Here is a 55,180-nt window from a genome sequence, read left to right as displayed (position 1 = left end):
CAGCTTTGCGCCAGTCGCGAAAGCAGGCGCGCGGCCGTGGATGGTGTGGAAGCCGTAGGTCTCCATGTAATAGGGGAACCGGCTGGAGCAGCCGATGCCGCTGATGAACACCGTCTTGGCCGGATCACAGCCCAGCTGCGGCAGCGTGCGCTGGACCGCCTTCAGGATCGCATAGTCCCCGCAACCCGGGCACCAGCGCACCTCCTGGTCGGTTTCCCAGTCCTTGAGGGTGGTTTCGATTTTGGTCATCTCGTTCATTGCGCGTCTCCGGTCGCCTTCAGCGATCCATCGTCATGCCCACTTTCGGGAGTGGGCAACTGCTGCGTGTTGGCGTGGACCTCGCCGCCTTCGTTATCCGGGATTCCGTCGAAATAGCGGGCGATGGCCTCGTCCAGTTCGGCGATCTGGAACGGCTGGCCGCTGGTCTTGGTCAGGCTGTCGGCATCGACCAGCAACTGGTCGCGCAGCACGGTCTTGAACTGGCCGGTGTTCATTTCGGGCATCAGCACATGGCTGAACCCCGCGAGCAGCTCGCCCAGGTTGGCGGGCAGCGGCCAGATATTGCGCACGTGAATATGGCTTACGGCCAGACCCTTGCGGCGCGCATTGTCCACTGCGCGGCGGATCGGGCCATAGGTGCTGCCCCAGCCCACCACGGCGAGGTGGCCGGTCTTGTCGCCATGCGAAACCTGCTGGTCGGGCACGGCGATGCCATCGATCTTGGCCTTGCGGGCGTCGGTCATGATCTGGTGGTTTTCGGGGCTGTAATCGATGTTGCCGGTATCGACCTTCTTCTCGATCCCGCCGATGCGGTGCATCAGGTCAGGCGTACCCGGCTTGATCCACGGCCGCGCGCCCTTGGCATCGCGCTTGTAGGGCAGCAGCGTGTCGCCAGCGTTCTTCTCTTCGAGGAACTGGACCGGGAACGGCTCGTAGCTCGCCGGATCGGGCACCTTCCACGGTTCGGCGGCATTGGCGATATACCCATCGGTGAGGAGGATCACCGGCGTCATGTACTGCACGGCAATGCGGCAGGCCTCGATCGCGCAGTCGAACACGTCGCCCGGGCTGCTTGCCGAGATGACCGGGATCGGCGCATCGCCGTTGCGGCCATAGACCGCCTGGTACAGGTCGCTCTGCTCGGTCTTGGTCGGCAGGCCGGTGCTGGGGCCGCCGCGCTGGGAATTGACGATCACCAGCGGCAGCTCGGTCATCACGGCAAGGCCCATCGCTTCGCCCTTCAGCGCAATGCCGGGGCCGGACGAACTGGTCACGCCAAGCTGCCCTGCCCAGCTTGCGCCGATGGCGGCACAGATCGCGGCAATTTCGTCTTCCGCCTGGAAGGTGGTGACGCCGAATTCCTTCAGCCGAACGAGGTGGTGGAGGATCGAGCTGGCAGGCGTGATCGGATATCCGCCGAAGAACATCGGCAGGCCAGCCAGCTGCGCACCGGCGACCAGGCCAAGCGAAACGGCTTCCGCGCCGGTAATGGTCCGGTAAAGGCCCGGTTCGGCGGCCACGGGATCAATGTGGACCTTCTTGAGCGGCCCCGTCAGCTCGGCCGTTTCGCCATAGGCATGACCAGCGTTGAGCGCGGCAATGTTGGCGGCGGCGATAACGGGCTTGGTCTTGAACTTGGCGTTGAGCCAGTCGATCAGCGGCTGCCGGTCGCGGTCGAACATCCACAGCGCCAGGCCCAGCGTCCACATGTTCTTCGAGCGCAAGGCATCCTTGTTGCCGAGGCCAAACGGCTTCACCGCCTCGATCGTCAGCGCAGAAATGTCGAAGGCCAGCACATCCCACTTGGCCAGGCTGCCATCATCCAGCGGACTGACCTCGTACTTGGCCTTTTCGAGGTTGCGCTTGGTGAACTCGCCGGTGTCGATGATCACCAGCCCGCCAGGCTTCAGGGCCTGCAGGTTGGTCTTCAGCGCGGCGGGGTTCATCGCCACCAGCACGTCGGGCGCGTCGCCTGCGGTGTTGATCTCTCTGGAGCCGAAATTGATCTGGAAGGCCGAAACGCCGAACAGCGTGCCTTGCGGCGCGCGGATTTCGGCGGGGAAATCGGGGAAAGTGGCAAGATCGTTGCCCGCCAGTGCGGTGGACAGGGTGAACTGCCCGCCGGTAAGCTGCATGCCATCGCCGCTATCGCCCGCAAAGCGGACGACTACGCTGTCGGGCCCGGCCTGCGGGGTTGCGGAAGCCGCTCGATCGGCTGTCTGGGTCGCCATGGTATGTTCCTGCTTGCGCACATGCGCCTGTTATCGCGTGCCTCGGGGCACTTCTGACCTGTGCCCTATGGACCTGCCCTGCCCGGAGCAATCAAGTTTTTCTGTGCAGGCCGCAATCGGGTGATGGAATTGGTCCACCGCTTTGACTAGGCAATGCCCGATGAGCGCACCTGATCCCAAGCTGTACCGCCCCTGCGTGGGCACCATGATGGTCAATTCCGCCGGGCTCGCCTTTGTCGGCAAGCGCATCGACAACAAGGAGGGCGACTGGTGGCAGATGCCGCAGGGCGGCGTCGATCCGGGTGAAGACCTCGATGTGGCGATGGTGCGCGAGCTGGGCGAGGAGACCGGCGTGGCCAAACGGCACCTGGAAATCGTCACCAGGTTGGGGCGCGAACTGTTCTACGACCTGCCGCCCGAATTGCAGGGCAAGCTGTGGAAGGGCCGCTATGTCGGCCAGCGGCAGGTGTGGTACCTGGTTCGCTTTCTGGGCGAGGACAGCGACATCCGCCTCGACGCCCACAAGCATCCCGAATTCTGCGAATTCCGCTGGGTCGAGCCCGCGCTGCTGCCCGACCTGATCGTGCCGTTCAAACGGACGATCTACGAAGCCGTGGTGGAAGGCTTCGCGGGGAAAATCTGACCTAGTTCGCCGTTACACCCGCATCCGGAGTAATCTCGGCGGTCATCACGCGCGGCAGGGGGCCGCGGTCGATGGCGGCGGCGAGATCGAGCGTTTCCATGCAATCGGCCCCGCACAGGCTCTGCAACTGGGCGAGGTTCTGCCGCGCGGTGTCGAGCGCGCCCTTTTCTGCCAGGGCCTCGCCCTCGCCCGAAATGGCGGCGAGGTTTTCAGGATCGCGCTCCAGTGCCTCGCGGTAGAAGCGGATCGCCTTTCCCTGCAGGCCATCGGCGCGGGCGGCATTGCCGAGATCGACATAGACCGCCGAGAACGACGGATCGACCACCAGCGCGGCTTCGAACATGTCGATCGCCAATTGGGTATCCCCCGCATCCAGTGCCGCGCGGCCTTCTGCCGCCAGCGCCTCGGCACGCGGATCGGGCACCTTGCCCGCTGCCAGCCCGCTACTCGCAGTCACCGCGAAAACCAGTGACAAGGCAAGGGCAGCAGGGGTGTAGCGCATAAGGAGCTCCTTCAGTGCGGGCCGATCTGTCAGCATCTGGTCAGCCATAAGCGTGGGAAGCTATCACGCCGTAGATAAACTGGCGATGAAAAATCCGTCGGTTCCGGCATGATGCGGGGTGAGCCGTTTTCCCACCCCGCGCGGCGTGCCCAGGGGGAGTTCGACCGGCTGGGCAGTGAAGGCCGGATTTGCAGCAAGGAAGCGTCCCACCTGCCCTGCCCCTTCCTCGTCGAGCAGCGAACAGGTGATATAGACGATCCGCCCGCCGGGCCTGACCAGCGTAGCCGCCACATCGAGCAGGCGGGCCTGCAACTGGGCAAGGCGGGCCAGTTCCTGCGCAGTCAGCCGCCAGCGCGCCTCGGGATTGCGCCGCCATGTTCCTGTGCCAGAGCACGGCGCATCGACCAGCACCATGTCGGCCTTGCCCTGCCAGGGACCAAGCGCTTCCAGCTCGCGGCCGGGGTTGAGCAGGATAGTTTCGGAAATCCTCGCCCCTGCCCGCGCAGCCCGCGGAGCAAGCCGCGACAACCGCCCGCGGTCGGTATCGGCAGCGATGAGGGTGCCCTCATTCGCCATCGCAGCGGCCAGCGCCAGCGTCTTGCCGCCAGCGCCTGCGCACAGATCGATCACCAGTTCACCGGGTTTCGCAGCGGCGGCAAGGCACATGGCCTGGCTCCCCGCGTCCTGCACTTCGACCAGGCCATCGCAATAGGCGGGCCATTGCTCCACCTGGGTGCCGACAGGCAGGCGCAGGGCATTGGGCAGCGGCAGTTCCTCCGCCGGTTCGGGCAGGATGAGCGCGGCGCGGTCGGTCTTGAGGGTGTTCACCCGCAGGTCGAGCGGGGCACGGCCAAGCAAGGCTTCGGCTTCCTCACCGGTGATATCCGAGGCAGCAAGGCGCTCGACCAGCCACTGCGGGGCCACTCCGGCGCTGGCCGGTTCCTCGCCCGCGCCAATGGCGGGCGGCCCATACCCGGAGCCGTCGAACAGAGCCGCCAGCTCCGCATCGCGTGAAGCCAGCAGCAACATCGCCGCGCGGCCATTGGCCGGCACCGGCCCGCAGGCGCGGATCGCCGCATAGACGAGATCGCGGATCGCCCGCCGGTCCTTCGATCCGGCATAGCGGTTGGCCCGCGACCAGTCGGCCAAGATGCGGTCAGCGGGAGCGCCCTGCGACCGGGCAGCAGCGATCACGCTGTCGAGGATCGTGATAGCGGACTGGACACGCGCGGCGGGGGTCATTTGCGCTGTTCGAACAGGTCGTCGTATTCCTGACCGGTTGGCGCCTGGATGCAGAAATAGGTGTAGCGCGCAGGGAAAGCCTCTGAACTTGCAGAATTGCGCTGTTCTGTCAGCGTGCGGCCCCGCTCGATGCAAGCAGCCTCATCGAAATGCAGCGAGTGCTGCAAGGCCATGCTGTCTTCCGGGTGCGCGGGATTCCAGCCGATGAGGATCAGGATATATGGCAGGAACTCGACCATGTCCTAGCGCGTCGGATAATTCGGGGCCTCGCGGGTGATGCTCACATCGTGAACGTGGCTTTCGCTCAGCCCAGCGTTGGTGATGCGGATGAACCTCGCCCGCTCCTTGAGCGCCTCGATCGTGGCGCTGCCGGTATAGCCCATGGCCGCCTTGATGCCCCCGACAAGCTGGTGGACCACGTCGCGCGCCGGGCCCTTGAAGGCCACCTGGCCCTCGATGCCTTCGGGCACCAGCTTCATCTGGTCCTTGATGTCCTGCTGGAAATAACGGTCGGCAGACCCGCGCGCCATCGCCCCCACGCTGCCCATGCCGCGATAGCTCTTGTAGGCGCGGCCCTGATACAGGAATGTCTCGCCCGGTGCTTCCTCGGTCCCTGCCAGCAGGCTGCCGATCATCACGGTAGAGGCACCGGCGGCCAGCGCCTTGGCCGCATCGCCGCTGGTGCGCAGGCCGCCATCGGCGATCACCGGCACGTCACCCGCCGCGCTGGCAGCTTCCATGATCGCGGTGAGCTGCGGCACGCCGACACCGGCGACAATGCGCGTGGTGCAGATCGAGCCGGGGCCGATACCCACCTTCACCGCATCGGCGCCTGCGCCAACCAGCGCACGGGTCGCTTCGGCGGTGGCGATGTTGCCGGCGATGACCTGGACGGAATTCGACAGCTTCTTCACCCGCTCCACCGCGCGGGCCACGTCCTTGTTATGGCCGTGGGCGGTGTCGATCACGATCACGTCGCATTCGGCATCGACCAGCGCCTCGGTCCGGGCAAAGCCCTTGTCGCCGATGGTGGTCGCCGCCGCCACGCGCAGTCGGCCGGTCGAATCCTTGGTGGCATCGGGGTGCAGCACGGCCTTCTCGATATCCTTCACCGTGATCAGGCCGACGCAGTGATAGGCATTGTCCACCACCAGCAGCTTTTCGATCCGGCGGGCGTGGAGCAGGCGGCGTGCCTCTTCCATGCTGACGCCTTCGGATACCGTGGCGAGGTTGTCCTTGGTCATCAGCTCGCGCACCGGCTGCATGGGATTGTCTGCAAAGCGCACGTCGCGGTTGGTCAGGATGCCGGCCAGCTTGCCCGCCACATCGACCACCGGGATGCCGCTGATGCGGTGCATCGTCATCAGCGCCTGCGCCTCGCCCAGCGTGGCATCGGGCGTGATGGTGATGGGATTGACGACCATGCCGCTTTCGAACCGCTTCACCCGGCGCACCGCGATGCACTGTTCCTCCACCGTCAGGTTGCGGTGGAGCACGCCGATGCCGCCAAGCTGGGCCATGACGATAGCCATGTCGGCCTCGGTCACGGTGTCCATCGCGGCGGAGAGGACGGGGATATTGAGCGCGATCCCGCGCGTCAGCCGCGTGCGGGTGCTCGCCTGGCTCGGCACGATATCGCTCTCGCCCGGCCTCAGCAGGACGTCGTCGAATGTAAGGCCGGTTTCGATTTCCATGGGTGCCACCAGATGTTGTGCGCTTTTGCAGCGAATTTCGATTCGTGGCGGCCCATGTAACCGCATGGTGTGACAGAGGCTAGTGTGGTGGAAAAGTTCCTACTCCGCCGTCCACCCGCCGTCGACGCTCCAGTTCGCGCCGTTGATGTTCTGCGCTGCATCGCCGCACAGGAACAGCGCCATGGCCGCCACTTCGTCCACCGCAACGAACTTCTTGGTCGGCTGCTTGGCGAGCAGAATATCGTGCATCACCTGTTCGCGGGTCATGCCCCGCGCCGCCATCGTATCGGGGATCTGGTTTTCCACCAGCGGGGTCCAGACATAGCCGGGGCTGATGCAGTTGGCGGTAATGCCCGCTTCTGCCAGTTCCAGCGCCAGCACCTTCGTCAGGCCCACAATACCGTGCTTGGCGGCGACATAGGCCGCCTTGTAGGGGCTGGCGACGAGCGAGTGGGCGCTGGCCACGTTGATGATCCGGCCCCAGCCCGCGTCCTTCATGTGCGGCACGGCGAGGCGCGCGGTGTGGAAGGCTGCGGAGAGGTTCAATGCAATGATCGCGTCCCACTTTTCCGGCGGGAAGCTCTCTACCGGGGCGACGTGCTGCATCCCGGCATTGTTGACCAGCACGTCCACCGCGCCCGCCTCGGCCATCAGTCGCTCCACGCCCTCGGTCAAGGTCAGGTCCGCGCTGACGTGCATCGCGCCCAGTTCCTCGCACAGCGCCGCAATCGCCTCCGGCTCGCCGAAACCGGTCAGCAGAACCTCCGCCCCTTGCGCCTTCAAGGCCCGCGCGATGGCGAGGCCGATGCCCGAGGTGGAGCCCGTTACGAGCGCGCGCTTGCCACTAAGGAACATTATCGACTCCATCTGATTGTCTGGCATAGGTTTGCCTGACGGGCGGCAACAAGGTCCAGCCCCCAATTCGCAAGTGCAGCACACGAAGGGGTATTTCCATGCGGCTCAACCAGTTCGATCCGCGACGGGTCCGGGTCCGGCGTGGAGGGACCAGGGGCAGCGGCACCAGGATGGGCGGCGCAGGCGGCCTTGGCTGCGGCGGCATCGTGGTGGTGCTGATCGGTGCGCTGGTCTTCGGCGTGGACCCCGGCCAGATGGTCGGCATGGTCGAAGGCGTGCAGCAGACCACCGGCCAGCAGCAGCAAGGCCCCGCCGCGAGTGACGAAAGCGCCATGGAGATCTGCGACGACAATGCCTATGCGATGGAAGGCTGCAACGCGCTCGCCAACCTCAACGACACATGGGAGCCGATCTTCGCCGCCGCGCAGATCCCGTTCGAACAGCCGACCCTGTGGTATTACACCGGTGGCACCGAATCCGGCTGCGGCAGCGCGTCGAGTTCCATGGGGCCATTCTACTGCCCGGCCGACATGGGCATCTACATCGACACCAGCTTCTATGATGTGATGGCCCGCCAGATGGGCGCGGGCGGAGATTTTGCGCGCTATTACGTCATGGCCCACGAATATGGCCACCACATCCAGCACCTCACCGGCATGGCGCAGGAAGTGCGCAAACTGCAGCGTTCCGACGCCCGCAACGCCAACCAGTTGCAGGTGCGGCTGGAGCTGCAGGCCGATTGCTATGCCGGGGTATGGGCCGCGAAAAACAGGAACTTAATCGAGCCTGGGGATTTGGAAGAGGGCATGACAGCCGCCGCCGCCATCGGCGACGACACTCTGATGCGCAATGCCGGCCAGCGGGTGGATCACGAAAGCTTCACCCACGGCTCCAGCGCGCAACGAATGGAATGGCTGCGTAGGGGAATACAAACCGGTGATGAAGAACAATGCGATACTTTCGCCGACATGCGCCGCTAGGGCAGCGCTGATTTCACTGGCTGTGGGGGCAATGGCTTGTGCCATGCCCGCCATGGCCCAGAACGGCCTCGACGACAGGCCGCGCACCGTGCGCGATGTGGCTCTGACGCCGCTGACCGATCTCAACCTCAACCAGGACGATATCCCGCCGCTGCTGGTCGATGCGCGCAATGACCCCTATGACAACCAGGGCATCAATGGCTGCGCCGCGATCCTGAGCCGCGTGGCCGATCTCGATGCCATCCTGGGCGACGATTACGACACCCTTGCCCCCAGCGAGCGCCAGCTTTCCGCCACCTCTGTGGCCAGCCGTGTGGTCGGCAGCTTTATCCCGTTTCGCGGCATTATCCGGGAGCTTTCCGGAGCCAACGACCGCCAGCGCGATTTCCGCGAGGCGATCGCGGCGGGCATGATGCGTCGAGCCTATCTCAAGGGTCGCGGGGAATCGCTGGGTTGCGACTATCCCGCCAGCCCCGCCACGCCCGAACTGATCGCCCGGCTCCGGGCAGTTGACGCCGAGAACGAAGCACGCCGGGATCGCGGCGATGACAGCGACCGCCGCGCCGACAGTGGGCCGGTGGTGGACGAGAACGGCTTCTATTCCGAACCCGTGGTCCAGCAGGTAAATTAAGTTCGAAAACCTAAATCGTCGGTCCGCCGATCACCTTTACCGTCGGTAGCATCACCGTGGCCCGGATCAGCACGACTGGTGCAGGGTCGGCCAGCGGCGCCCTGACGCCCTGGACGGCAGGCGGCAGGGGAGGCGCTGGAGCTAACGGCAAGGTGAAGGGCACAAATTGCGCGGCCTCCATGGCTTCCATCAGTTCCATCGCGGCCAGGGTCCGAACCGCAGCTTCCCACATGGCCTGTTCGCGCCCGAGGCTGGAGATTTCGGCTTCGAGTTCTTTCAAAATCCGCGCACGCAACTCGGGCGGCATTCCTTCGGCTTCGAGGATGGCCCGCTGTGCCTCGCGCAGGCCGGTGCTGGCCTCCAGATGCGCGGCGCGCTGGCAGATGACCATGACCCAGCGGCCATCGGCAAGCTGGCGGTGGGTGACAATGTCGCTGCCGTCCTGACAGCCTGTCTCGACCTGCGGAATCTCCCGCATGGCGAAACGGGCGGCCTCCCGTCCTTCGGCGGCGGCTCGACTGGCTTCTTCGTCGACTCTCGCCATGTCAGCGTCGATCCTGGCCATCATGCGATCGATCTCGGCATCACTGAGCGCGGTCACGACCTCCCCATTCTCGGCGGAATCGGCCACGGTCGCTTCATGCGAGGTTTCGCGGTCGTTGCGCACGACATTGTGCGATGTCGCTAGCGCCTCGGCTTCGGGCGCTTCGGGCGCTTCAACCCGGGCATAGGAAATCGACGCGGTGAGCGGCAGGGCCAGCAGTGCGCCTGCACCGATGGCGGATAGGCCCAGTTTGCGGCGGGCCGATGAAACGTCGGTCATGGTGAGGCTGCGCAGGCGATGGATGATCGCCTTCTCGCCCAGTAGCGGGCAGGCCATGGAACTGGCCATCGGGGCCGCGAGTGCCAGTCGGCGACCGGCAGCAAAGCCGGCGATCACCTCGGCATAGGCCGCCCGCTCGTGCCACTCACGCCCTGCCACCACCCGCGCATCGCAGGCCGCTTCCTGGTCCCGGCGCATCGCGCGCCAGCCTGCCCATGCCAGCGGGTTGAACCAGTGCAGCGCCAGCAGCGGCTGGGCCGCCAAATTGGCGAGCAGATCGTGGCCGGAGTGGTGCGCCAGCTCGTGCGCAATGGCGAGGTCGCGCGCGGCGCGGTCGGGCTGGACCATGAAGCCCGGCGGCAGGGCCACCACCTTGTCACGCAAACCAAATGCCACGGGCGAATCCACCGCAGGCGTTTCCACCAGCCGCACACTGCCCGCCTCGCCCATTGGCCGGGCCTCTGCCAGCAGATCCCGGCGCATGGCGAAATAGTCGCGCGCGCGCCAGGCCAGCATGAGGGCCGCCCCACCCAGCCACAGCGCCAAGGCCAGCACCGGCAGCCAGCCGAGAGCCGGGGCGACGGCAGCAGCTTGCGGGGCATCGGCCAGCAGGATCACCAGCGGTTCGGCAGGCGCGGCTTCGACCGGCGCCATGCTTGCAGGCAAGACCAAGGGCGGGAGGACCAGCCGGGCCAGTGGCAGTGCCCACATCGCATAGGCCACCTGCGGCCCGAAATGCCGCGCTACGGGGCGGCGCAGCACCAGCACCAGCGCAATCAGCGCGCCGGTCCACACGAAGGTGTCGAACAGCCACTGGGTCATTTCCGCAGCTCCTGCAGCAGGCGCTCGATCTCGGCGATGTCGTCGTCGGTCAGTTGTTCGCTGGCAGCGAGATGGGCGAACAGCGGCGCGGCGCGGCCGCCGAACAGCCGGTCAACCAGCCGGCGGCTTTCGGTGCCGACATAGGCGCTGCGCTCGATCAGCGGGGTGTAGAGGAAGCGGCGGCCCTGCGGCGTGGTGCCCAGCGCACCCTTGGACACAAGGCGGGCCAGCAGCGTCTTCACCGTCGGCATGGACCAGCCGCGCGCCCCGCACACCATGTCGCAGACTTCGGCGGCGCTCTGCGGCGAGCGTTCCCACAAGGCTTCCATGACCGCGTGTTCGGCATCGCTGATCCGCTCTGCCCCGGATTCGTTGGCTGGCAAATCGCTGTCGGTATCCGCCACTGCGGCCTCCTTGATCGACCGTGGAACGGCGCTATGACTACATTTGTAATCTGAACTGCCGGTGAATGCCCTCCCTTCACTCGCGGCGGGGCTGTAACAGCGCCCGACCATGAGCAAGAAATTCCCCTATGCCGTGCGCCGCCTGGACGATTGCCAGAACGTGGCAGATTTCCGCGAATTGGCGCAGCGCCGCCTGCCATATCCGGTGTTCCACTACATCGACGGCGCGGCTGACGACGAGAGCACGAAGGACCGCAACACTGCCGCCTTCGAAGATGTGGACCTCGTACCCGATGTGCTGGTGGGGGCCGACAACATCGACCCGTCCGCCACCATCATGGGCCGCACCACGTCGCTGCCGCTGATGCTCAGCCCCACGGCGCTGCAACGGCTGTTCCACTGGCAGGGCGAACGGGCGACTGCCGCCGTGGCCGAGAAGTTCAACCTGTGGTTCGGCATATCCAGCCTGTCGAGCGTGAGCATCGAGGAAGTGGGCGCGAACTATGCCGGGCCCAAGATGCTGCAATACTACTACCACAAGGATCGCGGCCTCAACGCGGCGCTGGTCGAGCGGGCCAAGGCGGCGAAGTTCGATGCCATCACCCTGACAGTGGACACGGTGGTTTCAGGCAACCGCGAACGCTGCAAGCGCACCGGCTTCCAGACCCCGCCGAAGATCACACCCGCCAGCTTCCTGTCCTATGCCACGCATCCGGCATGGGCGCTGAATTTCCTGTTCCGCGAGAAATTCGACCTGCCCAACCTCTCCACCCATGTGGCGGCAGGCTCCAACGCCTCGATCTCGATCCAGGACTATTTCAACTCGATGCTCGATCCCGGCCTCAACTGGCAGGCGGCAGAACATCTGCGCGACCAGTGGGGCGGCAAGTTCTGCCTCAAGGGCGTGATGTCGGTGGGCGATGCGCGGCGCGCGGCGGACATGGGGGTCGATGCAATCATGGTGTCGAACCACGGCGGGCGGCAACTCGATGGCAGCCGGGCTCCGTTCGACCAGCTCGACGAGATCGTCCAGGCCGTGGGTGACCGGATGGAAGTGATCCTCGACGGCGGCGTGCGGCGCGGATCGCATGTCCTGAAAGCGCTGGCGACCGGGGCCAAGGGCGTGAGCGGCGGCAGGCTCTATCTCTATGCCCTGGCGGCGGCGGGCCAGCCCGGCGTGGACCGGGCCGTGGGGCTTCTGGACGCCGAAATCCGGCGCGGGATGCAGCTCATGGGGGTGAACCGGGTGGACCAGCTCACCCCCGACAAGCTTCGGCGGCGCTAGGCGGAAGGACCATCCCAACCTAGATTGCGGGCATGCTGATCCGATTCGCCGCCGCCGTGTTGGCGCTTGCCTCCCCCGCCCTCGCGCAGGAAGAACTCCTACCCGCGCCCGCACCGCGCACGACCCACGTCGAATTGCAAACCACCATGGGCACTATCCTGATCGCGCTGGAGACCGAACGCGCACCCATCACTGCGGGCAACTTCCTGCGCTATGTCGAGGAGGACCGGTTCGATGGGGCGGTGTTCTACCGGGCGATGATCCTTGACTGGGAACCGCAGCCCAACGGGTTGATCCAGGGCGGCACGCAGTACGATCCCGACCGCATCCTGCCGCCCATCGCGCATGAGCCGACCAGTGTGACCGGCCTTGCCCACGTGCGCGGCGCGCTGTCGATGGCGCGCAATGAACCCGGCAGCGCGACCGGCGATTTCTCGATCATGCTGCAGGCCCAGCCCGCAATGGACGCCAACCCCGGCAACGAAGACCCGCAGTGGCACGATGGCTATGCCGTGTTCGGCCGGGTGGTGGGCGGCATGGATGTGATCGAAGCGATCCACGCCGCCCCGCGCGATCCCGACAAGGGCGAAGGCTGGATGAAGGGCGAGATGCTGGCCCAGCCGGTGGTGATCGTGGATGCGGTGGTGGTGGAGCTACCCGATCAGTCCTGACCCTCAGCGCGCGTCAGGAAGGCAATCTCAAGCAGGAAATCGTCGTCGAATTCCACATGGTGCGGCACTTCGGGCAGGATCATGGCGGTGGCAGGTGCAGCAAGGTGCGTAACCGTGCCCGATCCATCATCCATAACCAGCCGCACTTCCCCTTCATGCAGCGAAATCCGGCCCCACCTGTCCGGCTTCAGCCGGTGTTCGGCCAGCAGCCCCTTGGGCAAGGTTTCGGCGCTGAAAGGCCCGATGGTCCGCACTACGGCAAAACCATCGGGAATGCCTCGGTCGCTCACAGTGTCACCGCACAGATCACGGCGATGCCCATGCCGAATGCGGCGACGGCCATCGGCACAACCAGCACCTGGCCATAGACCGCTTTTGCATCCATCGGCCCGCACCAGGTCTGCAACGGCTCACCGCGCAGCAGTGGCGAACGGCCATCCGGCCCCGCCTGCCGGGCGAGGATCCGCGCCACGCCGAAGAAGATCGCGGTGTAGAGGATCGAGATGACAATGGCGAAGCGGGCATGTCCGCTGCCGCCAGTGGCAAGTGCGATGGCGGCGAAGAACACCGCATAGCTGGCGATCATGCCAACCCAGATGTTGCCCGGCAGTTCGAACCGGCGGCTTTCCGGCTGGGCCGGAGCGGCTGTCACCTCCGGCAATATCCCGGTCGTCTGTGCCAGGTCGAAATCGACCGGATCGGCAAAGCGGGCGAAGTCTGTATCGTGCTGTTCAAACATGGGGCAGGCTCCTTTTGGGCGCATGCGGCGTCAGTCCGTCGCGGCGCATTTCGATTCCGATCAGCAGGCTTTCGGCGATCATCCGCGCGCGGGCGGCATATTCGGCCACCCCGGCAGACTGCGGGCATTCATCGCGCAGGGTCTGGTAGAACAGGTCGAGCCAGTGGGCGAAGTGCCGTTCCTCAAGGCCCGGAATGGCCTGGTGGCGGACCATCGGATTGCCCGAGAATTCTGCCGTACCCAGCAGGACCGAGCGCCAGAACTGCTTCATCCGGCCAAGGTGGACCGGCCAGTCGGTGATCCGTTCTGCAAAGATCGGGCCGAGCAGGTCGTCCCTTCGTACGCGGGTGTAGAAGCGCTCAACTACGCGGTCGATCAACTCCTCGTCGATACCGATGGCTTCGGCCTCTTCCCGCTTGCGCTGGCGGATCGCCTCTATGCGAGCGCGGTGGTCGGGGGTGCGGCTGATGGCAGTTTGCATGGCTCGACTCACTAAGAGGCATTTGATATGCCTGTTTAACAAGCTTGCCTGTAAAAGCAATATCCTGTATACCTGTTTTATGCAGTTGAGCTTGCACACGGACTATGCCCTCAGGGTGCTGATGATGCTGGGGGCCACCCGCAGCCAGGCGACGATTGACGAGATCGCCCTGCGCTACGGTATTTCACGCAACCACCTCGCCAAGGTCGTCCAGGCACTCCAGGCCGAGGGGCTGGTGGAGACCCTCCGCGGGCGTGGCGGCGGCCTGCGGCTGGCGCGACCGCCGAAGGAAATCAACGTCGGCTCGGTGGTCCGCCGCCTTGAGCGGTTCGACGGCTTTGTCACCTGCATGGGCGGAAGTCGGGCCGAAGCCGAGGGCGGTTGCGCCATTGACGGCGCCTGCCGCCTCAAGCCTGCGCTGGCTGGCGCGCTCGACGCCTTCCTGTCGCATCTCGACCAGTTCACCCTGGCCGATTTCGTGAAGGGCCAGCGCAGGTCTCTGCTGGAACGCCTGGCGATCGACGAGCCCGCCCCGGAATCAACAGCTCCTCCCGCCCTGCCAGCCTGACATCGACCCGACAAAGGCGGGCACTTGCGCGGGATCAATTGCCACCCGGCAGCAGTTGCCTACTATGCACCTTGCGGGACCGGGCCCCTCTGGCGACCATCTGGTCGTGATGTCGGACCGCGCCGGGGTTTGCCCGGTGTCGGCTCTCCACCCCTTCGCCGTCACCGAAGACTCCGGCTCCACAGCTTTCGAGGAGGATCTGCCATGACGACCATTCCGCTAACCAGGACCGCGCTGCTCTATGCGCCTGTCGAGACCTTCAACCTTGAACGCGGTCCGGCAGCCTATGCGCTGGACCTGTGTGCAGGCCACGGCATGGCGCTGACAGCCATGCTGCTCAATACCGACAATGCCAATCCCTTCAGCGCCAGCAGCCGCACCCGCGAACAGATGGCGACGGCTTCCGACAAGCTCGACCAGCTCAAGTTCGACAACATTGCAGCGATGGAAAGTGCCTGCGCGGCCAGGTCGCTCGATCTGTCGGTGATCGCCAGGCTCGACCATTCGCGCGGATTCTTCCGCTTCGTGAACGATCGTGCGCGCCTGCATGACCTGGTGATCTGCAGCAGCAGCAAGGAGGGCATGCTGAGCGAACGGCTGGTCTGCGAAGGCCTGCTGTTCGATGCCGGGCGACCGCTGCTGCTGGTGCCCCACGGCCATGCGGGCGGCTATTCCGCCCGAAAAATCGCCGTGGCCTGGGACAACAGCCGCGGGGCCGCCCGCGCCCTGGGCGATGCCCTGGCCCTGCTGCCGGGGATCGAGGAAGTGGTGTTCCTGGTCATCGGGGACGAGAAGTCCATCGACACCGGCATCGCGCCGGAGGACCTGTGTGCCTCTGTCGCCCGTCACGGCATCAAGGCCACGGTCGAACATCGCAGCAAGGGCAGCCGCTGGATTGGCGATGCCTTGCAGGAAGAAGCGCGGGACGCCGGGGCTGATATGCTGGTGATGGGCGCGCATGGCCATTCGCGGCTGCGCGAATTCCTGCTCGGCGGCGCGACACTCGACGTGCTGAACGTCCTGCGCCTGCCGGTGCTGATGGCGAACTAAGCTAAAAGATTGTAGCGGCGCGGAGCAATCCGCGCCGCTGCCGATCAATAAACCCGCTTCTTCGGTTTGATGTACTCGATATCGTCGGTCAGCGTATATTCGTGGACCGGGCGATAATCGATCCGCACTTCGCCACCCGAACCACCCCAGCCTTCGAACCAGGCGGCGGTGTGCTTCATCCATTCGGCATCGTTGCGTTCGGGGAAATCCTCGTGCGCGTGGGCACCGCGGCTTTCCTTGCGATTGGCGGCGCTGTTCATCGTCACCACGGCCTGGGCCATCAGGTTGTCGAGTTCGAGCGTCTCGATCAGGTCCGAATTCCAGATCAGGCTGCGGTCGGACACGTGGATGTCCTGCATCCGCTTGTTGGTTTCGGCCAGCAGCGACACGCCTTCGGCCATCAGCGCGGTGTCACGGAACACGGCGGCGTGCTTCTGCATGGTCTTCTGCATGTCGGCCCGCACCGCCGCCGTGGGCGAGCCGCCCTTGGCGTTGCGGAAGTGGTCGAGCCGGGTCAGCGCGAGGTCGGCGCTGTCCTTGGGCAGTTCATCATGCGCCTGGCCCAGCGGAATAGTCTCCTTCAGGCGGAAACCGGTCGCGCGGCCGAACACCACCAGGTCGATCAGCGAGTTGGAGCCGAGGCGGTTGGCCCCGTGGACCGAAACGCAGGCCGCCTCGCCCACGGCGAACAGGCCGGGGACCACGTGGTCGGGATTGCCATCGGGGCCGATGGTCACGACCTCGCCGTGGTAGTTACAGGGGATGCCGCCCATGTTGTAATGGACGGTCGGCGTCACCGGCAGCGGCTGGCGGGTCAGGTCAACGCCGGCAAAGATCTTGCCGCTTTCGGTAATGCCGGGCAGCCGCTGGGCCAGCGTTTCGGCCGGGATATGGTCGAGGTGGAGGTAGATGTGGTCCTTTTCCGGACCCACGCCACGCCCTTCGCGCATTTCCAGCGCCATCGAACGGCTGACAACGTCACGCGATGCCAGGTCTTTCGCCGAAGGGGCATAGCGTTCCATGAACCGCTCGCCTTCGGAATTGGTCAGGTAACCGCCCTCGCCCCGCGCGCCTTCGGTGATGAGCACGCCTGCACCATAGATGCCGGTAGGGTGGAACTGGACGAATTCCATGTCCTGCAGTGGCAATCCGGCGCGCAGCACCATGCCGCCGCCGTCGCCGGTGCAGGTGTGGGCGCTGGTGGCCGTGTAGTAGCAGCGGCCATAGCCACCCGTCGCCAGCACCACGCCGTGCGCGCGGAAGCGATGGATGGTGCCATCGTCGAGGCACATGGCGATCACGCCGACGCAGCGCTTGTTGGCGCCCTCGCCCTGCATGATGAGGTCGATGGCGAAGTATTCGATGAAGAAGTCCGCCGCGTACTTCAGGCTCTGCTGGTAGAGCGCGTGGAGCATTGCGTGGCCGGTACGGTCGGCGGCAGCGGCGGTGCGCTGCACAGGCGGGCCTTCGCCCATGTTCTGCATGTGACCGCCGAACGGGCGCTGGTAGATCGTGCCATCGGCATTGCGGCTGAACGGCACGCCAGCGTGCTCCAGCTCGTAAACCGCTGCCGGAGCTTCACGCGCCAGATATTCGATCGCGTCCTGGTCGCCCAGCCAGTCCGAGCCCTTGACGGTGTCGAACATGTGCCAGGTCCAGTGGTCGGGCGAATTGTTGCCCAAGGACGCCGCGATGCCGCCCTGGGCCGCAACCGTGTGCGAACGCGTGGGGAAGACCTTGGAGATATTGGCGGTGCGCAATCCGGCTTCTGCAGCGCCCATCGTGGCGCGCAGGCCCGATCCGCCCGCACCCACCACTACCACGTCATAGACATGGTCGATGATCTTGTAGGCAGGCTGTGTCGATGCAGTGCTGGCCATCAGGCGGCACCTCCCAGAGTCGCGGTAAGCGCGAGGCGGACAATGGCGAACAGGCCGAAGCCCGCGCCGATGAAAGTGAACAGGTTGAGCACCACGATGGCGGCAAAGTGGTTGCCGGGCGTGTGGACATAGTCCTCGATCAGCACCTGCAAGCCCAGCCGCGCGTGCCAGAACACGCTGACGAGGAACAGCGCCACCAGGGTCGCCGCCACCGGGTGGGAGAAATAGCCGGTCACGGTGGCATAGCTGGCATCGGGCAGGAGCAGGAAGCTCGCCACCAGAAACAACCCGCCAAGGAAATTGCCAACCGCGGTAAAGCGCTGCAGCAGCCAGTGGTGCGTGCCGTGTTTGGCCGAGCCGAGCCCGCGCACCTTGCCTATGGAGGTTCCGTTACCCATCGTCCCGTTCCCCCTTACAGCAAGATGATCGCGGCCCAGAAGGCCACGGTCAGCACGACGCCGCTGATGACCGAGACCACCGAGAAGCGCTTGTTGGTTTCCAGTTCGTAGCCCGCGCCCATGTCGAGCACAAAGTGGCGCAGGCCAGAACTCATGTGGTTGAAGAATGCCCAGGACAGTCCGATCAGCACCACGATACCATACCAGCTCATCGCATGATCCATGAACCGGGCATAGGAACTCGCGCCGCCTGCCATGGCGGCCAGCCACCAGACCAGCACCGGCAGGCCGACAAGGGCCATGCCATCACCTGCCGCGCGGTGGAGGATAGAGACCAGCATGTGCGGTCCCCATTTCCAGATGGAAAGATGCGGCGATAGGGGTCTGGCGGCCATCGGTTCGGTCCCTCTAGTCCTGCGACTGTCGTTCGATGCGCCCTCACTTAGCGTTTGTGCCGCAACACGCAAGCGGACCATGGTCTGTAATGGGGATGCGTACGCGCGTTCCTCCCCATTTTCACGCAGCGCAAATGGGGAGGTGGCAGGGCGCAGCCCTGACGGAGGGGAGAAGTCCCGCATTGCGCCATAGCCTTCTTCCACCCTGCGGGCGGTCCCCCTCCCCATTTGCGATGCGCGAAAACGGGGAGGAACCTGTCTCGCGGTGGCGGGAGGATTGCGCTAGGTGATCGTGATGATTCCGCTTCACATCCTTGTCACAGGCTCCAGCCGGGGCATCGGCGCGGCGATTGCGGCGCAGTTGCGCGGGCGCGGGGCCGTGGTGGTGGGCCAGGCGACCAGCGCGACAGACGGCGATACGATTGCCGCCGACTTCGCCGAGCCGGTCGCGCCGCAGATGCTGTGGGGCGAGGCGCTGGAGCGGCTGGACGGGCGGATCGACGTGCTGGTGAACAATGCCGGGCTGTTCTCGCCCAATCCGCTCGACGCTTCGGACATCGAATGGCTTGACCAGTGGGAGGATACGATCCGCATCAACCTCACCGCCGCCGCGCAATTGAGCCGCTTTGCCGTGCAGCACTGGCTGGAGCGCGGGAGCGAGGGCCGGCTTGTCCACGTGGCCAGCCGCGCCGGACATCGCGGCGATTCTCCCGCGCACTGGCACTATGCCGCGGCAAAGGCGGGGATGCTGGCGATGCACAAGACCATCGCTCGCGGTTATGCGGCACAAGGCGTATTGAGCTTTGCCGTGGCTCCGGGCTTTACCGACACGGCGATGGCGGGCGACTATCTGGCGAGCCGGGGCGGTGCGGGCCTGCTGGCCGACATTCCGCTGGGCCGGGTGGCCACGCCGGAGGAAGTGGCGACGGTGGCGACATTCTGCGCGCTCGACGCGCCAGCCAGCATGACGGGAGCAACAATCGATGCCAATGGGGCGAGCTATGTCCGTTAGAACCTTGTTTGCCCTGCCCCTGCTGCTGGCATCCTGTGCCCCAGCCACCTTCGCAAGCGAAGCCCCGCCCGCCTCTTCCTGGACCGCGCAGTGCGAAGACTGGGATGACTGGGACAAGTCCGGCCCGCCGTTCCGCATTCACGGCGATACCTATTACGTCGGCACCTGCGGGATCGGCGCGATCCTTATCACCTCCGAAAGCGGCCACGTGCTGATCGACAGCGGGACGGAGCCGGGTGCAGCGGTCGTGTTGCAGAACATCCGCTCGCTCGGGCTGGACCCGGCGGATATTGCCGTGGTGCTGTCCAGCCATGAGCACTTCGACCATGTGGGCGGCCATGCGCTGGTCCAGCGGGCCGCTCCCGATGCGCAGTTCCTCGCCCTTCCCGTTGCGGCTCAGGTGCTGCGCAGTGGCATGGATGATCCATCCGATCCACAGGCCGGGATGCATCCGGGGCTGGAACCGGTGACAGTCGCGCGCGAACTGGCTGATGGCGAAGTGGTCACCAGCAGCCGCCATTCGATCACGGTGATCGCCACCCCAGGGCACACTGCAGGGGCCACCAGTTTTTCGTGGCAAAGCTGCGACATTGCAGGCAACTGCCGCTCCATCGTCTATGCCGACTCCATGTCGCCGGTCAGCGCCGATGACTATCGTTTCTCAGATCATCCCGCCTATCTCGCCGCCTATCGCGCCGGAGTTGCCCGCTTCTCCAGTGCAACCGAGGATGACTGCGACATCCTCCTCACCCCGCACCCGTCTGCCAGCGGGCTGCGCGACAAGCTGTTGGCGGAAGACCTCACCAGCGGCATGAATTGCCGCCAATATGCCGCCTCGATCACCGAGCGGCTTGATCAACGCCTTGCCGAGGAAGCCGCCACCCAATGAGCTGGAAACTAGCCGTCACCGCCCCGCGCCTCGCCATCGAGCAGGCGCTCGCCCGGCAGGAGGCGGACCCGGACTGGGATCCGGCACTGGTCGTGACCGGGTTCGAAGTCGATCCTGACGAGCCCGAGGTGTGGCAGCTCGATGCCTATTGCGAAGGCAAGCCGAGCCAGGCGGAACGCAACGCCGTGAAGCGCCTGTTCGACGCCCCCCTGCCCCGCATCCGGCCCTTCGAACTGCCCGATGCAGATTGGGTTAGCGAGAGCCAGAAAGGCATGGACCCGATCCGCGCCGGGCGCTTCCATGTCCGCACGCCCGACCATCCGCGCAGCAATGAACCCGGCGTGCGCGATTTCTGCATTCCTGCCGCGCAAGCCTTCGGCACCGGCCAGCATGCCACCACGGCGGGCTGTCTTGCCATGCTCGATGCCATGAAGCGGCAGGGCGTGATGGCGCGCAACATTGCCGATATCGGCACCGGCACGGGCCTGCTGGCCTTTGCCGCCCTGCACCTGTGGCCCCGCGCCCATGCCACGGCGAGCGATATCGACCCGGTGTGTCTGCCTGCCGTGGAGGAAAACGCCGAACTCAACGGCGTGCCGCTGGGCAACAGGCGCGGCCAGCTCGACATGGTGATCGCCGAGGGGATGGATGACGACACCCTGCAGGACAATGCGCCTTATGACCTCCTCATCGCCAATATCCTCGCCGCCCCGCTGATCGAGCTGGCACCGGCCTTTGCCGCCGCCATGGCCCCGCGCGGGCATATCGTATTGTCGGGCCTGCTGGTGACGCAGGAGGCCCACGTCCGCGCCGCCTATCGGCTGGCGGGATACCGCCTGCAGGCGCGCATCACCAATGGCGACTGGTCGATCCTGTGGCTGCGCCAGCGCTTCGGATTCTGAAGCGCGCCGCTTTGGCGACAGGCGCGGCGCTGGCGCTGCTGGTTGTGGGGTTTCCGCTGGCGGGCTGGATCGGGAGTGCGATCCCGCGCAACGATGCTCCCGCGCCGGTTACCGATGGCGTCGAGATCATGGTCGAGACCAACGGTGTCCACACCGGCATCGTCATGCCGATCGTCAGCCCGGAAATGGACTGGCGCGCGCTGTTGCCTTCTGCCGCCCTGCCGGTGAACGGCCGCCTGCCGACCCATGTGGCAGTCGGCTGGGGGGAGCGCGAGGTGTTCCTCAATGTCCCCACCTGGGGCGACTTGAGACCCGGCACGGCTCTGCGCATCGCCACACGGGGCGGCGCGCCGGTTATGCGGGTGAGCCACTATGTGCGCCCCGCCCCCGGCCCCGATCACCGTCCGGTCATGCTCAGCCGCGAGGACTATGGCCGCATGGTGGAAGCCATCGCCGCCAGCCTGGCCGATGAAGCCGCCCCGCGCCAGATCCTGCGCGGCACCAATCCGCGCGATGCCTATTACCGTGCGCGCGGGCACTATACCCTGGCCTACACTTGCAATAACTGGGTGGCGGACATGCTGGCGCAAGGCGGTGTGCAGATGGGGCGCTGGACGCCCTTTGCCGGGGGAGTGATGAAATGGATCGAGCCGCCTTCAGAGGGGTAATGGCCGCGCTGGCCTTGCTGGCCGCGCCTGCCTCTGCCCAGACCACGGCGGAGGATGTCCACGCGGCAGAGCGCGCCATGTTCGGCTTCGGCACGCTGCGGCAGGGGGCCGATGGCAACAACCCCGATGCTCCCAATGCCTCCAACACCGATGAGGCGCGGGTGGGCGAATATGCCATGCCTCCGCTGTTCGAAAGTGCCCGCCAGCAGACTCCCACTGGATGGCCCGCCCGCCGCGAGGAAATGGCGCGCATGGTGGAGGACAACTGGGCCGGGCGCATCCCCGCCGTCGTATCCACCTTCCGCGTGGTGTGGGACAAGGTTCCTGCCGATGCGGGCGACTATGCCGCCACGGTGGAAGAGTGGACCGGACGGGTCATCGCGCCCGATGGCCGCAGCGGCCCGGTGATCTCGGCCACGATCCATTTTCCGCAGAGCCGCCCGGATGCCGCCCCGTCGATCATCAACTACACCTATGTCTGGCCCGGCGGGCGCATGCCGAACTTTGGCGGCACTCCGCCGCCCGATGCCATTGCCCAGGCGCTGGATCGCGGGTGGGCCCATGTGGAATACCGCCCGCAACTGCTCCAGGCCGACAGCGCCGCGACCATGCAGGACGGCGTGATCGGCCTCGCCCGCTGGCCGCGCGCGCAGCATGACTGGGGCGCACTGCGCGCCTGGGGCTGGGGCGCGAGCCAGTTGCGCGAGGAGCTGGCGCGCGATCCGCGCATCGATGGCCAGATGGTCACCCTCACCGGCCATTCGCGCTTCGGCAAGGGCGTGCTGGTGACCGCCGCCTTCGACCACGCGTTCCACGATGCCCACGTATCGAGCAGCGGCGCAGGCGGGGCCAAGCTGATGCGCCGCGATTTCGGCGAGCGGTGGGAGAACATGAGCTCCAGCGGCGCATTCCACTGGTTCACCCCCAATATCATGAACTTCGCCCGCGATCCCCTCACCGTGCACGACCTGCCGGTGGACGCGCACATGCTGATTGCCTTGCGCGCACCCCGCCCGCTGTTCATCACCAGCGGCCTGGCCGAAAAGGGCGATAGCTGGGTCGATCCAGCCGGCATGTGGTCCGCCTTCAGCGAAGCGCAACCGGCGTGGGAGCTGTTCGGCGCCTCCGTGCCAAGCGGCATGGTCATGCCCGTTCCCGAAAGCCGCGAGCAGCTATCCTTCCCGCTCGCCTGGTACCAGCACGGCGAAGGGCACGTCGCCTGGCCGGCCTATGACGAGTTTTACGACCACGCGGAGATGTTTGGGGAGTGAGTTTCGGCGGCTTTTGGGGGATGGTTGGAAGATAGCGAATGTCAGATATGAGGGTGGTTAGCGGACGTTTGGGTAGCGCTACTGGGGGTTCATTACCTGCAACGGCAACGCCCGTCCCGCCAAGCTGTACAGCGAATATCCGGCAGTAGTGAGGAAGCCGCAGTCGTCCGTCACCGCTGGAGTTGGGTATTCCATCGTCGCGACTAGCGTAAACCTCTGACCGGCGTCGTCTCGCAACACCTCCGCTGAATCGTCAGACAGCTTTCCATTCTCGCCCAAGAAGTCGGCCATATACCAAACCGACGCCTTCTCGCCGTCGCACCGGCCAGTGCCAATCATCGGATAAACATCGTGCTCGGCCATGTAAGCTACGTCATCCCGGCTGACCGAGATCGCCAGCGACGGAACTAGCGCAGATCGATCCACTATGGCGCTCTCCGACTGGGCCACACGCTCGCATGCACCGAGGAAAACGAGCGGAATTACTAAGGCCGCCCGACACCTGAGCACAGATATCATTGTAAGTCCTCCTCGGCCTCACTAACGCCCGTGGCCGACGTCCGTAAAGGGGTCGTTAGCTGAAAGGCAACTTTTGGCGTCAGACGACCAGTTAGCCGACCAACCTCAAAACCAAGCGCGCACCCCCAGCAGCACCGCCACCTCCGACGCATCATCCCCCGCAGCGCGCGCCATGCGGCGGGTCTTGCCCAGGGCCTGTTCCCATTGCACGCCGACATAGGGCGCGAACTGGCGGGTAATTTCGTAGCGCAGGCGCAGGCCTGTTTCCACGCTCGACAGCCCGGCACCCAGCCCGCGTTCGGGCACGTCCTGCGCGGCCAGGTCGAATTCCACGCGCGGTTGCAGGATCAGGCTTTGGGTGATCCGCATGTCGTGGTCCGCCTCGATTGTCGCGGTAACATCGCCCCGGTCGGACAGGTAGGCCATGGCATCGACGTGGATCATGTATGGCGCCAGCCCCTGCACGCCCAGCGCCAGATGGCTGCGGGTTTCGGGTTCCAGATCGAGCCGCACCCCTGCGCGCAGGTCGAACCACGGGCCGATGGCATGGCTCCACAGCGCCTCGACTTCGGCATCGTGCACAGAACCGCCGAACTCGCCCTCGCCCTCGGTCGTCAGCACGAAGCGGTTGATGTCGCCGCCGTAGGTGGCCTCGGCTTCCCAGGCGTAGCCCTCGCTGTCGCCCAGCGCGGCTTCGAGGCGTTTGAGGCGCACCACGCCAAACTGCATCCGCCCGCCTTCCAGCGCCATGACCTCCCGCGCCGGAGCCATCGCCGCCTCGCCCCACACCGCGTCGGCAGCATGGCGCGGCCCCTCGTTTGCGCGTGGTGGCGGCGCGGTGGCGGGGACTGGCGCGGCGGGCATGGCGTGCTGCGAATGGTCCATTGCTCCATGATTCATGGTCGAATGGTCCATTTGCGAGTGGTCCATCGCTCCGTGGTCCATCGTCGAATGGTCCATCGCCCCGTGGTCCATTTCCGAATGGTCCGGCTCCGGCGCGGCAGGCTCTGCCGCCGGAGCGCCGTGGGCCGAGTGATCGACCTCCTGCGCCATCACCGGCGAAGCCAGCGCCAGCAGCGGCAGGGTGAACAGTGCGCCCCTCATGCCATGGGCCTTACGGTTACGACCTGCATCATGCCCGCGTGCATGTGGTAGAGCAGGTGGCAGTGGAAGGCCCAGTCGCCCGGTTCGTTGGCGGTGAGATCGAAAGTCGCCTTGCCGCCCGGTTGCACCACCAGCGTATGCTTGCGCGGCTGGCGCGTGGCATCGGCCCCGTTGACCAGTTCGAAGAAATGGCCGTGCAAGTGGATCGGGTGCGCCATCATGGTGTCGTTGACCAGTGTCACCCGCACCCGTTCATCGAACCCGAAGCGGATCGGGTGATCGGTGACGGCGGAAAATTCGCGTCCGTCGAACGACCACATGTAGCGTTCCATGTTGCCCGTCAGGTGGATCTGCAACTCGCGTTCCGGAGGGCGTAGGGGGTTGGGATCGGCAGCGGCAAGATCGGTATAGCGCAGCACGCGGTGGCTCACCGTGTCGAGGCCGAGGCCGGGACAGTCCATCCGGTCCACCGGCATCGGCGCGACCATGTCCACACCCGGTCCGGTGCCGACATGCGGCGGCAGAAGCGAGGTATCGCGCATGGAGTGGTCCATGTCTGCATGATCGCCGTGGCCCATGCCCATGTCCGCCATGGTCAGCGTCACCGGCTCGCGCAGCGGCGGAACCTCGCCCCGCGCACCCGGCGCGCTGGTCAGCGTGGCCACGGCCATGCCCGAACGGTCCATCGCCTCGGCCACAATCGTGTGAGCGCCAGCCCCAGGGGTTACGATCACGTCATAGGTTTCGGCCACGCCGATCTGGAATTCATCGAGCGGCACCGGCGTCACCGCCTGCCCGTCAGCCTCGATGACCACCATTTCAACGCCCGGGATGCGCACATTGAAGAAGGTCATCGCGCTGCCGTTGATCACCCGCAGCCGCACCCGCTCGCCCGGCTCGAACCGCAGTTCGAGATCGTCCGCCGGGCCGTGGCCGTTGACGAGGTAGGTATATTCGGGCGCGGAGACATCGGCGATATCGCGCGGGTTCATCCGCATCCGGCCCCACATCAGCCGGTCGGCAGCGGACATGTCTCCGCTGGTCAGGGTCTGCATCTGCCGGTTGTAATGGTGTTCCCCGACCTTCAGCTTGCGCATGATTTCGTGGCCGTGGGTGGGCGTGAATTCGCTCAGCAGCAGCACCACATCACGGTCATAGGCCGGGCCATGATAATGCAACGGATCGATGATGATCGGGCCATAATGCCCCGCCTGCTCCTGCAAGCCGGAATGCGAATGCCACCAGTATGTGCCCGCCTGCCGGATGGGGAATTCATAGGTGAACGTCTCGCCCGGGCGGATGCCGGGGAAGCTGACGCCGGGCACGCCATCGTACTGGAACGGCACCAGCAGCCCGTGCCAGTGGATCGAGCTGTCCTCGGCCAGGGTGTTGGTGACATGGAGCCGCACGTTCTGCCCTTCGCGCAGGCGCACCAGCGGGCCGGGAACGCTGCCGTTCACCGTCACCGCATGGCCGCTGCGATTGCCGGTGGCGAAATGGCTTTCTCCGATGGCGAGGCGGATGTCCTCGCCCGAAACCTCGTCGAACCCCTTGCGCGCCGCCGGCATTCCCACAGCCCTGCCCTGCGCCCAGGCCGGCATCGGCAGGGCCGCAAAGGCGGCGAGCGCGGCGGTGGAGCGGATGAACTGGCGGCGGTGGATCATGGCATTCCTGTCGAGACTTGAACTGGCCCGACACCCCAACTATATACCCCCCCAGGGTATTTCAAGGTGAAAGCGACGAAGCGATGGAAAACGACAAGGCAGCACTGAAAAACCGCCTGCGCCGCATCGAAGGCCAGGTGCGCGGCATTGCCCAGATGGTCGAGGATGATCGCTACTGCATCGACATCCTGACGCAGATGCAGGCGGTCAAATCCGCCCTCGCCCGCGCCGAGAGCGCCGTGCTGAAACAGCACGCCGCCTGCTGCGTGGCCGAAGCCATCGCCAGCGGGGATGCCGATGAACAGCGCACCAAGTTTACCGAATTGGTGGACCTGTTCGAACGCGCCAGAAACTAGGATCATCACGATGTCCGACAGCAAGACAGCCTCGATCCACCGCATGGTCATGGACAAGCATACCTGTCCATACGGCCTACAGGCCCTGCACCTGCTGAAATCGCGCGGTTACACGGTGGAGGACCACCACCTTTCGACCCGTGCCGAGACCGATGAGTTCAAGGAAGCCGAGGGCGTAAAGACCACGCCGCAGGTCTTCATCGGTGGCGAACGGATAGGCGGGCATGACGATTTGCGCCGCCACCTCGGCCTGAAAGTGCGCGATCCCGATGCCGTATCCTATCGCCCGGTCGTGGCAATCTTTGCCATGGCTGCGGCCATGGCGCTGGGCCTGTCGTGGCACATGACCGGCACACTGGTGACAGTGGCGGCGGCCGCATGGTTCATCAGCCTGTCGATGTGTATCCTGGCGCTACTCAAGCTGCAGGACGTGACAGGCTTTGCCACCATGTTCCTCAACTATGATCTGCTGGCCAAGCGCTGGGTGCCCTATGCCACGCTTTACCCCTTCGGCGAGGGGCTGGCGGGCGTACTGATGACCGCGCATGCGCTGCCCTGGCTGTCGATCCCGGTGGCGCTGTTTATCGGCACGATCGGCGCGGTGAGCGTGTTCAAGGCGGTCTATCTCGACAAGCGCGAACTCAAATGCGCCTGCGTGGGCGGATCGTCACGGGTACCGCTGGGCTTTGTCTCCCTGACCGAGAATCTGTTCATGATCGGCATGGCGCTTTGGATGCTGGCCAAGCTGGCTGGCTGGAACACCCTTTAGGCCAGCGCGGCGGGCACCTTCCTCCGCCGCATCCGCCACCGTAGCCACCCGGTAATCAACAGTGCCAGCGGGACCAGCCCGGCGAGCACGGCCAGCACCCGCCCGGCCAGGCCGCCAGCCGAGCCATCGTGCAACGGATGCAGCCAGTTGTTGACCGTGCTGCCGCCTGCCGCCTGCCGCACGTCCTGCACCGCCAGCACCCGCCCGCTTGCGCCATCCACCCACACATAGCTGTGTGGAAAGCGATAGCTGGGATCGCCCGGCACCTGCATTCGCAAGCGATAGCTGCCGCCTGCCACGGGCGGGGTCTCGATCCACGCCAGTCGCGCATCCGGCAGTGCACTTGCCGCAGCAATCACTGCCTGCGACGGGCGGACAGGTGCAGACCCGCTCTCGACCGCATGGACATGCGGCGCAGGGTCCACCGGCAAGCTTGCGGCACCGAGCACCGCAATGCTCTCGTCCGGCAGGGCCAGCATGACCCCCGTGCCGGTCAGCAGGACAAGGAACAGCGATCCCCACAGCCCCGCCAGCTTGTGCCAGTCGCGCAGGACCCGCTGGCGGTGGGCATCGCGCTTGAAGCGCAGGGCCTTGCCCCAGGAATCGCGGCTCCACGCACGAGGCCACCAGGCCCATAGCCCGCTCAGCAGCAACGCCAGCAGCGGCAGTCCCGCCCAGCCCACGATGGCTGCGCCAGTCGTGCCCAGCAGCAGGCGGTAATGGAGGTCATAGACGAAGGTCATGGCATATTCGCCCCAGTAGTCGCGGCGCAGCACCTGCGAACCATCGGGCGACAGCCAGACCATCATCGGGCGGAAGGCGTGGCCTTCGCGCTCCGGCGGGTTGTAGTAGCGCGCCGGAATTGCCCCCGGCCTGCCGGTCACCTCGAACCTCCACGGCCCCGGCTTGTCCGGATATTCGGCCCGCACCGTTTCCAGCGCGCGGTCCCAGTCGGGCGGCGCCGTGCCTTCCATCCGGATCTCGGGATGCAGCAGGGCGTCGAGTTCCGGATAGAACACCAGCACCGACCCGGTGAGGCCGAGGAGGACAAGCAGGCCGCCGAGCCCGAGCCCCAGCCACAGGTGGAGCTTGCGCACGGCGCGGCGCAGCCTGTCCCCCTGTTGCCGCATCAGAAGCGCAGCCGCGCGCTGGCGGTCACGTTGCGCGGATTTGCCGGGCTGTGCAGCGACTGCGCGCCATCCCACCAGACATATTCGTAGTAGTCATCGGTGATGTTCTTGACCGCCAGGCCTAGCTCCACCGTTTCGCTCACTTGCCACGATGCACTGGCGTCAAACACCGCAAGCGCGCCCCACTTGCCTTGCGTGTTGGCCGTGGTGAGGTGATAGGACGACTGGCCCCGCGTAGTGAGCGACAGGGTGAGGACGTCGCCCGGCGTCCAGTCAATCCCGCCCGACCACAAGGCCTCTGGCGTGTGGTTGATCGCATTGCCGGCCAGTTGCGGGGTGGCGGGATCGGGCACGGCGATGATCGCTTCCTGCCACGAGAATGCACCCCACAGGGTCAGGCCCTGCGCGGGCGTTACGCTCGCCTGCACGTCGATCCCGCGCCGGTTGGTGCTGCCGACATTCTCGAAATCGCCCAGCGGATCGTTGAGCTTGCGGGCAATTTCCCCGCTGGCGCTCTGCTCCCAATAGGCAACGCGCGCCTGGAACAGGCCAGCCACTTCATATCGGGCACCCAGCTCCCACCCTTCGTTGATCGACGGGGCGAGGTCCACCACGCGCGGTGCGATCAGGTAGGCGCCCGACCCCAGCCCGATCTGGAACGTGCGGCCCCAGTTGCCATAGAGCGTCCATCCGGCAGCCGGCAGCACGGCAACCGACAGCTTGGGCTGGTCGATCGAGCCATAGTCGTTGATCGGCGCGGTGGTGCTGTTCAGCCGATTGGTGAAATTGCCGCCCACCCAGTCGATCCGCCAGGCAGGCGTGATACGCAGCCAGTCTGCCGGCTCGAGCACCGCCTGGACATAGGCTCCGCTTACCGACAGGTCGAACTGCTGGTCGCGGGTCTGGCTGGTGGGAACGCGCTCCACCGCCAGCCAGCGCAACGATTGGTTGTCCTGCCGCTGCACATCGCCGCCCGCCTCCAGCATCAGCGGCATGGCGCCCAGTTCGCCATGCCAGTGCAGCGCGCTCATCACGCCATAGTGATCCTCGCGCGTCAGCCGCCGTTGTTGCGAAGCACCGGCCGAGAACTTGACGAAGCGATCATCGTCAAACCGGTTGAAATAGGCCCGCGATGTCCAGTCGAGGCTGTCCGAAAAGGCGACATCGGCGGTCAGCGCATATTGCTGGATGTCACGCTCGTCGCCATCGCTGGCATTATAGGCGTTGGTCTGCTGCGGATCGGCGCGGCTGGCGGCGAAGGTCAGGTAGCCCGGCTCTTCGGCATCGGCCTCGTAATAGCGCGCGATTGCGCCCAGGGCAACGTCATCCCCCACCGACAGGCCCCACCTGCCCGACAGGCTGAGCCGCTGGCTTGCGCCATGATCGCGGTAGCCCCGGCTGTCGCGATAGGCGACCTGGTAGTTCTGGCTCAGGCTGCCGCTATCGAACCCGGCGACAGCCTGCCCCTCGAACGTGGAATAGCTGCCCGCAGAGCCGCGCGCTTCAATGTAGTTGCCGCCGCTACGGGTGATGATGTTGGCACTGCCGGCAATGGCGTGGAGGCCAAAGCGCGGGTCGGACGTGCCGCGCACCACCTCGATCGTCTTGATGTTCAGCGGGAACACCATGTCGATATAGGGCATGTTGCCATCGTTGCTGTTCGACGGCACGCCATCGATCAGCAGCTTGACCGCGTTGATATTGCCCTCGCCGTTGAACCCGCGCAGGCTGAACTTGCCGCTGGTGGTGCCCTGGTTGAAATCGGTCACCTGCACGCCGGGCATCTGGCCGATCAGCTCATAGACGTTATCGACATCGGCAGCTTGCGCCACGTCGCCGCCCATGCGGTCCACCGATGTGAGGACATTGCCGGTGTTGCCCGCCATGCCGCGCGCGGTGACGATGATGTCGCCCACGGAAAAGCTGGTGTCGGCGGGGCGGGATTGGTCCTGCGCAAGAAGTGGCGCAGGCGCCGCAAGGGCGGCAATCATGGCGAAATTCGAAATTCTCATCGCGTTAAATCCTAGACTATACGCCCTTGCTCGCCGGGAAAGACCCGCAAGCCAGAGGGCTGAAATTGATCAGAATGAAGCCCGCGCCCGCAGCCACACGCCGCGACCCGCGCCGGGCAGGCGTTCGCCCAGGGCCACGTCCGATGCGCCCACCCGGTTCACACCGGAAAGGTGCGGCTGGTAGTAGCTGTCGAACAGGTTCTCGATTCCGCCATCCAGCACGATCCCGGGGGCCAGGGCAAAGCTGCCGAACAGGCCGAACACGGCATAGCCGCTGCTGGCCGTCTCGCCGTTGGTGGCAGAGACATGGCCCTGCCCGTCCGCCGCGCTCATCTCTGCACCGAGCGACCAGCGGTCCTCCTGCCAGATTGCCGCCAGCCGCAGGGCCGTGGGTGGAACGCGGTAGAGGTTGTCGGCAATGTCGCGCCGTTTGCCGCGCACCCAGCTGCTGGTGCCCTCCAGCAGCAGATGATGGCCAACTGCAGCAGTGAAATCGAAGTCCAGTCCGAAAAGTTCGGCATCGACATTGCGGAACATCAGCGGCGTGGCATCGCCGTTCATGTTTGCCACCATCTCAACCGGACTGTTTATCACCCCGGGGGTGTCATCGAACGGCGTACCCTGGATATAGTCGTCCACCCGGCGATAGAAGGCCGTCGGGCGGAAGGTGACGCCGCCGGTGGCGAGGTCGAACCCCGCTTCGGCGATCCATGCCACTTCCGGCTTCAGTGCCTGGTTGCCGACATAGATATTGCCATCGGCCAGGCCATAGCTCGCTTCGGTGGGCAGCCAGGCGAAGCGTTCCAGCGTGCCGGGCACACGGGTCTTGCGGGCCAGGGTCAGGCGCGGGGTCACTTCATCGCCCGGCAGCCACAGCCGCAGGGCCGCATCGAAAGTGGTGTCGGAAGCCTCCCTTGCGCTGCCGGCAAAGGCATTGGCCAGCATGACCGGGCCGCCCATCACCGCGCTGCCGAGCGTTGGCACGCCTGCTTCCTGCCGCGTCCGGTCAATGCGTGCTCCCAGCTCGAATTCGGCATTGCCCAGGCCGCTGCGCCACTGGACGAAGCCGCCCACGCGGTCCGCCTGATGATCGGGCTGGGAATCCAGGAAGAAGGCCGCATTCGCCGGATTGGTGATGCGCACGAACTTGTCCACCCATTCGGCATCGCCGCCCAGCATGACATGGCGCGTTGCCGTGCCCAGCCGCAGGGCCACATCGGCGGTGAACGTGTCGGAATCGGCAAAGGTTGCCCGCGGCGTAGGCGCTACCGGGCGGCGGACGGTCTGGTTGTCCATCAGGTGGCTTACCGAGACATGGCCAACCTTCAGCTCCAGCCCCACGGTTTCCGTCAGGTCGCCACGCCAGCCGCCCTGGAAGAAATCGGTGTTGAAATAGACCATGTCGAGCGCGAACGAAGGGTTGCCCGAAGGGTCGGTCTCGCTGCGGCGGTATTCGGCAAATATCTCGCCCCCGCCCAGCTTCGCCCCGGCATGGACGCCATAGAGATTGCGTTCGAAGGCGGTACCGCCAACTCTGCCGCCCGCAAAGCGATAGTCCTCGCCCTCCTCGCGGCTGGCAATCACGCCCAGGCGCACCGTATCGCTGGACAGGGCAAAAAGGCCGCCAGCGGCATAGCTTTCATCCACGCTGCGATACTGGGCAGCCAGGCTGCCATGCAGTTCCAGCGCCGGGCCGGAAGCATATTTCGCCTGCACCAGCTCGGCATTCACCGCGCCGGCCAGGCTGGGGCCCTGGGAAACCGGCGCGACGCCGCGGGCAATCTCGATCCGCTCGACCAGGATCGACGGGGCATAGTGCAGCGGCGGGTCCATCGCATTGGGGCCGCCGGTGGCAAAGCGCTGGCCGTTGATGCGGCCGGTCACCCGCTCACCGAACAGTCCGCGGTAGGACAACTGCCCCGAAAGCGCGCCGTTGCCCACGGCCGCCCCGCCCGGCGCGCGGGCGGCAATGGCCACGGCATCGGCCGGAAGGGCGATCTGGTGCGGCGGCTCGACACTGTCGGCATCCCCGGCGGGAGACGGTGCGGCGGTGACGCGGATGATATCGGTCAGGATATCCTGGGTGTCACCTGCGGGTGCGCTGTCCTGCGCGCTGGCAGGGATGGCGGCAAGCATAAGGGGCGCGGCGGCAACGGCGCAGCGCAAGGCATGGATTGGTTTCATCGAAGATCTCGTCAGGACAGGAATTGGGCCGGAAAGTCGGCGCGCAACCCGTCATCGGGCCCGGCGCACGGCTTTCATGCTGCTGGTGTCAGACGAGTGAGGGCGGCCCCGTGGCAGGCGGCAGGTGGTGCGGCGATGCGGGCGACAGGGCGCGGGTGCGGGTGGCATTCCACACCGCTTCGGCCACCTGCGGCAAGGCCGGGCGCGCCATGGGATCGGGCGGAGTCGAATTGTCGGCCAGGTGGGTATAGGCGCAGGGGCTCGGCTGGCTGTCGCCTTCGTCCGACGCGGGCGCATCGTCCTTCATCGGGATGACCAGCATGGTGTCCGAATTGCACATGGCGATCACCAGCTCGCCGCGGCTGTCCTGCGCAATCATCGTGCCGCCCGGCATCACTGCGCGCATCATCAGCGCTGCAGCGATCAGCAGCAGGCACGCGGCGTTGCGCCAGCTATGCGAATGGGCGGACATGGTGCCGGACCTTAAACCTCGCTTGACGGATTTTCCAGCCGGTTTCGCTCAGCCCGCCGCCCTGACGATTTCGGCCCAGGCCGCCTCGTCGATCACCTCGATGCCGAGAGCCGCCGCCTGCTTCAGCTTCGATCCCGCGCCGGGCCCAGCCACGACCAAATCCGTCTTCGCGCTCACCGTGCCTGCCGCCTTGGCGCCGAGCCTCTCGGCCTGGGCCTTGGCCTCGTCACGGCTCATGGTTTCAAGCTTGCCGGTGAAGACCACGGTCTTGCCCGAGACTGCGCTGGCAGTGGTTTCCACCACAAAGTCGGGCGGCGAGACTTCGGACAGCAGGTCTTCCCACACCGCCACGTTGTGCGGTTCATGGAAGAAGTCGTGGAGCGCTTCCACCACGGCGGGACCGACACCGTCGATGGCGGTGAGTTCGGCGAGGGCATCCTCCCCGGACCGGGGAGGGGGACCATCCGCAGGATGGTGGAGGGGCGAGAGACCGGGCGCCCCTCCACCACCTTGCAGGTGGTCCCCCTCCCCCAGGTGGGAGGACCCCGCAGCTTCCACTATTTCGCGCAGCGTTTCCAGCCGCACGAAGCGCTTCATCAGGTCGCGCGCTGTCACCGCGCCCACGTGCCGGATGCCGAGGCCGAACAGCAGGCGCGCGGCATCGGGGCTTCGCCGCGCCTCGATGCTTGCCAACAGGTTGTCCACAGACTTGTCCTGCCACCCCTCGCGCCCGACGATCTCGGCGCGGCGCTGTTTCAGGCGGAAGATGTCGGCCGGGCTTTCCAGCCAGCCTAGCGCGAAAAACTCGTCGATGGTCTTCTCGCCCAGCCCGTCGATATCGAGCGCCGCGCGGGAGACGAAGTGTTTCAGCCGCTCGGTCCGCTGCGCCGGGCAGACGAGGCCGCCGGTGCAGCGCACATCGACTTCGCCCTCTTCGGCCACAGCCTCGCTGTCACATTCGGGGCAATGGTCGGGGAATGCGTAGGCAGGCCGATCCTCCTCGCGGGTCAGGTTTTCGACCACCTGCGGGATCACGTCACCGGCACGCTGGACCACCACGCGGTCGCCCGGACGCACGCCGAGCCGCGCAATCTCGTCACGGTTGTGCAGCGTGACATTGGTCACGGTAACGCCGCCCACCAGCACCGGCGCGAGCCTGCCCACCGGCGTCAGCTTGCCGGTGCGCCCCACCTGGATGTCGATCCGCTCCAGCGTGGTCTCAGCGCGCTCTGCGGGAAACTTGTGCGCAATGGCCCAGCGCGGGGCCTTGGCGACGAAGCCCAGCCGCCCCTGCCAGTCGAGCCGATCCACCTTGTAGACCACCCCGTCGATCTCGTAGCCCAGCCCCGCGCGGGCGGCCTGGATGCTGCGGTATTGCTGCAGCATTTCCTCGACCGAACGGCACAGCACAAGGTCGGGCGAGACTGGCAGGCCCCAGCTTTCGATGGCCCGCATCACCTCCATCTGGGTGGCCCCCGGAACCGCGCTCGCCGCGCCCCAGCCGTGGGCGAGGAAGCGCAAGGGGCGGGCCTTGGTGACGCTGGCATCCTTCTGCCGCAAGGAGCCGGCAGCGGCATTGCGCGGGTTAGCGAAAAGCTTTCCACCGCTGGATTCCTGAGCCGCGTTGAGTGCGGTAAAGTCCTGTTTTGACATGTAAACTTCGCCGCGGATTTCGAACACGTCGGGCACAGGCCCACCCCCGGCCCCTCCCGCAAGCGGGAGGGGAGACAGGCGCTGCGGAATGTCGGAAATATGCGCCACATTGGCCGTCACATCCTCGCCCACCTGCCCGTCACCGCGGGTGGCGGCGCGGACCAGCACGCCCTTTTCATAGCGCAGCGAACACGACAGGCCGTCGATCTTGTCTTCCGCCGTGAACACCACTTGCGTCTCTTCCGGCAGCGCGAGGAACCGCCGAACGCGGGCGACGAATTCCGCCACCTCCTCATCGGCAAAGGCGTTGTCGAGGCTCATCATGCGAACCTCGTGAAGCACCCTAGCCAGCGATTTTGAGGAGGGAGCACCAACAATCTGGCGGACGCTGAAGAGATCTTCTTCATTGAGGACTAATGAATCCTCGATCTCTTGCGCTCGCCTTTTAAGTGCATCAAATTCTGCATCGGAAATAATCGGGTCATCCAAATCGTCGTATTGATACCGATGAAATCTAATCTTTTCCGTTAGCTCGGACAGTTCTTTAGCAAGAGGAACAAGCTCTCGCTGTCTCTTTTCGGTACGCTTGAATTTTTCGTGCTCTTTCCGAGTATCAATTGCCATGTGAACACACATCAAAAAAATTAAATGATATAGAAATAACAAATATGTGAGCAAGAATTTCCCGATTTATGGCATCTCGCGGGAGAAGCCAACTTCGCTCACTCCGCCCCCAACAGCCGTTCATCGCGCTCGAAGGTCCAGGCGCTACCATCCCACTCCATCGTATAGCGGTTCGACGGGGTGCTTTGCGCGCCCGACATATAGCTGGCGAAGCCGCTGCACCGTTCCGCATCGGCGCAGGTGAAGCTGTGGACCGAGAATACCAGCGCAGGTTCGCCGCTGACGGCATCCTGCCAGCCGCCATCAATCAGCGCGCAGCCCGACAGCGGAGAGAGCGCTTCATAGCGCATCATCAGTTCGCGTTCGTCCCCGGGGTCTTTCGCCACCTCCTCGCGCCCGTCGCTCACCGCGATGCACACCGTGGGCCGCGTGGCGACATCGCTGGCGAAGTAGTTGGCCAGCAGGTGATCGGCGAGCGCCAGCAGCGGCTCCGACTTGTCGGCGGCGAGCGCAGGCAGGTTGGAGCCACTATCGGACTCGCGTCCCTTTTCCTCCTGATGGGTGCAGCCGGCAAATAGGAGTATGCAACCTAGAACCGACGCACTTGTGATCTTAGGCACCATTTATCTCCAGACACTTAAAAAATAACGATTTGCTCCAAACTCAATCAATCTCAACACTGAAGGTGTCCGCACTGAGTTTGGCTTGACGAACTTTCACCCAAGGAGCTGCGCTTTCCACACTTTCTCTAATACGCTGAGAATCTTCCTTCTCGCATCTTGCGCCAATTATTATCTCAAATAGACCCCGACTTTTGTAGATCACATTAGTCATGTTTATAGTCGAATAGACTAATCGCACCTCTTCTTCATATGACCAGTCAGAGGGTTTAACGAAAAATAGCGATTTGTACAGTTCGCTCCGAAGTCTAATCCTATCTTCAGAATGCTGAACATTCGCAGGAACTAATGCAATGCGAGAAAGTAAGCTAACAGGGACAACCGGCCTTGATTGCGTATAACGCACCGTCCCAATGGTGACATTTCGAACATCGAATGCCCTTACATTGAAGTGAAAACAAGCGCCTTGTGAGAATTTGCATAATGCGACCACAGAAGGTGAGAATCTGCTCTTTTTGCAAACGATACAATTCTCGCGTTTTCCACCGTATTTTCTAATCTTTTTGTTATTATGCTTTGGCAATCATCAAAATCGATTGCATATTTTTCTTTCCGTTGGTCCTTTATTATTCCGTCATTGTCGAAGAATACAGAACAATCGGCAAACGTCTCTTCCGAAAAATCATCGAATATCCGAGGGGAACCCTCCCAAGGGTCATTCAGCGATCTTATTGTTGAGCCAATTATAGAGCAATCAACTAATGTCTTCTCGAAGTAATTCCAAGATTGCTTTCCATCCAACGATATATATTTGTATATCGATTCATAATCACTTGTGCCAAACCGAATTTTCAGTCGTCTTCTCTCCTCAGCCGAGAGTCGGTTGTCCATCACACTCCCTCCAGCAAGCGATCCGCCTGGGCGCGGGCCTCGGCGGTTATTTCGGCGCCGCTCAACATGCGGGCGATCTCTTCCTTGCGGCCTCCGGCATCGAGTTGCAGCACGGATGTGCGCGTGACCGTGCCGGTCGAGCTCTTGGCGATCAGGTAGTGCAGGCCGCCGCGCGCTGCCACCTGCGGGCTATGGGTGACCGCGAGCAACTGCCCGCCGCCATCCGGTCCGGTGTTGGCGAGCCGTTCCAGCCGCTCGCCAATGGCGCTGGCAACGGCCCCGCCCACGCCGCGATCGATCTCGTCGAATATCACCGTGGCCGCCCCGCCCTTTTCCGCCAGAGCCACCTTCAGCGCCAAGATGAAGCGCGACAGTTCGCCGCCGCTGGCGATCTTGTTCAAGGGCGCAAAGTCGGCGCCGGGATTGGTCGAGATGAGGAATTCCACGCTGTCCATGCCCGCCGGACCCCAGCGGTCCTCGTCCATCACGGCGACAGCGGTGCGGAACCTTGCCGCGTCCAGCTTCAGCGGTGCCAGTTCCGCCGCGACGGCCTCGTCCAGTTGCAGCGCGGCGGAAACGCGGGTGGAATGGAGCGCCTCGGCGCGGGCGAGATAGACCTGCCGCGCCCTGGCTGCGGCCGCTTCCTGCGCGGCAAGGTCCGCCTCGCCATGCTCGATCGCATCGAGCTGTTCGCGCATGGCAAGCATCAGGCGGCCAAGGTCATCGGGCTGGCAGCCGTGCATGCGGGCGAGCGCGCGCAGTTCGAACAGGCGGGTTTCCATCCGGTCGAGATCTTCGGGATCGAACAGCAGGGCTTCGGCGGCGGCGGCCAGCTTGTCCTCCGCCTCGCCCGCCTCGATCACTGCGCGGTCCAGCGCGGCCAGGGCTTCGGCCAACAGCGGGTGCTGGTCGGCCACGCGATCAAGCTTGCGGGCGGCACTGCGCATCTGTGCCAGCGCGCTGTCGGACCCGTCCCAGAACTTGCGCAGGTCTTCCAGCTCTTCGGCCAGCTTCTCGCCCTTCTGCATATCGGCGCGGGCCAGAGCGAGGCGCTGTTCCTCGCCTTCTTCCGGCGCGATTGCGGTGAGTTCGGCGAGGTGGGCGAGCAGCAGGTCCTGTTCGGCGCTGGCGGCGGTGATGGCAGCACGGCTCGCTTCCAGCCGGTCGGCTGCTGCCTTCCACGCCGCATGGGCTTCGGCCACGCCCGCCACATCACCCCCGGCGAACCGGTCGAGCAGCATTCTATGGCCGCGCGGGTTAACCAGGCCTCGATCATCATGCTGGCCGTGCAGTTCGACCAGCGCGCCCGAAATCTCGCGCAGCAGGGCTACGCCGGTCGGCTGGTCGTTGATGAAGGCCTTGGACCCGCCATCGGCCTTGAGGCTGCGGCGGATGATCAGCGGTTCGCCCGGTTCGATCTCCAGCTCCGCCCCGGCCAGCGCGGCGGACACGGCATCGGGCAGGCGGGCGAATTCGAAGGTGGCAGTAACGCTGGCGCTATCCTCGCCCGCGCGCACCAGGCCATTGTCCGCCCGGTTGCCCAGCACCAGGCCCAGCGCGTCGAGCAGGATCGACTTGCCTGCCCCGGTCTCGCCCGTCAGCACGCCCAGACCCGGCCCGAAGGCGAGGTCGAGCGCTTCGATCAGCACGATGTTGCGGATGGCGAGCGATGTCAGCATGCCGGATCAGGGTTAAGCCGGACCCGGCCGAATCGCAATCACTTGCGCGGTGACAACGGGGGATCAGCCGCCTTGCGCGACGTTCTCCAGCCCCACGGCGGGACCGTGGCGGCCGATCAGGCGATAGGCCCGCTCGTACCACTCGTCGCCGGGATAGTTCGCGCCAAGCACGGCGGCATAGCGCTGCGCTTCTTCGGGGATGCCCAGCGCCAGGCTGGTTTCCGCAAGGCGGAACAGGGCTTCGGGCGTGTGGCTGGTGGTCTGGTAGGTTTCGATCACTTCGCGGAAGCGGTACTGCGCCGCAAGCCAGTGGCCGGCGCGCTCGTAATAGCGGCCGATTTCCATTTCCTTGCCGGCCAGGTGGTCGTTCACGAGGTCAAGTTTGAGGCGGGCATCGTTGGCGTACTGGCTTTGCGGATAACGACGGATCACCTCGTTCAGCGCGCGCTGCGCCTGCAGGGTAATCGCCTGGTCGCGCTGCACGTCGCTGATCTGCTCGTAATAGGACATGGCGATCAGGTAATAGGCATAGGGCGCGTCGCGGTTGCCGGGGTGGATCGACAGGAACCGCGTGGCCGACTGGATCGACTGGTTGTAATTGCGCTGCGCGTAATAGGCAAAGGCGCTCATCAACTGGGCGCGGCGGGCCCAGGGAGAATAGGGGTGCTGGCGCTCGGTCTCGTCGAACAAGGCGGCGGCCAGGGCAAGGTCGCCCCGGTCAAGCCGGGCCTTGGCTGCATTGTAGAGCGATTCCACGTCACGCGCGACATAGGCCGTTTCCACCCCGCTGCCACCGCCCCGCGATGCACAGCCGGTAAGGGCAACAGCAGACATGGCGAGCACGCCGAGCGACAGGATCCTGGTGTTCGAAAGCCTCATGGGGACCAGCCTATAACCAGCCGCCACGTGAACGCCAAGTGAAGTTGGTGTCAAAAGCAGCGACCAGCACCAATTCGGGTTCTTCAAGCCCGGCCCGACCGTGGCCTGCCGGTGAGGCGACCCGCCCTGTTCGCGCTGGCGGGCCTTGCCTATGCCATGCTGCGGATGCCGAAGGTGGAGGAGCCGGAAGCGGAAATCACCGCAAAATTCGATTGATAACATAGGTTAGTCGCCTTCCGGCAAAAGCAGTGCAATAGGGCCATGGGTTGGTGCACTTGCGTGCCGGCGGTCGCTTGGCGCGCGCTGGCGTATCGTGCTAGCCGCAGAGTCCGTGACGGGGGGATACCATGAGTGACTCGATGCAAGGCCTGGCATCCCCGCTTCCAGCCGCCGTTTCCGATGCCTATCGCGCGGTCTTCGACCATGCCGCTGTCGGTCTCGCCCGCGTAGCGCCCGACGGATCGTTCATCGAGGTCAACGACTGCGTCTGCCAGATCACCGGCTATCACCGCGAGGAACTGCTGGGCATGAACTTCCAGGCCATCACCCATCCCGATGATCTGGGGGAAGACCTGGCCAATACCGAGATGCTGCTGTCGGGCAGCCAGCAATCCTATGCGATGGACAAGCGCTATGTCCGCAAGGACGGATCGACAGTGTGGGTGCGGCTTTCGGGTTCGCTGATGCTGACCGCTGCGGGCGAACCGGACTATTTCGTCAGCGTGATTTCCGACATTTCCGCCAGCAAGGCAGCCGAGCTGGAATTGCAGAAAACCGAGCGCCAGTTGCGCCGCGTGCTCGACCAGCTGTTCGCCTTTGTCGGCCTGCTGACGGTCGATGGCGTGGTCCTGCACGCCAATGAAGCGCCGCTGAAGGCCGCCGGAATCACCCTGGGCGACGTGGTCGGCAAGCGGTTCGAAGATGCCTGGTGGTGGTCTTACGATCCGGCGATCCAGGAGCAGGTCCGCCAGTCCATCGCCCGTGCGGCAGCGGGAGAACTGGTGCGCTTCGACGTGCCGGTGCGGATGTCCGAAGGGCGGCTGATGTATATCGACTTCCAGCTTTCCCCGATGCGCGACGAGGACGGCAGGATCATCGGCCTCATCCCTTCGGCCATCGATATCGACCAGCGCAAGGCGGCCGAGGAACACAACCAGTTGCTGCTGGCCGAGCTCAACCACCGGGTGCGCAACAGCCTCACCATCGTCCAGCATTTCGCCCGCCACGCCTTTCGCTCAGTTGCCGATCCCGGCGGCGCGCTGCCCACCTTCGAACGGCGCCTTACGGCGCTTGGCGCGGCGCACACCCTGCTTACCCAGGCCCAGTGGGAGCCGGTTTCGCTGGCCGATCTGATCGCGCGGACCGTGGCGGCGGCCTGCGGGGGCGCGGACCGGTTCGTGATCGAAGGCCCGCTGGTAGTCCTGCCGCCGAAGACCGCGGTGACCCTCAGCCTCGCCCTGCACGAACTGTGCACCAACGCCGTGAAATATGGCGCGCTGTCGACCGAAGGCGGCACGGTCCAAGTGGCCTGGGATATCCCCGGTTCGGAGGCGGATAGCAGCGAGGCCGATTTCCTGCTCATCTGGCGCGAGGTCGATGGCCCTGCCGTCTCCCAGCCGGAAAAGAGCGGCTTCGGCACCCGGATGATCGAGCGGGCGCTGGCCCAGGAATTCCATGGCGAGGTGAATATGGGTTATTTCCCCAGCGGTCTGGTCTGCACACTGCGCGGCAGGGTGCCCGTGGCCGAGAGCCGTCCGGCATGAACGGCCTTGCGGGAAAGCGGATCCTGGTGGTGGAAGACGAGTTCTTCATTGCCGAGATGACGAGCGAGATGCTGACAGACTGGGGGGCGACAGTGGTCGGCCCGGCCTATACCCTGGCCGAGGCGAAGGAACTGGCCGAAAACCGTGAGCTCGATGCGGCCGTGCTCGACATGAACCTGCACGGCGACCCGGTCGATGCCATTGCCGATGCCCTGAACGCCAGAGGCGTGCCCTTTGTATACGTGACCGGCTATGCCGGCGTCGGGACCGATCCGGTTGCCGCCCCGGTGCTGGGCAAGCCGATCGACGGCGAGGAACTGCGCGTGGTCCTGCTGTCGCTTATGGCGAACCCGGCCTGAAGTCGATCAGGAACCTAATCCCGCCTGAAACCCTTGTCCTTTTGGGATCACCAAAAGGGACCGATAATGCGCGCGACTGGCTGGATTGCACTGTACCTGGCGATCGTAACCCTGCCGCTGCTGGTCCTGCTGTTCGGTGACGATGTGCCGCCCGGCTACGAATTCGGGTGGGATTTGGCCAAGGCGCTGGGTTTTGCCGCCATGTCGATGTTCGGCGTGCAATTTGCCCTGACCGCCCGGTTCCATGCCGCCACTGCCCCGTTCGGCATCGACATCATCTACTTCCTCCACCGCTACCTGGCGATTGCCGCGCTGGTCCTGGTGCTGGCGCACTTCGCGATTTTCTGGATCTGGTATCAGGACAGTCTTGGCGAATTGAACCCCTTGGTCGCGCCGTGGCACATGACCGCCGGGCGCGCGGCACTGCTGGCATTTATCGCAGCAGTAATAACGTCGGAATTCCGCGAGAAGCTGCATCTCGAATACGGCCTGTGGCGCTTTGCCCATATCGTGCTGGCCGTCGGCGGCTTCGCCCTTGCCGCCGGGCATATCCTTGGGGTCGGCTACTATACCGAGGCACCGCTGAAGCGCGCGCTGTGGCTGTCGTTCACGCTGTCGTGGGTGCTGCTGATCGTGTGGGTGCGGATCGTGCGCCCGGCCATACAGCAGCGCCGTCCCTACCGGGTGAGCGAAGTTCGCCAAGAGGGCGACGACGCCTGGACCCTGGTGCTCGAACCCGAAGGTCATCGCGGGTGGCGCAGGTTCCAGCCCGGCCAGTTCGCCTGGCTCACGCTGAAAGCATCGCCGTGGCTGACGAAAGAGCACCCGTTCTCGCTATCCTCCGCCCCGCACCAGCTTCCCACGGTGGAAATGACGATCAAGGATCTGGGCGATTTCACCGGCACCATCAGTGAGACCAAAGTGGGCGACAGGGCCTATCTCGATGGCCCGTTCGGCATTTTCAGTTACCAGCGCGTTCCCCGCGCGGAAGGCTTCGTGTTCATTGTTGGCGGGGTCGGGATCACGCCGGTCATCAGCATGTTACGCAGCATGGCGCATGAGGGCGAGACCCGCCCGGTCTGGCTGTTCTATGCCAATCCGGACCTTGGCAGCGCGCTGTTCAAGGATGAGATCGACACCCTCGCCCGCCAGCTCAATGTGCAGGTGCTGCACATCGTGCAGGAAGCCCCGCCCGACTGGACCGGCCACACCGGCCTGCTGACCCAGGAGATGCTCGAAGAGGAAGTGCCGGAGGAATTGCGCCAAAAGCTTCACTATTTCCTCTGCGGTCCCCCGCCGATGCTGGAGGCTGCCGAGGCCCACCTCACCGCCCTCACTGTCCCCCGCCGCCACATCCACGCCGAGATCTTCAACCTTTAGGAAGGAACCCCCCGATGCGCCGGAGAAGAGCCTTGCTGCTGGTTGTCGTCACCGTGCTGCTGGTGCTGGTGCTGGCCCTCGGCTTTGCGTGGATCCAGCCGAAGGGGGGGTAAGAGCCTACTCCCAGAATGCCACGCTGCGGCATTCGATGCTCTCGCGCACGTTGGCACCGGGTTCGCTGCTGTCGCGGAAGGCCGAGTGGGGGCAGCGCCAGGTTTTGCTGTGGTCGCTGTCGTGGAACTTGAACAGCAGCGCGTCGTCAGCCGTCATGCCGCGGAAATACCACCAGCGGTGGCCGGGATGATAGCTGAAGATCGTGGCGGCCAGCTTCTTGCCCTCGTCCGGATCGGGCGCGGTCAGGGCGGCGCCTTCGGGGAACTGGTCCACGATGTAGAGGGTGTTCGATTTCTCGCTCCCGCCGAAGCTGGTGCGGCCGTCGCACAGGGCCAGCGGCACGTCCTGCGGCGGGGGCGAGAAGGTGCGCCAGAAGCTGGAGATGAGGAACCGCTTGTAGCCCGGCCCGTCGGGGAAATGGGTGCGATAGGTATGTTCGGCCATGCGCCCCGCCGTAGCGGTGTTGATATCGACGTGGGCCTCGCCCGCAGGCGGCTGGGTGCCGCCCGAGTGCTGGTAGTTTTCGACCTTTTCCTGTTTGTGCTGCGACAGGTCGGCGCTGGTGCGGATCATCCAGCCGCGCGCCACGCACTTGTCCGCGCCGGTCAGCGCCAGCACGTTGCGTTCCACCTCGCGCTCGTACAATTCCTCGACACTGGCCTTGTCGTGGAAGTCGCTCACTGCGCTCGGCAGGTGGGCGATGGTGAAGCCGTGGGTATCGAGCGCAAAGTGCTCGCGGATCGGCATGCCGTCGCGGATCGTCACCTCGTGGTCGGAATAGGTGCCGGTATTGATCTCCTCGCCCTGGCTGACATAGCGCCGGGTGACGAAGTCGCCTTCATCGACATAGCGCATCATCGCCCGCACCTGGCGGGCGTGGTCTTCTCCATTGTCGAGCGCGCGGGTTGCCATCGTCATCCTCCTGCCGGTCGCGAGCATATCGCGACTCTATCGTTCGTTACAAATAGTGCCATGCACCACTGGCGGGGCGCAAGCGCCAGCGCTAGGATGGGACCAAGAAAAGAACAGGGAGAGGAAAAAATGAGCGCCTTGCCGCCGACAGTGGACGATTCGCCGATCTGGGATATCTGGCTGTCGCAGTTCCGCCTGCCGATCATCAACGTCAATTGCGAGGTGGGGACGTTCGCCGCGCTGTCCGATGGCGCCTATTCCACCGACGATCTGGCACAGGAGCTGGGCGTCGATTCCCGCGCGCTGGCGATGCACCTGGCGGCGCTGTGTGCCATGGGTATGGTCGAAAAGCGGCTGGGCCAGTGGCGCGCCACCCACCTCGCCCGCACCTGGCTACACCCGGAAGGCGAAGGCTACTGGGGCCACTTCTGCAAGCAGATCGACAACAACACCCTGCTGCAGGAACGCCTGCTGGAATCGCTGCGCACCGGCAAGCGGCCCGGCTCGGCCGGTGAAGGATCGGGCGACGTGACTGAACGCCCTGCCGAGTGGGAGCGCGGGACCATGTCGGCCGAAGCCGCCCAAGGCATCGCCACGTTCATGCACGCCCACAGCCAGGCCCCGGCACTGGGCGCGGCGGCGCAGCCGGTGTTCGGCACGCTCGGTTCGCTGATGGACGTGGGCTGCGGATCGGGCGTCTATGGCATCGAGATCGCGCGGGCCAATCCGGGCCTGAAGGTCGTGCTGATGGACCTGAAGGAAATGGCCACCGAAGCGCAGAAGTTCGTCGATCGGGCGGGCATGGGCGCGCAGGTGACAACCGCCGGCGTCAACATGTTCACCGAGGAATGGCGGCGCGGGCATCACGGGCACTTCTTCTCCAACGTGTTCCACGACTGGTCGGACGAAACCAACCGCCTGCTGGCGAAAAAGAGCTTCGATGCCCTGCCCAGCGGCGGGCGGATCTTCCTCAACGAGATCCTGATGGACGACGAAGGCACCGGCCCCTTCCCCGCCGCCGCCTTCAGCCTGCTGATGCTGGTGGGCACGCTGGGCAAGCAATACAGCCTGCCCGAATTCAGGGACATCCTTGAAAGCGCAGGCTTTACGCAGGTTTCGGCAGAGCGCACCGGTGGCGGGTACTATTCGCTTGTTTCTGCGGTGAAGCCCTAGGCACTCATGCCTAGTGGCCGGATGACGCGCGCCAAACCCTGCCGGGCCTAGAGCTCCGCCCCTGTCCATTGCCGGAAGGGGTTGCCATGCCTGCCAGATTTATTGCCTCGCTTGCCGCCGACCGGAGCGGGGCGACCGCAATCGAATATGCGCTGATCGCCTCACTGATCGCTGTAGCGGCAGTCGGGGGCTTCGTGACACTGGGCAACCAGGTGGGCACCACTTTCACCGACGTGGAAGCCGCGATCAGCGAGGCCATCGCCTGACACGGCTCGCTTTCTTGCCACCGGGGGGGCATTTGTGGCAAAGTCACGCCCTGATCGGGGGATTGAGGATATGCGGCAACTGCCACTGGGACTGACGCTGGCCGGACTGCTTCTGGCAGGCACAACAGCGCCTGCCGTGGCCGAAACGCTGGAAGAACTCGATGCCCTGTCTGACCTGACCGCAACCGAGGCCGGCGGCATTGCCGCTGCGCGCGAGGCGGCGGGGCGCGGCGAACTGCTCGATGCCCTGGCCATGCTCGAACGCACGCTCGGCGCATTCCCCCGCTCGGCCGAAGCGCTGCTGCTCCACGCGCAATATCTCTGCGCCATCGATGACCGGCAGGGCGGCCTGGTGGAGCTGCGGCTGCTGCGGGAACGGGACTACCAGGACAACGCGCTCGAAGATGTCCGCACTTTCTGCGGGGGGAACTGAGCCATGATCCGCACCCCGCGCCCGCTCGCCCTGCTGGCCCTCGGCACCGCGCTCGCTGCCCTGGCCGCCCCCGCCCATGCGCAGGAACGGGTCGAGGTGGGCAATGCCGCCAGCGTGGTGGGGCAGGTCCGGCTTGGCGCCGGCCCCACGGCCCAGCCGCGCCAGATCGAGCGCCGCCAGCGCATCGCCTGGGGTGACCGGATCGAGACCGGGCGGGATTCGCAGCTGCAGATCCTCCTGCTCGACCGTTCGACCTTCGGCATGGGCGCCCGCTCGCGCCTCACCATCGACCGCTTCGTCTATGATCCGAACGAGGGCCGCTCGCTGTTCGCCACGATCACCCAGGGCGCGCTGCGGTTCTTTTCGGGGCGCAGCAATGCGGCCGACACGGCGGAGATCACCATGCCTTCGGGCCGCATCGGCATCCGCGGCACCGCGCTCGACATGCTGGTGGGCGAACGCGCCCGTGGCATTGCGCGGGACGAACCGGCCGTCGAACGCGGCGGCATCGACCGGGACGAGGCAACGCTGGTGGTCCTGCGCGGCCCGGGCGAGAATACCGCGGGCGGCCTCACCCCCGGCCTCGCCACGGTCACCGCCGCCGGCGTCACCGTGGTGCTCGACCGGCCGGGCCTTGCCGCCTTCATCCCCCGCAACGGAGCGCCGCCGCAAGGGCCGTTCCAGATCAGCGATGCGGGGCTTGCCCGCGTGCAGGCGCGGGTCATGCCCGCCGTGGCCGATGCGCGCGGCGGTGACGGGTTCCTCAACACGCTGATCCCCGTGGCCGTGGGCGCGGCGGCCGTGGTGGGCGCAGCCGTGCTGCTGTCCGGCGGTGATGATGACAACGACGATCCGGGCCCAACCGGCGCGCAGGGTCCGGGCACCAGCCCCACCGCACCGCCTTCGCCCAACCAGGGACCATAGGTTCCACGAGAACCCTTCGCCCGCTGGGGCATTGATCCGCCATGCCACCTGCCAACCCCGCCCGTCCTGAACTGATCCCCGCCCCATGACTGCAAAGCGCAAAAGCCGCTGGCCGCGCCGCTTGGCCTACGCCCTGCTGGTCCTGTGCCTGCTGGCGGGAGTCGCGCTGGCGGCTCTGCACCTTACCGGTCATTCGCCCGCCGCCATGCTGCGCACCTACGACCTTGAACGTGACGCCCGCGCCATCGCCCGGCAGACCGACCGGCAGGTGCGCAGCGCCACCGACAATGTCGCCCGCGAGCTTGGCGGAGCAGCCCTGGCCCACACCATCCGCCTGTCGCGCAACCAGGCCCGCACCGAACGCACCCTGCCCATTCCCGACGATATCCGCGAGCAGCTCGAACCGCACTTCACCTCGATCGATTTCGACCACGTGCGGTGGAAACCCGCCACCGGCAGCATGAACCTCGGCACGGTGCTCACCACCTGGTACCTTACCGAAGGGGCCGTGGTGCTGGAGGACGTGATCGTGTTCTCCTCCGTCCGCGGCACCCGCGACCTGCGACTGTGGGCGCATGAACTGACCCACGTGGTGCAATACCAGGAACTGGGCGTGGACCGCTTCGCCCGCACCTATGTGCTGGGCTACACCGGACTGGAAAAGCAGGCAGAGGATAACGCGCTGCGGATCATGGCCAAGCTGGCGGGGGATTAGGGCAGGCATGGCTTGCGATGCAGGACGGCGCGCTGCAAAGTAGAGCGCATGACGCCACAGGATTTCATCGCCAAGTGGCGCGCAGCCGACCAGAAGGAACGGTCCGGCTCGCACAGCCACTTCAACGATCTTTGCGCCCTGCTCGGCCTGCTCGATCCGATCACCGCCGATCCCAAGGGCGAATGGTTCGCCTTTGAAAAGGGCGCCAGCAAGACCACCGGCGGCGAAGGCTGGGCAGATGTCTGGCGCAAGGAATGCTTCGCCTGGGAGTACAAGGGCCAGGGCAAGGATCTGAACAAGGCCTATGCCCAGTTGCAGCAATACAGCGTGGCGCTGGACAGTCCGCCGCTGCTGATCGTGTCCGACATGGATCGCATCGTGATCCACACCAACTGGACCAACACCGTCCACGAGGTGCACGAATACACGCTGGAAGACCTGCTGGATGGCAATGTCCGCGAACAGCTGAAGCGCGCCTTCACCGATCCCGAACACTTCAAGCCCAGCAAGACCCGCGCCGCGCTGACCGAGGAAACCGCCCGCGAATTTGCTGGGATTGCCCAGCGCCTGCGCGATCGCGGGCACGAAGCGCACCGCGTGGCGCACTTCGTCAACCTGCTGGTGTTCTGCATGTTTGCCGAAGACACCGGCCTGCTGCCCGATAACCTGTTTACCCGAATGCTGGACCTGTGCCGGACCGATCCTGACAGCTTCGCCGAACATGCCGGAACGCTGTTCGGCGCGATGGCGCAACAGGGCGGCAAGGTGGGGTTCCAGCGGATTGACTGGTTCAACGGCGGCCTGTTTGCCGATGATCACGCCCTGCCCGTTTCGCGGCAGGACGTGGAAGACCTGCACCGCGCCGCCCAGCGTGACTGGTCGCAGATCGATCCATCCATCCTTGGCACCCTGTTCGAACGCGGGCTGGACCCGGCCAAGCGCAGCCAGCTTGGCGCGCACTATACCGACCGCGAAAAGATCATGATGATCGTGCAGCCGGTGATTATCGACCCGCTGGAGGCCGAATGGGCCGAAGCGCTGGGGAAAATGACCGCGCTGGTCGATGCCATGCCGCGCCGCACGGCGGAACGGCTGCTGTCCCCTGCCGAAAAGCGCAAGGGCGAAAAGCTGCTGGCCGATGCCGGCGCCATCCACCTGGCCTTTATCGAACGGCTGGTGAACTTCCGCGTGCTCGATCCCGCCTGCGGTTCGGGCAATTTCCTTTATGTGGCGCTGAAGGCGCTGAAGGACATCGAACATCGCGCCAATCTGGATGCCGAAGCGCTGGGCCTGCCGCGCGGCTTCCCGAGAGTTGGCCCGGAGAGCGTGCTGGGAATCGAATTGAACCCCTATGCCGCCGAACTGGCGCGGGTCTCCGTGTGGATCGGTGAAATCCAGTGGATGAAGCGCAACGGCTTTGATGCGGCGAAGAACCCGATCCTGCGGAACCTCGATACGATTGAATGCCGCGATGCCGTGCTGGATTGGGCCCCCCCTACTTCGTCACCCCGGCCCCCGAGCCGGGGTCCCGCTGCTTCAGGCGGCGAAGACAACAGCGGGACCCCGGGTCAAGCCCGGGGTGACGGGGAAGAGGGGGCGGAAGTTAATTCAGGCCCGCGTCGCGCAAAGTGGCCCGATGCTGACGTGGTGGTGGGCAACCCGCCGTTTCTTGGCGACAAGAAGATGATTGCCGAGCTGGGCGAGGATTATACCCACGCCCTGCGCAAGGCGTGGCCCCAAGTGCCCGGCGGAGCTGATTTGGTTTGCTTTTGGTTTGCTGCTGCTTGGGACAGGATCGTGGCGCGCAAATTGGAATGAGCTGGCTTTGTTGCGACGAACTCGGTCCGAGGCGGAGCAAATCGTATCGTGCTTAGAGAAGTGGTCGAACTTGGCCAAATATTTGAAGCATGGAGCGATGAGGGCTGGACAGTCGACGGTGCGGCGGTGAGAGTCTCGCTCGTGTGCTTTAGCCTTGTCGGCAATAGGTCTAGCCGGCTCAACGGAAATATCGTCACGCGAACTCTCGCTGACCTTACTTCCAACAACGATTCGTTCGACCTTTCGTCAGCGGTGCCTTTGAGATCAAATTCTGGGCAAGCCTTCATTGGCGACCAAAAGAACGGACCATTTGACCTTTCTGGCGAGCTTGCTCGCGATCTTTTGGTGAGCAGAGGAAACCCTAACGGAAAGCCAAACAGGGATGTCCTTCGCTTGTGGATGAACGGGATGGATGTCACTCGGAGGGCGAGTGGGAAATGGATAATCGACTTTGGCACCGAAATGTCGAAGGACGACGCCATGCTGTACGAGCAGCCGTTCGAAATCGTGCACGCACTGGTTCGACCTATGCGAGAGAACGTACGCAGGGCTAACCATCGCAACAATTGGTGGATTCACGGCGAGGCCCGACCCGGTATGAGGAGGGCGCTAGCCTCACTTTCTCGATATATTGTAACTCCAAGAGTTGCGAAGCATCGTCTATTTGCTTTGCTAGACAGCGCAGTTTTACCCGACTGTCAGCTTGTTGTTATAGCCCGCGACGACGACACCACCTTCGGCGTGCTCCACTCGCGCTTCCACGAACTGTGGTCACTCCGCATGGGCACTTTCCTCGGCGTGGGCAATGATCCGCGCTATACCCCGTCCACCACCTTCGAAACCTTCCCCTTCCCCGAAGGCCTGACGCCAAACATTCCCGCCGCAGACTATGCCGCCGATCCTCGCGCGCAAGCCATCGCCGCCGCCGCCGCGCGATTGAACGAATTGCGCGAGAACTGGCTCAATCCGGCGGACCTGGTGGTGCGGGTGCCCGAAGTGGTGCCCGGATACCCGGACCGCGTGCTGCCGAAGGACGAGGCAGCGGCCAGGGAACTGGCCAAGCGCACTCTCACCAACCTCTACAACGCGCGCCCCGCATGGCTGGACAACGCGCACAAGGCCTTGGACGAGGCCGTGGCCGAGGCATACGGCTGGGGTGACGACTGGCGCGCAGGCCTGTTGACCGATGACGAGATACTCGCCCGCCTGTTCCGCCTGAACCAGGAACGGGCGGGGTCGGCCTGACGCCCCGTCACTTCTCACTCGCCCGGAACACCCCGTCCCACCCCGCCCCCGGCGGATTGGCGCGCAGGCTGGCCACGCGGGCGCGCATGATGTCCTGCAAGGGGGCGAGGCCGAGTGCATCGTAGTCGGCCGAGGCCAGCGCCGCCTCTGCCGCCTGCCAGTCCTGCGCGCGGGTTGCGGCCAGGAACATGGCGTGGGTCTCGGCGAGCGCGTGGAACTGCGGGGTGGCGGCCAGGGTCTCGTCACCCAGCAGGGCGTGGATCGTCTCGGGCGCGTCGCGGCCCACCACCTGCACGCGGTCAAGCTCGATCAGGGCGAAGTGGCTCAGCTCGGCCGCCAGCGCGCTGCCGGTGACAATGCTCACGCCATATTGCTTGGTCAGCCCCTCCAGCCGGCTCGCCATGTTCACCGTGTCGCCGATCAGAGTATAGGACAGGCGCTGGCGCGAGCCCATGTTGCCCACGCAGCACAGCCCGGAATTGAGGCCGATCCCGATGGTCACCTCGCCCGGCCAGGTGACGCCGGGGGTGCCGGGCATCGTGCGGTTGAGCTCCCCGGTGCGCGCCACCATCTCCAGCGCGGCGCGGGCGGCCTGGGCGTGGTGGTCGGGATCGTCCAATGGCGCGTTCCAGAAGGCCAGCACGGCATCGCCGATATACTTGTCGAGCGTGGCGCGGCGGGCGAGGAGTATCTCGCTCATCGGGGTGAGGAAGGTGATGAGGAAGTCGATCACCTGGCGCGGGGACAGGCGCTCCGATATGCGGCTGAAGCCCCGGATATCGGCCATCAGCACGGTCATGTCGCGCTCCTCCCCGCCCAGCTCCAGCTTGCCGGGGTCCGCCGCGATCTGCCGCACCAGTTCGGGCGAGAGGTATCGGTCGAAGGCGCTGCGGATATAGCTGCGCTGCCGCTCCTCGCGGTAATAGGCGCTGACCGTCTGCACGGCATAGACCAGCGCCACGGCCACCATCGGCCATGTCGGATCGAGCAGCAGGCGCGCTTGCGTAAAGGCCAGCCAGCTCGCCCCCGCCACGCCAGCAATCCCCGCCAGCGCCGCCACCGCGCCCCACAGCGCGCCAAGCCTCGGCGTGACCAGCGCCAGCGTCAGCCCCAGCAGCAACGTCAGCACCAGCTCCAGCCCGCCCGCCCAGTCCGGCCGCTGGAGGAAGTGCCCCGCCAGCACCTGCCGCGCCGCCTCGGCATGGACATTCACCCCGGCGGTGAGCGGGCTGAGCGGCGTAGAGACAAGGTCCTGCAAGCCCGCCGCGCTCCCGCCAACAAACACCACGGCCCCGCCCACCCGACGCGCCAGCTCGGCATCGGACAGCGCGCCCGTCACGATCGGCGCGGCGGATAGCGGCGCGGGGTTGCTGGCGGCAAAGTGGACCCACATCTCGCCCGCGTCCGTCACCGGAATCTCGCGCCCCGCCAGCCGCACGGCCACGGCCGCCGCATCGCGCGTGGTCGCCTGCCCGCTGCCGTCGCTCGCCAGCAGCACGGGCGAGTCTGCATCCAAGGCCAAGCGCAGTGCCTCCAGCCCGAGCGAGGGGATCGGCACGCCGCGATGCAGCGCCACCAGCGGCACGCGGCGCACGATCCTGTCGCCATCCCCCTCCAGGCTGACAAAGCCGTTGCCCGCCGCCGCCGCCTCAAGCACTGGCAGCGGCTGGAGCGCGCCCTGATAGGCCTCCAGATGCGCCACCGGTAAAGAGCCCTGCACCGTCCACCCCACCTTGGGCTCGAAAGCGCGGCCCATCGGGCGGCGGTCGAGGAAGGTGGCGGTCACCACGGGCACGGCGGCAAAGGCCTCGGCCAGCAGGGCATCGTGGCCGGGCAGGGCCTCCAGCGCGGCGCGCACGGCGGGGTCGGCCTGCCGCCGGGCGAGCGCATCGGGCGAGGTGCGGTCTTCCTCCGAAAACACCACGTCGAAGGCCACCACGGCGGCGCCCGCCTCCCCCAACCGGCGGGTCAGGGTAGCCAGGTCGGTGCGGGGCCAGGGCCACTGGCCGAGCTCGGCGATCGAGGCCTCGTCGATATCGACCACGACCACGCCGCCATCCCCCTCGGCACTACGGGGAGCAGCCACCTGGAACATGTCGAACACCTGCAGCCGCAGCCGCTCCATCGGCGCGGGATCGAGCCACTGCAACAGCACCAGCAGCGCCAGCACGGCCAAACCCGGCCCGATCCTGATCCACCGCTCCATGTGCTCCCCTCCTCCGGCCTAGCCTAACCCCTTTCCTACAGCCCGCAAGCCGCTCCATGGCCCTCTCCCCCCTCCCCGCAAAAGCCCTTCCCCATGACCACCACGCCCGACGACGACGACCAGCCCAATCTCCCCGCCACCACCCTGCCCGAGTTCGAGCCCGTCCCCCGCCGCCGCATGCGGCAAGGCGGGTGGAGCGCGGAACGGCAGCGCGAATTCATCGCCTGGCTCGCCCGCACCGGCAGTGTGCGCGCCGCCTGCCGCCGCATGGGCGTGGGCGAATACGGCGTCTATGACCTGCGCCGCCATCCGCAGGGCGCCAGCTTCCGCGCCGCGTGGGAGGCCGCGCTCGATATCGGCGTGCAGATGCTGGAGGACGTGGCCATGGACCGCGCGCTCAATGGCGTGGAGGAGCAGGTGTTCCACCAGGGCGAACTGGTCGGCACGCGCCGGGTCTATAATGACCGGCTGCTGATGTTCATCCTGCGCAACCGCGCCCCCAAACGCTTTGCCGCCGATGGAGCCAGGGGCATGAGCGCGGTGGACCGCCAGACCCTCGCCCGCCTGAAACGCGAATGGCGCAAGGAATGGGAACGCGAACAGGTGCTGCTGGCCGCCGAGCAGGATGCCCAGGTGCTCGAAAGCCTCAACGCCAAGCTAGACCTCATCCGCCACCGCGAGGAACAGACCGCCGCCCTCCTGGCCGAAGACCTGCCGGACGAGCACGACCCTGACAGCGCGGAAAACTGGACCTGCCCCCAACCCCCGCAATGGCTGCAAGACCAATGGGCCGCGCGCGAGGCCAAGGCGCCGGAGGACGAGCGGGGGTGGCGGTTGAACGGGCTGGGGGAGCGGTGGCGGGAGTGAGGTGCCTAGGCCTATAAAAATCAGATCTTTCGTAAAGTCCCGTCAGCCAGGGCGCCGCTTAATACAGAACCTAAGCCACCCCGAGCTTTACTCGTTGCAATGGTCAGCTTCTTCGAAGCACGGCTCGCACCAAGATATACGCGGGAGACATACCGACGACGCCCACCCACACTCAAATTATCTTCGCTTAGATCGACTTCATCTAAATGTATTATGTAAACCGACGAAAATTGAAGACCAGCAACGTATTCCGGCATACTGAAAATCACTTTGCGCTTCGCATAGCTCAGTTGCCTGAGATCCTCCCGCGTTGTCATTGGTACACATTTCTCAAGAATGCGCGGAGCCTTCCTATATCGATCAAAAAGATTCTCAGACGCGCACAACACCGCAACGTCACGACCACCACCCTCAAGATGCCGAGCATCTTCAACTGCCTGTTCAAAAATGGCGTTTACGAGACTAACATCTGTTTCGAATTCGATGCACGTTGGAATTTCGCCGCTGTCTTGCGAAGACTGGGCCTCATAGGCCTGAAATTCACCTTCCAGATCCATTGCTGGGAATGCACCATCTAATGATTGCAAAAACTGGGCAATCTCGGGAGTGGCGCGGTAAACTTGTTTGAGATCAACGGGTACTGTTTCACCTACTCCTGGATTGCGAAACCGTTCCACACCACCGGAAAGACCTGCATCAGAGACGCTCTGCTTTAGGTCATAGGCCATTATCAACGGCCACTTCTTCTGAAACGAAGCGCGACTTTTAAACAGATTGTGCAATGTCATTGCCTCAAGTCGCGTGAAGTAATGATACTCGTCGACGAATATCACATCGAAGCCAATCCTGTCACGTAACTGTGACCATTCATGAGTGCTAAGGTATCGACTATAATCAGCGATCATCTGATCCATACTCAGGAAGCTCTGCTCCCGCAGAGCAATTCGATAGCACTCGTGGATCTCCAATATCAACGAAACATCCTCTGCGGACTCAAGTTGCATTTGCCACTGCTCGCGCGGTGCCCGACAATATGATTCGCCCTCGGTCGTACCTTTCCTAATGTTATCTGCATCAAGTACACATGCGAATTCATTCATGACGTCATCGACCACAGTGGCCCTCAAGTCCAAATCCGTCATGGTTCTCAATAACGAAGAATTACGTTTTCTAGCCTCAATCACAATTGTGGGATTTCGTAGAATGGAATCAATAGCATCATTTATCATGATGCGCTGGAGTTGACGCCCATCCCGGCCGTCGAGGGAAAGCGGCATTAGCCCCTTATCAGCATAGCCAAGTCTCTCTTGAGCGAGCTCGTAAAGCGTGCCAATCCAAAGGCGCGGTGACCATCAGGTGTGCGCATATTCGCCCACTTTTCACTTGGATCAAGCGTAGACATCATCCCCCGCA

General features: G+C 65.0%; 55 protein-coding genes (1 of these 55 cut by a window edge). 25 read left to right on the top strand and 30 right to left on the bottom strand.

Features of this window, described 5'->3' with window-relative positions:
• Both M3P36_RS13785 and M3P36_RS13780 read right to left on the bottom strand, forming a co-directional pair.
• Positions 1-258, bottom strand: partial view of a 2-oxoacid:ferredoxin oxidoreductase subunit beta gene (locus M3P36_RS13785; protein ID WP_249704273.1) — the 5' end (the start) only. The gene continues 789 nt to the left of window position 1, outside the view; only the first 258 of its 1,047 coding nucleotides appear in the window; the start codon lies at positions 256-258; its stop codon lies off the left edge, out of view.
• A complete protein-coding gene (locus tag M3P36_RS13780) occupies positions 255-2,231 on the bottom strand; it encodes a 2-oxoacid:acceptor oxidoreductase subunit alpha (RefSeq protein ID WP_249704272.1) in 1,977 nt (658 codons plus the stop codon). The genes M3P36_RS13785 and M3P36_RS13780 overlap by 4 nt, the downstream gene beginning before the upstream one ends.
• Positions 2,232-2,391: 160 nt before the next feature.
• On the opposite strand from M3P36_RS13780, the gene M3P36_RS13775 reads away from it, so the two are divergent.
• Positions 2,392-2,874: an RNA pyrophosphohydrolase gene (locus M3P36_RS13775; RefSeq protein ID WP_249704271.1), complete on the top strand. Its 483-nt coding sequence runs from the start codon at positions 2,392-2,394 to the stop codon at positions 2,872-2,874.
• 1 nt (position 2,875) lies between these two features.
• Here M3P36_RS13775 and M3P36_RS13770 read toward each other — a convergent pair whose 3' ends face one another.
• From M3P36_RS13770 to M3P36_RS13750, 5 genes are all read right to left on the bottom strand, one after another.
• The gene (locus M3P36_RS13770; protein WP_249704270.1) at positions 2,876-3,376 is read right to left on the bottom strand and encodes a tetratricopeptide repeat protein; all 501 of its coding nucleotides are present in this window, start codon (positions 3,374-3,376) and stop codon (positions 2,876-2,878) included.
• Positions 3,377-3,439: 63 nt separating this feature from the next.
• Positions 3,440-4,618, bottom strand: coding sequence for an RsmB/NOP family class I SAM-dependent RNA methyltransferase (locus M3P36_RS13765; protein WP_249704269.1), 1,179 nt, complete (start codon positions 4,616-4,618; stop codon positions 3,440-3,442).
• Entirely contained in the window at positions 4,615-4,857 is a 243-nt protein-coding gene (locus tag M3P36_RS13760) for a hypothetical protein (protein ID WP_249704268.1), read from the bottom strand. The genes M3P36_RS13765 and M3P36_RS13760 overlap by 4 nt, the downstream gene beginning before the upstream one ends.
• A gap of 3 nt (positions 4,858-4,860) precedes the next feature.
• Complete coding sequence (gene guaB / locus M3P36_RS13755; RefSeq protein ID WP_249704267.1) at positions 4,861-6,312, bottom strand: IMP dehydrogenase; 1,452 nt, start codon at positions 6,310-6,312, stop codon at positions 4,861-4,863.
• Between the two features lie 99 nt (positions 6,313-6,411).
• Positions 6,412-7,167, bottom strand: coding sequence for a 3-hydroxybutyrate dehydrogenase (locus tag M3P36_RS13750; protein WP_249704266.1), 756 nt, complete (start codon positions 7,165-7,167; stop codon positions 6,412-6,414).
• A 98-nt stretch (positions 7,168-7,265) separates the two neighbouring features.
• Between M3P36_RS13750 and ypfJ the strand changes: the two genes are divergently transcribed.
• Both ypfJ and M3P36_RS13740 read left to right on the top strand, forming a co-directional pair.
• On the top strand, positions 7,266-8,147 hold the full coding sequence (ypfJ, locus tag M3P36_RS13745) for a KPN_02809 family neutral zinc metallopeptidase (RefSeq protein ID WP_249704265.1): 882 nt from the start codon (positions 7,266-7,268) through the stop codon (positions 8,145-8,147).
• Between the two features lie 31 nt (positions 8,148-8,178).
• Positions 8,179-8,778 (top strand): hypothetical protein, encoded by a 600-nt coding sequence (locus tag M3P36_RS13740; RefSeq protein ID WP_249704264.1) that lies wholly within the window; start codon positions 8,179-8,181, stop codon positions 8,776-8,778.
• A 10-nt stretch (positions 8,779-8,788) separates the two neighbouring features.
• On the opposite strand, the gene M3P36_RS13735 is transcribed toward M3P36_RS13740, so the two are convergent.
• Together M3P36_RS13735 and M3P36_RS13730 are read right to left on the bottom strand one after the other, a co-directional pair.
• Positions 8,789-10,423 (bottom strand): M56 family metallopeptidase, encoded by a 1,635-nt coding sequence (locus M3P36_RS13735; protein ID WP_249704263.1) that lies wholly within the window; start codon positions 10,421-10,423, stop codon positions 8,789-8,791.
• Positions 10,420-10,827 (bottom strand): BlaI/MecI/CopY family transcriptional regulator, encoded by a 408-nt coding sequence (locus tag M3P36_RS13730; protein WP_349630576.1) that lies wholly within the window; start codon positions 10,825-10,827, stop codon positions 10,420-10,422. Before M3P36_RS13730 ends, M3P36_RS13735 begins: the two co-directional genes overlap by 4 nt.
• Positions 10,828-10,936: 109 nt before the next feature.
• Here M3P36_RS13730 and M3P36_RS13725 point away from each other — a divergent pair, with 109 nt between their 5' ends.
• Positions 10,937-12,112, top strand: coding sequence for an alpha-hydroxy acid oxidase (locus tag M3P36_RS13725; protein WP_249704262.1), 1,176 nt, complete (start codon positions 10,937-10,939; stop codon positions 12,110-12,112).
• 32 nt (positions 12,113-12,144) lie between these two features.
• Positions 12,145-12,783: a peptidylprolyl isomerase gene (locus tag M3P36_RS13720; protein ID WP_249704261.1), complete on the top strand. Its 639-nt coding sequence runs from the start codon at positions 12,145-12,147 to the stop codon at positions 12,781-12,783.
• Here the strand turns inward: M3P36_RS13720 and M3P36_RS13715 are convergent.
• From M3P36_RS13715 to M3P36_RS13705, 3 genes are read right to left on the bottom strand one after another with little or no spacing between them, the layout of a single operon-like run.
• Complete coding sequence (locus M3P36_RS13715; protein WP_249704260.1) at positions 12,774-13,073, bottom strand: TehB-like domain-containing protein; 300 nt, start codon at positions 13,071-13,073, stop codon at positions 12,774-12,776. The genes M3P36_RS13720 and M3P36_RS13715 overlap by 10 nt on opposite strands.
• Positions 13,070-13,522 carry a hypothetical protein gene (locus tag M3P36_RS13710; RefSeq protein ID WP_249704259.1) on the bottom strand — a complete coding sequence of 151 codons (453 nt, stop codon included), beginning with the start codon at positions 13,520-13,522 and terminating at the stop codon, positions 13,070-13,072. The genes M3P36_RS13715 and M3P36_RS13710 overlap by 4 nt, the downstream gene beginning before the upstream one ends.
• Complete coding sequence (locus M3P36_RS13705) at positions 13,515-14,003, bottom strand: group III truncated hemoglobin (protein ID WP_249704258.1); 489 nt, start codon at positions 14,001-14,003, stop codon at positions 13,515-13,517. Before M3P36_RS13705 ends, M3P36_RS13710 begins: the two co-directional genes overlap by 8 nt.
• Positions 14,004-14,082: 79 nt before the next feature.
• Between M3P36_RS13705 and M3P36_RS13700 the strand changes: the two genes are divergently transcribed.
• Positions 14,083-14,571 (top strand): Rrf2 family transcriptional regulator, encoded by a 489-nt coding sequence (locus M3P36_RS13700; RefSeq protein ID WP_249704257.1) that lies wholly within the window; start codon positions 14,083-14,085, stop codon positions 14,569-14,571.
• Positions 14,572-14,775: 204 nt separating this feature from the next.
• Positions 14,776-15,621: a universal stress protein gene (locus tag M3P36_RS13695; RefSeq protein WP_249704256.1), complete on the top strand. Its 846-nt coding sequence runs from the start codon at positions 14,776-14,778 to the stop codon at positions 15,619-15,621.
• 44 nt (positions 15,622-15,665) lie between these two features.
• Here M3P36_RS13695 and sdhA read toward each other — a convergent pair whose 3' ends face one another.
• From sdhA to sdhC, 3 genes are read right to left on the bottom strand one after another with little or no spacing between them, the layout of a single operon-like run.
• Positions 15,666-17,501: a succinate dehydrogenase flavoprotein subunit gene (gene sdhA / locus M3P36_RS13690; RefSeq protein ID WP_249704255.1), complete on the bottom strand. Its 1,836-nt coding sequence runs from the start codon at positions 17,499-17,501 to the stop codon at positions 15,666-15,668.
• Entirely contained in the window at positions 17,501-17,899 is a 399-nt protein-coding gene (sdhD, locus tag M3P36_RS13685; protein ID WP_249704254.1) for a succinate dehydrogenase, hydrophobic membrane anchor protein, read from the bottom strand. Before sdhD ends, sdhA begins: the two co-directional genes overlap by 1 nt.
• 14 nt (positions 17,900-17,913) lie before the next feature.
• On the bottom strand, positions 17,914-18,294 hold the full coding sequence (gene sdhC / locus M3P36_RS13680) for a succinate dehydrogenase, cytochrome b556 subunit (RefSeq protein WP_249704253.1): 381 nt from the start codon (positions 18,292-18,294) through the stop codon (positions 17,914-17,916).
• 295 nt (positions 18,295-18,589) lie between these two features.
• Here sdhC and M3P36_RS13675 point away from each other — a divergent pair, with 295 nt between their 5' ends.
• The 5 genes from M3P36_RS13675 to M3P36_RS13655 are packed head-to-tail and all read left to right on the top strand — an operon-like array spanning position 18,590 to position 23,036.
• Positions 18,590-19,306, top strand: a complete 717-nt coding sequence (locus M3P36_RS13675) for an SDR family NAD(P)-dependent oxidoreductase (RefSeq protein ID WP_249704280.1) — start codon at positions 18,590-18,592, stop codon at positions 19,304-19,306.
• Complete coding sequence (locus M3P36_RS13670) at positions 19,296-20,195, top strand: MBL fold metallo-hydrolase (RefSeq protein WP_249704252.1); 900 nt, start codon at positions 19,296-19,298, stop codon at positions 20,193-20,195. The genes M3P36_RS13675 and M3P36_RS13670 overlap by 11 nt, the downstream gene beginning before the upstream one ends.
• Positions 20,192-21,097: a 50S ribosomal protein L11 methyltransferase gene (locus M3P36_RS13665; RefSeq protein WP_249704251.1), complete on the top strand. Its 906-nt coding sequence runs from the start codon at positions 20,192-20,194 to the stop codon at positions 21,095-21,097. Before M3P36_RS13670 ends, M3P36_RS13665 begins: the two co-directional genes overlap by 4 nt.
• Before the next feature lie 11 nt (positions 21,098-21,108).
• Positions 21,109-21,765 carry a DUF2459 domain-containing protein gene (locus tag M3P36_RS13660; RefSeq protein WP_249704250.1) on the top strand — a complete coding sequence of 219 codons (657 nt, stop codon included), beginning with the start codon at positions 21,109-21,111 and terminating at the stop codon, positions 21,763-21,765.
• The gene (locus tag M3P36_RS13655; RefSeq protein ID WP_249704249.1) at positions 21,738-23,036 is read left to right on the top strand and encodes a glucuronyl esterase domain-containing protein; all 1,299 of its coding nucleotides are present in this window, start codon (positions 21,738-21,740) and stop codon (positions 23,034-23,036) included. Before M3P36_RS13660 ends, M3P36_RS13655 begins: the two co-directional genes overlap by 28 nt.
• A 78-nt stretch (positions 23,037-23,114) precedes the next feature.
• Here the strand turns inward: M3P36_RS13655 and M3P36_RS13650 are convergent, their stop codons facing one another.
• The 3 genes from M3P36_RS13650 to M3P36_RS13640 form a co-directional block, all read right to left on the bottom strand.
• The gene (locus tag M3P36_RS13650; protein WP_249704248.1) at positions 23,115-23,555 is read right to left on the bottom strand and encodes a hypothetical protein; all 441 of its coding nucleotides are present in this window, start codon (positions 23,553-23,555) and stop codon (positions 23,115-23,117) included.
• Positions 23,556-23,660: 105 nt separating this feature from the next.
• Positions 23,661-24,659, bottom strand: coding sequence for a copper resistance protein B (locus M3P36_RS13645; protein WP_249704247.1), 999 nt, complete (start codon positions 24,657-24,659; stop codon positions 23,661-23,663).
• Positions 24,656-26,323, bottom strand: coding sequence for a copper resistance system multicopper oxidase (locus M3P36_RS13640; protein ID WP_249704246.1), 1,668 nt, complete (start codon positions 26,321-26,323; stop codon positions 24,656-24,658). The genes M3P36_RS13645 and M3P36_RS13640 overlap by 4 nt, the downstream gene beginning before the upstream one ends.
• A gap of 83 nt (positions 26,324-26,406) precedes the next feature.
• Here M3P36_RS13640 and M3P36_RS13635 point away from each other — a divergent pair, with 83 nt between their 5' ends.
• On the top strand, positions 26,407-26,679 hold the full coding sequence (locus M3P36_RS13635; protein WP_249704245.1) for a metal-sensitive transcriptional regulator: 273 nt from the start codon (positions 26,407-26,409) through the stop codon (positions 26,677-26,679).
• 10 nt (positions 26,680-26,689) lie between these two features.
• Positions 26,690-27,448, top strand: coding sequence for a MauE/DoxX family redox-associated membrane protein (locus tag M3P36_RS13630; RefSeq protein ID WP_249704244.1), 759 nt, complete (start codon positions 26,690-26,692; stop codon positions 27,446-27,448).
• On the opposite strand, the gene M3P36_RS13625 is transcribed toward M3P36_RS13630, so the two are convergent.
• The 9 genes from M3P36_RS13625 to M3P36_RS13585 all read right to left on the bottom strand — a co-directional run bounded on the left by M3P36_RS13625 (position 27,445) and on the right by M3P36_RS13585 (position 39,592).
• Positions 27,445-28,578 (bottom strand): PepSY-associated TM helix domain-containing protein, encoded by a 1,134-nt coding sequence (locus tag M3P36_RS13625; RefSeq protein WP_249704243.1) that lies wholly within the window; start codon positions 28,576-28,578, stop codon positions 27,445-27,447. The two genes, M3P36_RS13630 and M3P36_RS13625, sit on opposite strands and share 4 nt — an antisense overlap.
• Entirely contained in the window at positions 28,578-30,590 is a 2,013-nt protein-coding gene (locus M3P36_RS13620; RefSeq protein ID WP_249704242.1) for a TonB-dependent receptor, read from the bottom strand. Before M3P36_RS13620 ends, M3P36_RS13625 begins: the two co-directional genes overlap by 1 nt.
• A gap of 69 nt (positions 30,591-30,659) precedes the next feature.
• Positions 30,660-32,774, bottom strand: coding sequence for a TonB-dependent receptor (locus M3P36_RS13615; RefSeq protein ID WP_249704241.1), 2,115 nt, complete (start codon positions 32,772-32,774; stop codon positions 30,660-30,662).
• A gap of 88 nt (positions 32,775-32,862) precedes the next feature.
• The gene (locus M3P36_RS13610) at positions 32,863-33,246 is read right to left on the bottom strand and encodes a hypothetical protein (RefSeq protein ID WP_249704240.1); all 384 of its coding nucleotides are present in this window, start codon (positions 33,244-33,246) and stop codon (positions 32,863-32,865) included.
• Between the two features lie 48 nt (positions 33,247-33,294).
• Complete coding sequence (gene ligA / locus M3P36_RS13605) at positions 33,295-35,523, bottom strand: NAD-dependent DNA ligase LigA (protein WP_283773495.1); 2,229 nt, start codon at positions 35,521-35,523, stop codon at positions 33,295-33,297.
• Between the two features lie 98 nt (positions 35,524-35,621).
• The gene (locus M3P36_RS13600; protein ID WP_249704239.1) at positions 35,622-36,146 is read right to left on the bottom strand and encodes a hypothetical protein; all 525 of its coding nucleotides are present in this window, start codon (positions 36,144-36,146) and stop codon (positions 35,622-35,624) included.
• A 438-nt stretch (positions 36,147-36,584) separates the two neighbouring features.
• The gene (locus tag M3P36_RS13595) at positions 36,585-37,034 is read right to left on the bottom strand and encodes a hypothetical protein (protein WP_249704238.1); all 450 of its coding nucleotides are present in this window, start codon (positions 37,032-37,034) and stop codon (positions 36,585-36,587) included.
• The gene (recN, locus tag M3P36_RS13590; protein ID WP_249704237.1) at positions 37,034-38,713 is read right to left on the bottom strand and encodes a DNA repair protein RecN; all 1,680 of its coding nucleotides are present in this window, start codon (positions 38,711-38,713) and stop codon (positions 37,034-37,036) included. The genes M3P36_RS13595 and recN overlap by 1 nt, the downstream gene beginning before the upstream one ends.
• A 63-nt stretch (positions 38,714-38,776) precedes the next feature.
• Positions 38,777-39,592 (bottom strand): outer membrane protein assembly factor BamD, encoded by an 816-nt coding sequence (locus tag M3P36_RS13585; protein ID WP_249704236.1) that lies wholly within the window; start codon positions 39,590-39,592, stop codon positions 38,777-38,779.
• Between the two features lie 347 nt (positions 39,593-39,939).
• Between M3P36_RS13585 and M3P36_RS13580 the strand changes: the two genes are divergently transcribed.
• The 3 genes from M3P36_RS13580 (at position 39,940) to M3P36_RS13570 (ending at position 43,094) form a co-directional block, all read left to right on the top strand.
• On the top strand, positions 39,940-41,355 hold the full coding sequence (locus tag M3P36_RS13580) for a sensor histidine kinase (RefSeq protein ID WP_249704235.1): 1,416 nt from the start codon (positions 39,940-39,942) through the stop codon (positions 41,353-41,355).
• Positions 41,352-41,714, top strand: a complete 363-nt coding sequence (locus tag M3P36_RS13575; protein WP_249704234.1) for a response regulator — start codon at positions 41,352-41,354, stop codon at positions 41,712-41,714. Before M3P36_RS13580 ends, M3P36_RS13575 begins: the two co-directional genes overlap by 4 nt.
• Before the next feature lie 66 nt (positions 41,715-41,780).
• Positions 41,781-43,094, top strand: a complete 1,314-nt coding sequence (locus tag M3P36_RS13570; RefSeq protein WP_249704233.1) for a ferredoxin reductase family protein — start codon at positions 41,781-41,783, stop codon at positions 43,092-43,094.
• A 117-nt stretch (positions 43,095-43,211) separates the two neighbouring features.
• On the opposite strand, the gene M3P36_RS13565 is transcribed toward M3P36_RS13570, so the two are convergent.
• Positions 43,212-44,120: a CmcJ/NvfI family oxidoreductase gene (locus M3P36_RS13565; RefSeq protein WP_249704232.1), complete on the bottom strand. Its 909-nt coding sequence runs from the start codon at positions 44,118-44,120 to the stop codon at positions 43,212-43,214.
• Between the two features lie 129 nt (positions 44,121-44,249).
• On the opposite strand from M3P36_RS13565, the gene M3P36_RS13560 reads away from it, so the two are divergent.
• From M3P36_RS13560 to M3P36_RS13530, 7 genes are all read left to right on the top strand, one after another.
• On the top strand, positions 44,250-45,293 hold the full coding sequence (locus M3P36_RS13560; RefSeq protein ID WP_249704231.1) for a methyltransferase: 1,044 nt from the start codon (positions 44,250-44,252) through the stop codon (positions 45,291-45,293).
• A gap of 86 nt (positions 45,294-45,379) precedes the next feature.
• A complete protein-coding gene (locus M3P36_RS13555) occupies positions 45,380-45,559 on the top strand; it encodes a Flp family type IVb pilin (RefSeq protein WP_249704230.1) in 180 nt (59 codons plus the stop codon).
• A gap of 34 nt (positions 45,560-45,593) precedes the next feature.
• Entirely contained in the window at positions 45,594-45,992 is a 399-nt protein-coding gene (locus M3P36_RS13550; protein WP_249704229.1) for a hypothetical protein, read from the top strand.
• A 3-nt stretch (positions 45,993-45,995) separates the two neighbouring features.
• Entirely contained in the window at positions 45,996-46,916 is a 921-nt protein-coding gene (locus tag M3P36_RS13545; RefSeq protein WP_249704228.1) for a FecR domain-containing protein, read from the top strand.
• Positions 46,917-47,001: 85 nt separating this feature from the next.
• Positions 47,002-47,631: an eCIS core domain-containing protein gene (locus tag M3P36_RS13540; RefSeq protein ID WP_249704227.1), complete on the top strand. Its 630-nt coding sequence runs from the start codon at positions 47,002-47,004 to the stop codon at positions 47,629-47,631.
• A gap of 48 nt (positions 47,632-47,679) precedes the next feature.
• Entirely contained in the window at positions 47,680-49,449 is a 1,770-nt protein-coding gene (locus M3P36_RS13535; RefSeq protein WP_249704226.1) for a DNA methyltransferase, read from the top strand.
• A 741-nt stretch (positions 49,450-50,190) separates the two neighbouring features.
• A complete protein-coding gene (locus tag M3P36_RS13530) occupies positions 50,191-50,694 on the top strand; it encodes a hypothetical protein (RefSeq protein ID WP_249704225.1) in 504 nt (167 codons plus the stop codon).
• Between the two features lie 7 nt (positions 50,695-50,701).
• On the opposite strand, the gene M3P36_RS13525 is transcribed toward M3P36_RS13530, so the two are convergent.
• Complete coding sequence (locus M3P36_RS13525) at positions 50,702-52,900, bottom strand: CHASE2 domain-containing protein (protein WP_249704224.1); 2,199 nt, start codon at positions 52,898-52,900, stop codon at positions 50,702-50,704.
• A 93-nt stretch (positions 52,901-52,993) separates the two neighbouring features.
• On the opposite strand from M3P36_RS13525, the gene M3P36_RS13520 reads away from it, so the two are divergent.
• Positions 52,994-53,767 (top strand): hypothetical protein, encoded by a 774-nt coding sequence (locus M3P36_RS13520; RefSeq protein WP_249704223.1) that lies wholly within the window; start codon positions 52,994-52,996, stop codon positions 53,765-53,767.
• A 20-nt stretch (positions 53,768-53,787) separates the two neighbouring features.
• Here the strand turns inward: M3P36_RS13520 and M3P36_RS13515 are convergent, their stop codons facing one another.
• Positions 53,788-55,044, bottom strand: coding sequence for a hypothetical protein (locus tag M3P36_RS13515; RefSeq protein WP_249704222.1), 1,257 nt, complete (start codon positions 55,042-55,044; stop codon positions 53,788-53,790).
• Positions 55,045-55,180: the final 136 nt, after the last annotated feature.

This window comes from Altererythrobacter sp. KTW20L (genome assembly GCF_023501975.1).
Lineage (GTDB): Bacteria > Pseudomonadota > Alphaproteobacteria > Sphingomonadales > Sphingomonadaceae > Alteraurantiacibacter.
This window is presented reverse-complemented; position numbering and strand designations above follow the sequence as displayed.

Excerpts from the sequence above, each read along its gene's own strand:
- M3P36_RS13780 (WP_249704272.1), bottom strand. The coding sequence starts at position 2,231 with ATGGCGACCCAGACAGCCGATCGAGCGGCTTCCGCAACCCCGCAGGCC.
- M3P36_RS13775 (WP_249704271.1), top strand. The coding sequence starts at position 2,392 with ATGAGCGCACCTGATCCCAAGCTGTACCGCCCCTGCGTGGGCACCATG.
- M3P36_RS13770 (WP_249704270.1), bottom strand. The coding sequence starts at position 3,376 with ATGCGCTACACCCCTGCTGCCCTTGCCTTGTCACTGGTTTTCGCGGTG.
- M3P36_RS13765 (WP_249704269.1), bottom strand. The coding sequence starts at position 4,618 with ATGACCCCCGCCGCGCGTGTCCAGTCCGCTATCACGATCCTCGACAGC.
- M3P36_RS13760 (WP_249704268.1), bottom strand. The coding sequence starts at position 4,857 with ATGGTCGAGTTCCTGCCATATATCCTGATCCTCATCGGCTGGAATCCC.
- guaB (WP_249704267.1), bottom strand. The coding sequence starts at position 6,312 with ATGGAAATCGAAACCGGCCTTACATTCGACGACGTCCTGCTGAGGCCG.
- M3P36_RS13750 (WP_249704266.1), bottom strand. The coding sequence starts at position 7,167 with ATGTTCCTTAGTGGCAAGCGCGCGCTCGTAACGGGCTCCACCTCGGGC.
- ypfJ (WP_249704265.1), top strand. The coding sequence starts at position 7,266 with ATGCGGCTCAACCAGTTCGATCCGCGACGGGTCCGGGTCCGGCGTGGA.
- M3P36_RS13740 (WP_249704264.1), top strand. The coding sequence starts at position 8,179 with ATGGCTTGTGCCATGCCCGCCATGGCCCAGAACGGCCTCGACGACAGG.
- M3P36_RS13735 (WP_249704263.1), bottom strand. The coding sequence starts at position 10,423 with ATGACCCAGTGGCTGTTCGACACCTTCGTGTGGACCGGCGCGCTGATT.
- M3P36_RS13725 (WP_249704262.1), top strand. The coding sequence starts at position 10,937 with ATGAGCAAGAAATTCCCCTATGCCGTGCGCCGCCTGGACGATTGCCAG.
- M3P36_RS13720 (WP_249704261.1), top strand. The coding sequence starts at position 12,145 with ATGCTGATCCGATTCGCCGCCGCCGTGTTGGCGCTTGCCTCCCCCGCC.
- M3P36_RS13710 (WP_249704259.1), bottom strand. The coding sequence starts at position 13,522 with ATGTTTGAACAGCACGATACAGACTTCGCCCGCTTTGCCGATCCGGTC.
- M3P36_RS13705 (WP_249704258.1), bottom strand. The coding sequence starts at position 14,003 with ATGCAAACTGCCATCAGCCGCACCCCCGACCACCGCGCTCGCATAGAG.
- M3P36_RS13700 (WP_249704257.1), top strand. The coding sequence starts at position 14,083 with ATGCAGTTGAGCTTGCACACGGACTATGCCCTCAGGGTGCTGATGATG.
- M3P36_RS13695 (WP_249704256.1), top strand. The coding sequence starts at position 14,776 with ATGACGACCATTCCGCTAACCAGGACCGCGCTGCTCTATGCGCCTGTC.
- sdhA (WP_249704255.1), bottom strand. The coding sequence starts at position 17,501 with ATGGCCAGCACTGCATCGACACAGCCTGCCTACAAGATCATCGACCAT.
- sdhD (WP_249704254.1), bottom strand. The coding sequence starts at position 17,899 with ATGGGTAACGGAACCTCCATAGGCAAGGTGCGCGGGCTCGGCTCGGCC.
- sdhC (WP_249704253.1), bottom strand. The coding sequence starts at position 18,294 with ATGGCCGCCAGACCCCTATCGCCGCATCTTTCCATCTGGAAATGGGGA.
- M3P36_RS13675 (WP_249704280.1), top strand. The coding sequence starts at position 18,590 with ATGATTCCGCTTCACATCCTTGTCACAGGCTCCAGCCGGGGCATCGGC.
- M3P36_RS13670 (WP_249704252.1), top strand. The coding sequence starts at position 19,296 with ATGTCCGTTAGAACCTTGTTTGCCCTGCCCCTGCTGCTGGCATCCTGT.
- M3P36_RS13665 (WP_249704251.1), top strand. The coding sequence starts at position 20,192 with ATGAGCTGGAAACTAGCCGTCACCGCCCCGCGCCTCGCCATCGAGCAG.
- M3P36_RS13655 (WP_249704249.1), top strand. The coding sequence starts at position 21,738 with ATGGATCGAGCCGCCTTCAGAGGGGTAATGGCCGCGCTGGCCTTGCTG.
- M3P36_RS13650 (WP_249704248.1), bottom strand. The coding sequence starts at position 23,555 with ATGATATCTGTGCTCAGGTGTCGGGCGGCCTTAGTAATTCCGCTCGTT.
- M3P36_RS13645 (WP_249704247.1), bottom strand. The coding sequence starts at position 24,659 with ATGAGGGGCGCACTGTTCACCCTGCCGCTGCTGGCGCTGGCTTCGCCG.
- M3P36_RS13640 (WP_249704246.1), bottom strand. The coding sequence starts at position 26,323 with ATGATCCACCGCCGCCAGTTCATCCGCTCCACCGCCGCGCTCGCCGCC.
- M3P36_RS13635 (WP_249704245.1), top strand. The coding sequence starts at position 26,407 with ATGGAAAACGACAAGGCAGCACTGAAAAACCGCCTGCGCCGCATCGAA.
- M3P36_RS13630 (WP_249704244.1), top strand. The coding sequence starts at position 26,690 with ATGTCCGACAGCAAGACAGCCTCGATCCACCGCATGGTCATGGACAAG.
- M3P36_RS13625 (WP_249704243.1), bottom strand. The coding sequence starts at position 28,578 with ATGCGGCAACAGGGGGACAGGCTGCGCCGCGCCGTGCGCAAGCTCCAC.
- M3P36_RS13620 (WP_249704242.1), bottom strand. The coding sequence starts at position 30,590 with ATGAGAATTTCGAATTTCGCCATGATTGCCGCCCTTGCGGCGCCTGCG.
- M3P36_RS13615 (WP_249704241.1), bottom strand. The coding sequence starts at position 32,774 with ATGAAACCAATCCATGCCTTGCGCTGCGCCGTTGCCGCCGCGCCCCTT.
- M3P36_RS13610 (WP_249704240.1), bottom strand. The coding sequence starts at position 33,246 with ATGTCCGCCCATTCGCATAGCTGGCGCAACGCCGCGTGCCTGCTGCTG.
- ligA (WP_283773495.1), bottom strand. The coding sequence starts at position 35,523 with ATGGCAATTGATACTCGGAAAGAGCACGAAAAATTCAAGCGTACCGAA.
- M3P36_RS13600 (WP_249704239.1), bottom strand. The coding sequence starts at position 36,146 with ATGGTGCCTAAGATCACAAGTGCGTCGGTTCTAGGTTGCATACTCCTA.
- M3P36_RS13595 (WP_249704238.1), bottom strand. The coding sequence starts at position 37,034 with ATGGACAACCGACTCTCGGCTGAGGAGAGAAGACGACTGAAAATTCGG.
- recN (WP_249704237.1), bottom strand. The coding sequence starts at position 38,713 with ATGCTGACATCGCTCGCCATCCGCAACATCGTGCTGATCGAAGCGCTC.
- M3P36_RS13585 (WP_249704236.1), bottom strand. The coding sequence starts at position 39,592 with ATGAGGCTTTCGAACACCAGGATCCTGTCGCTCGGCGTGCTCGCCATG.
- M3P36_RS13580 (WP_249704235.1), top strand. The coding sequence starts at position 39,940 with ATGAGTGACTCGATGCAAGGCCTGGCATCCCCGCTTCCAGCCGCCGTT.
- M3P36_RS13575 (WP_249704234.1), top strand. The coding sequence starts at position 41,352 with ATGAACGGCCTTGCGGGAAAGCGGATCCTGGTGGTGGAAGACGAGTTC.
- M3P36_RS13570 (WP_249704233.1), top strand. The coding sequence starts at position 41,781 with ATGCGCGCGACTGGCTGGATTGCACTGTACCTGGCGATCGTAACCCTG.
- M3P36_RS13565 (WP_249704232.1), bottom strand. The coding sequence starts at position 44,120 with ATGGCAACCCGCGCGCTCGACAATGGAGAAGACCACGCCCGCCAGGTG.
- M3P36_RS13560 (WP_249704231.1), top strand. The coding sequence starts at position 44,250 with ATGAGCGCCTTGCCGCCGACAGTGGACGATTCGCCGATCTGGGATATC.
- M3P36_RS13555 (WP_249704230.1), top strand. The coding sequence starts at position 45,380 with ATGCCTGCCAGATTTATTGCCTCGCTTGCCGCCGACCGGAGCGGGGCG.
- M3P36_RS13545 (WP_249704228.1), top strand. The coding sequence starts at position 45,996 with ATGATCCGCACCCCGCGCCCGCTCGCCCTGCTGGCCCTCGGCACCGCG.
- M3P36_RS13540 (WP_249704227.1), top strand. The coding sequence starts at position 47,002 with ATGACTGCAAAGCGCAAAAGCCGCTGGCCGCGCCGCTTGGCCTACGCC.
- M3P36_RS13535 (WP_249704226.1), top strand. The coding sequence starts at position 47,680 with ATGACGCCACAGGATTTCATCGCCAAGTGGCGCGCAGCCGACCAGAAG.
- M3P36_RS13525 (WP_249704224.1), bottom strand. The coding sequence starts at position 52,900 with ATGGAGCGGTGGATCAGGATCGGGCCGGGTTTGGCCGTGCTGGCGCTG.
- M3P36_RS13520 (WP_249704223.1), top strand. The coding sequence starts at position 52,994 with ATGACCACCACGCCCGACGACGACGACCAGCCCAATCTCCCCGCCACC.
- M3P36_RS13515 (WP_249704222.1), bottom strand. The coding sequence starts at position 55,044 with ATGCCGCTTTCCCTCGACGGCCGGGATGGGCGTCAACTCCAGCGCATC.